This window comes from Alteromonas sp. 4NS20-0143 (assembly GCF_057542855.1).
Window position 1 is genome coordinate 1 of record NZ_BAAJLR010000010.1, and the last position, 57,671, is coordinate 57,671.

Genomic DNA, 57,671 nt, shown 5'->3' on the forward strand with positions numbered 1-57,671 from the left:
CTTGGTGATTCACCTCTCTCGAAGTGGAAGCGCATTTTACATCGTTTGTTTTTGATGTCAACCTTGTTTTTAAACTTTTTAATTGTTTTTAAACTTGGTTTTGCGTTTCAGTTTGAAGTTGCTTGAAGCGCCCTCAAAACGTGGAGCGCATTATAAATAGCTGAACTAAAAGATCAACACTTAAATGGTGTTTTTTTGCTGTTTAATGAAATTATTAGCTTAACCGTTCATTTCTCCATCATTTCTGCTAGTTTTATGCGTCTTTAGACTAGTTTTTTCACATTTTATTGTTCAATTTGTTACAAATGAGTAAACTAGCAACGGCCTTCAACCCAAAAAAACAATAGAAAGGTAGTTATATGAAAGTAGGCTTTATTCAGTGCACTATTATTAGTGCCATTTTTGCAATCGCAGGTTATTTATTATTTTCTTCAGCGAGTTTGGACGTTCACGTTCCATTGACTGTCTCCGCTGCACTTCTGATCAGCGGGATCGTTACGCCTTGGCTAGCTTCACTTATCCAAAGCTCACCTTCTTCAGATGGCGATGCTATCAGTTCAGATGCTGTTGAAACACTTTACGTCGGTAACTTGCCGTATCGTGCAAATGAAAGCGCAGTAAAAGAATATTTTAGTAGCTATGCGGAAGTTCAATCGGTTCGCCTAATGAAAGATCGCAAAACAGGTAAACGGAAAGGTTACGGCTTTATAGAAGTAGTAGCGAAAGATGTAGACTCTGTTATTGAAAAAACTAACGACTCCACTTTCCAAGAACGCACCTTAAAAGTGCGACCGGCGAAAGAGAAAGTCGAACACGCTTAAATAAAAAAGCCTGGTTTAAACCAGGCTTTTTTTTATCTGTTAGTTTTTACCTACCAGTTTTTACCTATGACTTAGAAGAAGACTCATTACTATCAGTATTGATATCTGCCTGTGGCAATCCATCTAATAATGTCTGATTAAATGTGTGGAATCTATTTATCGCACTAATCAGGTCTGGCACCTGAACGTCTTCCATATTACTAATGAGTCCTGCTATTAATGCATTGTAATCTTCATTAGACGCTAAGGTAGTTTCAGCATTCTCAAACGTATTCATCATCTTTTCTAAATACTGAGATACTGGGCTTACTACATTACCATACTGGCTACGCTGATCCTTATCTTCGTTATAATGCTGTATATTTTCATAAGCCTTTAATACGTCAGTTTGGGTAGACCTATTTAACTGCAGTGCGTAACCCACTAATTCTTTATCGTCGAAGCCTAAACTCAATGCCTCTTCAAAGGCCTTGTCAACGTCACCTCTATAGAACGTATCTGCTAGGTCTTGAACTTGACCCACCAAATCGGCAATAGACTTCATTTCAGCTTCATCTAATTCTCCCTTCAGGGAAAAGCTAATTCCACTTCGTTCATAATATTCAAATGCCGTAGTTTGCTGTGCCGACACGCTAGTTGTTGTTGCGCCATCACCAGATCCATCACTGATTGATTGGGTTTGAAACGACGTTTGTTGACTAGCTTGGAATGACTGCAAGCTTTCAAAGCTAAAGGTGACTTCATCGCCGTCTTTTGTACGTATAGACAATTGTCCTGACTGCTCGTTAGATACCGACGCAGCGGCAAGTGTTGATACACGCGCTACATTGCCGTTCTCCAAACCCTGTCGATTGAATATATCGGTTTCTAAATCGTCTATACCCGTATCGATAAGTTCACGACTTTTACTGATCCCGTTTTCAAGCTCTTCGTTCATGAAGCCTGCTAAGTCTTTTTCTGCCATTGCAAAGCCTCTGCTCACGCCTTCTCTTGCTTGGCTAAACAGACCGTTAAGCTTTTCATCACTCGCACCACCGTCAGCAGCACCGCGAATAACACCGCCCACAAAACGCATTACATTTTTAGCCACTTTTTCGAAATCGAATAGGCTATTGTTCTTTTCTTCTACTTTCTTATCAGCCAGCTCTTTTGGCTTCTGTCCATCAATCTCAAGAGTTTGACTAAGACTACCGCTGACTACCCGCAACCCAATACTCGTTTGCGTGCTGTTGACAGAAACTGTTGATGCCTGCTGCTTAGCTAGTTCAGCAGCCTGTTGCAATCCATCTTGCTGAAGCTGCTTTTTCAGTGCCTCATTAGGATGAACTGCTGTCTTTTGATCGGCCTTCTGATCGCCCATAAAAGCCTTAATTTGACCCACGTTCATAATTTGATCCTCACTATCCTCATATAGTTTATCGGCACTAACTCAATATTGTTTAATTTTAATACAGAATATTTTACTACGCTTAACATTTAGGTTTGCACATATTATAGAAGCCTCTACAATTCGCGTCCTTGTGAGAAGTGACATTTGAAACGACTTCTCTTGTAGATGTTAGCCCATAGCTTTTGATGGAGAACAATTGATGGAAAATAAGACGTCAGATACCAACCTATTGCAGTACCAAGCACAACTCGACGAAAAAGTAGCTCGTCTTGGTTCGCTGCTTTCTGCATTTGATGCACCATCATTGTCAGTATTTCCCTCATCACCTACGCATTACAGAATGCGAGCCGAGTTTAGGGTTTGGCACGATGGTGACGATCTTTTCCATATTATGTTTGATCAGCAAACAAAAGAAAAATATCGCGTAGATACGTTTGAACCTGCCTGTGAGGCAATCAATAAAGCCATGGCGGCACTTTTAGACATAGTGCGCCCGAGTGAATCACTGCGTCGAAAGCTGTTTCAAATCGATTACCTGTCTGCACTGTCAGGAGAATTAGTCATAAGTTTGTTGTACCACAGACAGCTAGACAGCGAGTGGGAACGCGAGGCAAATGAACTTAAAGATACCTTATCTAGGCTCTTTCCTGCAGTCAATATTATTGGTAGAGCCCGCAAACAAAAGATTATTGTTGGGAATGACTTTGTAATCGAAAAGCTGCCCATTAATAACCGCGAATTTGTATTTAAGCATATTGAGAATAGTTTTACCCAACCCAATGCCAAAGTGAATTGCGACATGATTGAATGGGCACTGGACTGCGTTAAGCCGCTTACTGGCGATCTGCTGGAAATGTACTGTGGCGCAGGTAACTTTTCAATTCCTCTGGCCATCCACTTCGATAATGTGATTGGTACCGAGATAGCGAAGCCTTCGGTAAACGCAGCCCAATACAATATTGAGCAAAACCATTTAAACAATGTAAAAATAGTACGATTAGCGGCAGAAGAATTTACTCAAGCCATGCGAGGCGAGCGTACTTTTAGTCGTTTGGAAGGTATTGAACTTAGCGATTATAACTTCACTACCGTACTAGTCGATCCGCCTCGTGCAGGGCTAGACGAGGATTCATTAAAAATGATCCAAGATTACGACAATATTATTTATATATCCTGTAACCCTGAGACCTTAGCCGATAATTTGCAGGTATTGTGCACCACTCATACTGTAGCTAAAACTGCGTTATTCGACCAATTTCCATTTACCCACCATATAGAAGCTGGCGTGTTGCTAACGAGAAAGTAATGGGTTGAAGGTAAGGTATTAATAGAGACCGCGCTGTTAATGCCTTATCTTTTTATCGTTGCTCCGAGTTGAACAAATCGCAATTGCGTTTTTACTTTCTCCCCAATTTCGCCGCGCAGCTTATCATCAGCCTCAAGGGCTTCTGCTCCTGCGCTAAAAACAAGTCTCACCATCGCGTCGGCTTGTATATGCGCCGATGCATATTCAACACCTTGCTTTTCAATTATGTAATCGGTTAACTCGTCAATAAAATGCTGAATCTCTCTGAATACGGCCAGTCGATAAGCTGACGATGTACCCGTGTGCTCTCGCAATAACAATCGAAACACATTGGTGTTTGCCGCAATAAACTCCATAAAAGTTTCAACGGATGTATGAATAACACCACCGCCAGACGCAATTCGTCGCCTGGCCTGCCGCATTAATTGCCTTAGTGCTAAACCCGCCTCGTCGACCAACGTTAAACCAAGTTCGTCCATATCTTTGAAGTGTCGATAAAAGGAAGTAGGTGCAATACCCGCTTCTCGCGCTACTTCTCGAAGACTAATCGCTGATAAGCTTCTGTTTTCATCAAGCAAAGAAAATGCTGCATGAATAATATTTTGACGGGTTTTTAATTTTTGCTCTTGTCGGCTCACGTTAATACCACTTCTTCATTCCTTATCAGATTATCCCATTGTCTGCTTTAAGACGAAACATAACTTTGCACAGCATTTTACATTAACGTCAGTGTTTTAGCATAAATACAGAACGCTAACGTAATAATAGTGTCCTAACATTGTCATCAAGTTTAAGAATAATCGAACTGGTCTATAATAATTAAAGTTTAGCTAGGTTAGCAGAACTTAACCTAGTTTTACTTGCCTGAGAATGCATAAAACGATAAATTAGCGAACAGTTGTAAGCCAAGTAGTCAAAAATGAAAAAACCTCCTCTTATATTAACGAACGTACTGGTATTTATTATATCCGGTGCGATTGCATTCATTGGTGCCCCACTATGGGTGGCGCATCGCGGAATAGACTGGGTCGAAATAAGCGCTGCTATATTCTTATTTTACTTTACCGGTATGTCGATCACTGCCGGTTATCATCGCCTTTGGTCGCACAAAACATACGATGCGAACATTGTAGTACGCGTAATTTTAGCGATTGGCGGTGCAATGGCGCTGCAAAACAGCATATTACATTGGTCTTCAGATCACCGAGTTCATCATCGCCATGTAGACGACAATGACAACGATCCATACTCAGCAAAGAAAGGTCTGTGGTTTGCTCATATTGGCTGGATGCTTCGCGAGTACCAATCTAATCGTTACGATGATTATGGCAACTGCAAAGACCTGCAGAAAGACAAGGTAGTAATGTGGCAACATAACTATTATCTACCCATAGTATTAGTGGCTAATTTCGGAATTACTGGTCTGTTGGGTTGGTTGAACGGCGATGTAATGGGCATGATCCTAATTGCTGGCGTGCTTCGACTGGTACTTGTTCACCACGTGACGTTCTTCATCAATTCACTTGCTCATTTCTGGGGCGACCAGCCTTATACCGATAAGAACACAGCAAGAGACAATGGTTTGCTAGCATTTTTCACTTTTGGTGAGGGGTATCACAATTACCACCATATCTTTGAATATGACTATCGCAACGGCATTCGTTGGTATCAATTCGATCCGACAAAATGGCTAATTCGCGGGCTGTCGTTTGTTGGTTTAACCACGAACCTACGAAAGGTTCCTGAAGAGCGCATAGAAAAGGCGCTGGCGGCAATGCAGCTTCAACGAGCGAGCGAAAAAGTCTCGATGCTTCCAAATGCCGATGAAATGATGACTACCATTCAACAAGAGTACGATTTACTTATGCAACGCATGAGCGATTATTACTCTACGAAAAAGCGCATCATGCGAGTGAAGCAGAAATCTTTTCAACGCACACTCGAAGGTTTAGAGCTTACGTATAAGTACAAAGAATTGAAGCATTCATTTGCAGTTCAAAAAGAGAAGTGGCTGCAGCTTCAAACGCTCTCTTTGCAAATGGCTTAACCACCCATACATTACAACTGAAATGAAAAACCACATGTAATTCGTTGCATGTGGTTTTTTTTATGTGCTATTTACTACTAGAGTTATTTGTATAGGTAGTAGTAAGGTGTGAGTGAGATACAATGAAAGCAGCTCATACAATCCTTACGCGTTCACACTTAAACAGGAAGACAACATGGCAGCAAAGCAAAAAACTCCATCGTATCATTACGACGCAATAGTTATTGGCACAGGCCCTGGCGGAGAAGGGGTTGCGATGCAGCTAGCGAAAGCCGGTAAAAAAGTGGCGGTTGTTGAGCGTTATGAGGCAGTTGGAGGCGGGTGTACACATTGGGGAACTATCCCATCTAAGGCGCTTCGTCATTCGGTAAGTCGTTTAATTGAATATAACAGTTCGCCCCTCTTTGCTGACAATCATTTAAGCAGAAGCTTAACGTTTTCAGAAATCATGCGCCACGCAAGTGGTGTTGTTAATAGCCAGACCCGTTTAAGGTCGTCGTTTTACGACAGAAATCGCGTTACCTTATTTCACGGCGAAGCCAGCTTTATCGATGCACATACGCTTCAGATAACCCGCGAAGACGGGTCGAAAGACATTGTTACGGCAGGACAATTTGCATTAGCAACGGGGTCTCGCCCCTACACTCCTAAAGATATCGATTTCAATCACCCTCGTGTGTACAACTCAGACACCATTTTATCACTTAAGCACGATCCTAAATCTATTATCATTTACGGTGCAGGTGTTATTGGTTCGGAATACGCGAGTATTTTTCGCGGTCTGGGTGTGAAAGTAGACTTAGTCAATATGCGCGATCGCCTGCTATCGTTTCTCGATACAGAAATATCAGATGCGCTGAGCTATCACTTATGGAATAACGGTGTACTTATACGTCATAACGAAACCTATGCGTCGGTAGAGACAACAGACGATTCTGTCATTCTTAATTTAGAATCTGGTAAACGGATGAGGGCAGACTGTTTGCTATTTGCAAACGGAAGAACGGGTAACACAGACACGTTAAAGCTTGAGAATATCGGTTTAAAAGCTGACAGCAGAGGCCAGCTGAAAGTGAATGAAAATTACCAGACCGACGTAGATAATGTTTATGCTGTTGGAGATGTGATTGGGTATCCTAGTTTAGCATCTGCCGCTTATAACCAAGGCCGTTTTGCAGCTGAAGCAATGCTAGCTGGTAAGACTCATGCTTCATTGGTGGCCGATATTCCATCAGGTATCTACACCATTCCCGAAATTAGTTCAGTTGGTAAAACTGAGCAAGAGCTTACAGCAGCGAAAGTGCCCTATGAAGTGGGGAGAGCTCAATTCAAGCACCTAGCGCGAGCTCAGATTGCATCTACCCAAACCGGTAGCTTGAAAATACTGTTCCATCGTGAAACTAAAGAGATACTGGGAATTCATTGTTTTGGTGAGCGTGCATCTGAGATTGTGCATATAGGCCAGGCAATTATGCAGCAGAAGGGAGAAGGCAATACGATTGATTACTTTGTGAATACCACCTTTAACTATCCCACAATGGCAGAAGCTTACAGAGTTGCCGCTATCAATGGTTTGAACAGAATATTTTAGACAAAAAAAGCCGGCAAATGCCGGCTTCTCGTATTAACACTTCATTTTAATTTCTGTTTGCTGCAAGCGCGTTTAGCGACTCTTTGTGTGCAACAATGTCAATATGCATTTTTTCTTGATCGAATGTCATAGTGGCAATCGCATAATCGCCTTGGCTTTCGCTCGCGATATTAACAAGTTCTTGTTGAGCATTACGGAAACTAATGTTGTTGCCAATTGTGTTGGCCATACATTGGTTATTCATTTCGAACGTTTTAGCGTCCATACAATCGAAAAGCTGGTCACTACCAGAGTCCGCATGCGCTATGCCAAATGAAGCTAAAAGGGCTAAACTGAATACTACTTTACGCATGTCTTTTCTCCTTAAGTACATTATTGTACTGTTAGTATAAGAATACGCCATTTATGGGAAGTAGTCAATCTGCATCATAGCTTTGTGACAGTAATATGACAAAGTGAAATATTTGGAGAAAAAATTGGCTGGATTTGCACACGCTGAATTTGCACACTTACTACACCGAGCCAAAACGTGTTCACTCTGCGCCAGTGAACTATCTCATCCGCCACGCCCAATTTTATCTTTAGCGGAACGCACAAAGGTACTTATTATTAGTCAAGCGCCAGGGTTAACGGCTCACAAAAACTATATCCCTTTTATTGACCCTAGCGGTACACGCCTGCGACAGTGGTTGGGCGTGGATAAAGAAACGTTTTACAAACCAGAACTGTTTTCCATTATGCCTATGGGCTTCTGTTTTCCAGGTTATAAGAATGGCGCAGATGCGCCACCTATGAAAATATGTGCTCCAACCTGGCATGAGTCTCTGCTTAAATTCGTACAACCCGAACTCACCATTTTAATAGGACGTTACGCGCAGCAGTACTATTTACCAAAATATAAAACGCTTACCGAAGCCATTAAAACAGAGCACGAGAACTTTATAGCGCTGCCTCACCCATCTGGACGGAACAATCGCTGGCTGGCGAAAAACCCGTGGTTTGAAACACAAACAGTACCCACTTTGCAAAAGACTGTCGCTGCGTTAATGGCCTAGGGCGCGATCTTTGTTGTATGGGTTTCAGACTTTACGTTTCGTCTCTAGGTAGCCTTGTGTTTTTTAGTAACTCAACTAACTGATCAAACGGCATTGGCTTGGCAAAGAAAAAGCCTTGAGCTTCATCGCAACCAAGTTTAATCATATAGATTGCTTGCTCTCGAGTTTCTACACCCTCTGCAATGGTTAACAACCCTAGCTTGTTTCCAAGAGTCACAATAGTTTCCGCAAGCACCGCAGCGGAGCCTGGTTGGATATCTTTTACAAAAGAACGATCGACTTTTAATCGGTCTAAGGGTAGCTGCTGTAAATAACTCATTGAGGAGAACCCTGTACCAAAGTCGTCGATAGCTATTTTCACTCCGTAATCTTTTAAAACGCGCAGTGCATCGATGACAATTTGTGGTTCATCCATAACCACGCTCTCGGTGATTTCTAGCTCGAGTAAACTTGGATCGCAATCAGCCTCGGTGAGCGCATTTTTGACTTTATCAACAAAAAATCGGTCTCTGAATTGCGGGATAGAGATATTTACCGCTACCCGCAGGTGTCCGTGACCAAGCTCTCTTAGCTGCTGGAGTCGTCGGCACGACTCTTCTAAAACCCACTCGCCAATATCAACAATAAGCCCGGAATACTCTGCTAGCGGCACAAAAACAGCTGGTGATATATAACCACCGTTTCCATCAGGCCAGCGCAGTAAACCCTCCATACCAACCACTTTGTCGGTCAGCAAATCCACCTGCGGTTGAAACCATAACTCTAGCTTTCGGGCTGCGAAATCACTACGCAAACGTCGAATCATGTCTAGACGCCACGTTGTTTGGTCTTCAATATCTTTAGCGTAGTATTCAAAATTATCGGTAAGCTTTTTCTTTGCGCGGTTTAAGGCGATATTGGCTCGCTTGAGTAAATCGATGCCGATATTGCGCTCGTTATCTACTTTGCACAGGCCCACTTTTACTTTGACTGGCAGCACATGCTCATCAACCACAAAAGACGAATCGAACAGGGCATTGATTACTTCGGGGCAAACGTCACTTTCTGGGCCAATTAGGCCAAAAACATCGGCCGCTAATCTACTAAGACGTGTGGTGCTGGGTAACGTTGACTGCATTCTTTCGGCAATAGCTCGAAGTAAGTCGTTGCCGACTTCCTGCCCTAGCCCATCATTAACATCGGAGAAGTGATTAACATCAACAAGCGCGACGCAGCAATTTTTACTAGCGATATTGCCTGGGTTGTCTAGCATGTTGATAAATTGGTTGCGATTGGGAAGACGGGTTAGCCAATCTCTGAAAGCGGCGTTACGAAGCTCGTGAAATAAATTAACGTTTTCATATCCAACGGAAATGCTTGATAAAAACACTTCAAGCAGATGTTTATCTAATTCATTAATGCTCTGAGTTTGGCGCATATACACAGCAGCCTCAAAGCCTGCTCTACTTATGTATAAAACCGAACAGGATATATCGAATATATGTTGTTTTAATCGTAGGCAGCGATGCACATTTTCTGTAATTTCATCATTATGAATGGTATTTACAGGCTGATTGATAAATTCAGCATATTCTCCCGCCGCTCCAAGCACATAAATATTTTCATCATCTAGGTCAAGCAAGGAGCCCGCTCGCGCGCACAAGAGTCCTTCTGACTCAAGTCCAATGAGCGAGCTAATTTGCGTGACTACGCCTTCACAAAATGCTTTGACAGAATGCTCTTCGAACAAATTTGCCGAGGAGGCAATAATTTTTTCGAGACCAATGCGACTCTGGCTAATGGTAATTATCTGCTGATAAGAGCGAATTGAAGAGATGATCGTTGTAAGTAGCTTAGATCTAGTAAGCTCTGTCTTGGTTTTGTAATCGTTAATATCGTAAAGCTTAATCACCTGCTCTTCAGGAGCAAAGCCCGGTTGACCTGTTCTAAGAATAATACGAGGCTCATTTAAGCCCATTTCTTCGCGGATGTACTTTACTACGTCGAATCCCGCGTCGTCGGTTTCCATCACTACGTCGAGAAGAATAATAGCTATAGTGCTGCCATATTCATGGAGGCGCTCTTTCGCTTCTTTAGCTGAGTGGGCGTGAATGAAGTTCAACTTACGATCGTTGACTATCAAATCAGACAACGCAAGACGGGTGACCGTGTGAATTTCTTCATCGTCATCAACAATAAGAATATTCCAGTCTTTCCCGAGCTTTAGCTCAATATCTGTCGCATCGTCATCTAAGAAGATAAGTTCGTCGTTTTCGTAATCCGTTGCCGACATAACCGCTTAATTCCCCAATTTAAATAAAACATAACTGCGCACAACTGTATCGAGCTTAACGATTACATTGATAAAACCGATGTGCAATGCAATAGTGACATCCTGTTACTCATTGTTACAAATGAAATTGTCACAACTTTTATGAAAATTAACCCACAGCATCTAACCCAAGAGGTAAAGAAAACGCCACCGCCTCTGCGTAGTAAAGAGGAGCCCGTTAATCCAGCGGCTCACTCTAAGGAATCTACAAATAAAAATGCAGAAATTGAGGCGAGCAGGCAGCGTATGCTGTCTTGGTTTTCTAGAGTAGGTATTACCCCGTCGGCGCTGTCATTAGATCCGAAAAAACAAGAACATGCCCTCGAGCGGCGTAAAAAAATACTTCAGATACAAAAAGCGAATAATTTAAAATCTATACTCAATATAGCACTAAATGTAACAATCAACGAACAAACAAGCGACAACCTTGATCCAGATTGGTTTTTTGCATTTAGCACGTTAGCTGAAGAAATTTATAGCGCGCCAATGCAAGAACTGTGGGGGAAAATTTTTGCTGTTGAAGTATCCAGGCCCGGTAGTTTTTCACTGCGAAGCTTACAAACTCTGAAATCTCTTACACATCGCGATGCCAAAGTGTTTATCAAGGCGGTTAACGTAGCGAGTAAACAAAATAATGACTCTGTGCCGCGTATCTTAGTGGGTTATCACAAGAGAAAAAGGCTGCTTTCAATTTTCAAAAAACCTGTGCCAGAACAGATTAACCTTGCGAGTGTGGGATTAAGCTATCCGGATTTGCTATCACTTCAAGAGATGAAACTGATTTATGCCAGTGAAATTGAAAGTGGTGAGTACAGAGAAGGACAGCAGACATCGTGGCGATGCGTTAACGACACCTTTTCACTTACGTGTAAAACCCAAGGCGTAGCGCTGGTTTATTATAAGTTTACGCCCGTTGGAAGTGAGCTGTTTAAGCTTGTGGGGAAAAATACAAACCCGCTCTATATGCAAAATATAAAAGCGATTTTAACTGAAGTGTTTAACATTGCATGACTGCTTGCCTCACACAAGTGAGACACATGCAGTCAGCCATGTAAATTAAATACCACCACCGAATTCGTGCAATCCGCACTCTCTTTTAAGACCAAAGAAGCGTGTATCTTGCTCTTCCATGCCCTCTTGTAACGACTGTGTGGTATGCCAGTCGCCAATAGACACGTAGCCTTGCTCCCAAAGCGGATGATAAGAGAGATTGTGCTCTTTTAGGTAGTAGTGCAGGTCTTTATTGCTCCAATCTATGATGGGATAGAGTTTAAACTGCCCAGACACTTTTTGCAGAACAGGTAACTTCCCTCGAGAATCTGACTGACTGCGACGCAAACCAGCAAACCAAGTTCCAGCATTAAGCTCTTGCAGCGCTCTTTGCATGGGCTCAACTTTGTTAAGAGAATTGTAAGTTTCAATTCCCTCTATGCCTTGCTCCCACAGTCTGCCAAATCGAGCCTCTTGCCATGCTGATGACATATTCGCTTGATATACGTGTAGGTTAAGCTTGAGCTTAGCAACCAGTTCATCGATGAATTGGTAAGTCTCGGGAAACAAATAGCCCGTGTCGGTTAACACAACAGGAATATCTGGCTTTGCTTGTGTCAGCATATGCAGCATTACCGCAGACTGAGCACCAAAGCTTGACGACACAATATGAGTATCAGGCAAATTATCAAAGGCCCATTCCACTCGTTGTTGTGCCGTCATCGCTTCGAGCGACCCGTTGATATCAGCAAGCTCTTCCTTGCTGATATCTAGCGATAATACTTGCTCTGTAACCGCCGTATTATTGCTCATAGAAATCACGCGCTGAATCAACTACCGGTTTAACAACGCCGGTACGAACAACAAAATCTCCAAACGCTTCGCCGTCTTCTCGATTGCTAGCCCACTGGCCAAACAGCGTATCGAGCTCTGACATGATTTCTTGCTCGCTGATGTTTTCACGATACATACGAGGGATACGTGTCCCCTCCCTGTCGCCACCTAAATGCAGGTTGTACTTGCCAGGGCCTTTTCCTACTAATCCTACTTCAGAAAGCATGGCACGACCACAGCCATTCGGACAGCCCGTTACGCGGAAAATCACGCTATCATCAGCAAGCCCGTGTTTGGCTAATAGTCCCTCAAGCTCAGTGACAGCGTCAGGTAAGTAACGCTCAGCTTCTGCCATTGCCAGCGGACAGGTTGGTAGTGACACACACGCCATTGAATCAAGGCGCTGATTAGATACTGCAGGGGCAATTAATCCGTGCTCACGAGCCAATGCTTCTACTTTTTCCTTGTCGGCTGGCGCAACGCCGGCGATAACCAGGTTTTGATTAGCCGTTAGCCTGAAATCGCCTTTATGAATCTTAGCAATTTCTGCACACCCTGTTTTTAAGGTCTTTCCGGGGTAATCTAGAATTCGGCCGTTTTCGATAAATACAGTTAAGTGATACTTACCGTCGATGCCTTCTACCCAGCCAAAGCGGTCACCACGTTCGGTAAACTCAAACGGTCGACTCTCTTGAAACGTAACGTTTGCACGCTTTTCAACTTCAGCTTTAAAGTTATCTACACCAACGCGTTCAAGGGTGTATTTGGTTTTTGCATTCTTACGATTAACACGGTTACCCCAGTCGCGCTGCACAGTCACTACCGCTGCGGCAATATCGAGCGTGTTTTCTAGTGGAATATAACCAAAGTCAGTGGCTTTGCGAGGATACGTACTTTTATCCCCGTGAGTCATGGCAAGACCACCGCCTACTAATACGTTAAAGCCAACCAGCTTGCCGTTTTCTGCAATGGCAACGAAATTCAAATCGTTTGCGTGTACGTCAACGTCGTTTTGCGGTGGAATAACAACCGTGGTTTTAAACTTACGCGGAAGATAGTTATCGCCAAGAATAGGTTCAACCGGCTTCTCTGTGGTTTCCACTTTTTCGCCATCTAACCAAATTTCAGCGTAAGCACGTGTTTTAGGAAGTAAGTGCTCGCTTATCTTTTTAGCCCACTCAAACGCCTCTAAATGCAGTTCTGATTCTACAGGGTTCGAGGTACACAATACGTTTCTGTTTACATCACCGGCTGTCGCAATTGAATCGATGCCCGCTTTGTTCAGCATTTGGTGCATCGACTTAATTTTTGGCTTAAGTACGCCGTGAAACTGAAAAGTCTGTCGCGTAGTTAACCGGATACTGCCGTACAACGTGTGATCGGAAGCAAACTTGTCTATCGCTAGCCACTGGTCGGGCATAATTACGCCACCAGGTAACCGCGCACGCAACATCACATTTTGCAGCGGTTCAAGCTTTTGCTTAGCACGCTCTGCGCGAATATCTCTGTCATCCTGCTGATACATACCGTGGAAGCGAATTAACTGGAAGTTATCAGCCGTAAAGCCACCTGTAAGATCATCTTTCAGGTCAGTTTCTATTGTTCCGCGAAGGTTTTTACTTTCGCGCTTTAATCTTTCGTTGTCGGCTAATTTGCCCTCAACAACGAATGGAGAGTTTTCATTACTCATTAATAGACATCCTTTTGATAACGTTTCGCTTTACGCAACTCAACCACGTATGATTTTGCTTCCGCTTCTGACTTGCCACCGTGCTCTTGCACAATCTTGATCAGCGCTTCTTCAACATCTTTCGCCATGTGCATAGCATCGCCACACACATAGAAGTGAGCGCCCTGCTCTAACCATTCGAATACTTCTTTACCATTTTCGAGTAGTCGGTGCTGAACGTAAACCTTCTCTTCTTGATCACGTGAGAACGCTAACGTTATTTTGTCTAGCAAGCCTTCTTTTACATAGCCTTGCCATTCAACTTGATACAAGAAGTCTTGGGTAAAGTGCGGGTTACCGAAAAATAACCAGTTTTTACCTTCTGCTTCTTGTACGTCTCGCTCTTGCATAAACGACCTGAACGGCGCAATACCTGTTCCTGGGCCAACCATAATGACTGGCGTATTAGGATCGGCAGGCAAGCGGAAGTTATCGTTGTTTTCAACAAATACCTCTACTTCTCCGTTTTCCTCAAGGTATTCGCAAAGGTAACCCGATGCGCCGCCCTGATGACGTTCTCCAAAAGCCTCATAATCAACGTGTGCCACTGTAAGGTGAACTTCGTCTTCTACATCGGCCTGGCTTGACGCAATTGAATAGAGTCGCGGCGTAAGAGGGCGCAGTGCGTCAACAAGTTGCTGCGCTGAAATACTGCCAACATGGTCGCGAACAATATCAATAATTTGTCTGTCGGCCATGTAAGTACGAAGTTGTGCTTTATCTTCCATCAGCGCTGCCAAACCTTCCGACCCCGTCGCAGCCTGATAGGCCTTGATAAAATTAGGATAGCTCAGTGTTAACTCAAGCTTAGAGGTAAGCGCCTCTTTTAGCGTCATGGCACTTTCTGCCACCACTACCTCTGCGTTTTCATCAAGAGAAAGCAGTGCAATAAGGTCGTTAACCAACGAAGGGGCATTTTTAAACCATACGCCAAGGGCATCGCCTGGTTTGTAGGTAATCCCTGAGTCTTCAAGGCTAATTTCGATATGACGAATATCTTTAATCGAGTCTCTGCCAGTGATTTTTTGCGATTCGATCAGCGAGGCAGTGTAAGGCGCTTTCTTTGTGTAAGTTTGCGCTGGGGCTCCCGCAACCGCGACACCGGTTTGTGCCGCTACGGCCGGAGCTGCTGAGGCTGTGAAATCTTCTTTCAACGAGTCGATGAAGCTGTTCAGCCACGCCTCTGCTTCGGCCTCGTAATCTACATCACAATCTAAGCGGTCGATAACCGCAGTTGCACCTAATTTAGATAAACGCTCGTCGAAGTCTTTGCCGGTTTGGCAGAAAAACTCGTAGCTACTATCTCCTAGGCTTACTACGCCGTACTTTGTATTTGCTAACTTTGGCGCTTTTTTACTTGCCACATATTCATGCAGCTCGATGGCGTCGTCTGGCGCATCGCCTTCACCATGAGTACTAACGAACACGGCAACGTGAGTTTCGCTTTTAAGGTTGCGGGCTTTATAATCGGCCATGCTCACCAGCTTGCTGTTATACCCAGCACCTTCCGCTTTCGCTTGGCACTCGTGCGCTAACGCTTTAGCGTTACCAGTTTGAGAGCCGTACAAAATAGTAAGAGTAGGAGCATCTCCCGCTGACACAGGTGCCGCTTGTAGCGACGGCGCCACTGCCCCGCCCTGCGCAGCAGCCATACCCGCAGCATAACCACTCACCCATGTGAGCTGATCACGATTTAGACCAGCAATAGCTTGCGTTATCGCATTCCACTGCTGTTCATTTACTACCGCGCCTGGCGCTGAATTTGACACTGTTGTTGAGTTAGAATCTTTTGACATAGTCTTATAGCCCTTTTTCGATGTCGCTAGGCTAACGACTTTATTCAAGAAGAGAAAAGAATAAATGAGACTTTTTTATTACTGAATGTGCTTAAAAGCATTATTGAAATAAAAAAGGCGCTATCTGCGTAGCAGAAGCGCCTTCATTAATACCTGTTACAAAGACTAGAAATGTAGCTCTAGCCCAGCAAATACGCCGTCAAACTCCATGTCGGCATAAACATCGTCTAAGTCTTCAATATCAACTGTGACGTTTCTGTAACCTAGTTGCACCGTCATGTCTATGGCAATACTTTCGATAAAAGAATAGGCAACAGCCACTTGATAATCACTTAACTCATGATCGTCAAAGGACAAGTAGCTTCCTTCGGCATATGCAGACAACCCTGTAAACGGTAAACCAACCTGAATTTTTGAGTAAGCCATTGGCACAATGCCTGAGAAATCTGCAGACCCTTGCGTCGCACTTGCTCTATCGTTTACTAGCAATGCACCATCGATGTATTTTGCATTGATACCTAAATCGAAACTTACCAAGTCGTTATCGAACAACTCGTAGTAAAGAATAAGATCGGTAGAGGTTAAATCAATATCGGTAGCAACTTCGCTATTTGCCGTATAAAGCTGACCGTCAAAAGTAAAGCTAGAGTCGAGTGTTGTTACACCTGAATTGTCTAGAGTTGTTTGGTTTATCTTAACATTCGGTAAAAACGGAACCGGATGTTCTAGTGCGATATACACCGACGAATTGGTTTCATCGTCAAAACTAAAGTTTGCCGTATTATTGGTATCGGCAAAGCCACCTGACGTGTCGGTTTGCCATGCCTGAGCCCCAACATAAACCCCAGCGATAGTATCAGCGTGTGAAGATACAGATACCAGTGCGCATCCGAGTGCGGCAACTAAAAGACTCTTTTTCATTCATTATCCTTGATTAAGAAGTTCAGATATTTCGATAAGTGCTGCATTGGCGCGAGAAATATAGTTAGCCATTACCAATGAGTGATTAGCTAACATGCCAAAACCGCTTCCATTTAAAATCATTGGGCTAAACACTGTCTGCTGTGTGGCCTCCAACTCTCGAATAATTTGCTCCATACTGACTAGCGCATTTTTATCTTTAAGCACGTCATAAAACTCTATTTCAACGGCCTTCAAAAAATGCAGTAAAGCCCATGACGCACCGCGTGCTTCATAAAAATTATCGTCTAGCTTCCACCAGCTTGTTTTGACCACACTTTGCTTTGCCACGGGTGTAGATTGGCGAGCATTTCTGTCACCTGCCAAGTCGGAGTTGATTCTAGCAGATCCAACGCTGGCACTTAACCTTTGCGAGTAGCTTCCCAATCTTTTTTCTACTTGCTTTAACCACTCTCGTAAATTATCAGCGCGGGTGTAAAACTGGCTATCGCTGTTTCGAGTGCTCGCTAACTCTTCTCTGTATTGCTTTAGAAGCGCGATACCGTCGGAATAACTCGATTCTGATGAAGGTAACGCCCAGCTTTGATGATCCATATTAAACTTGGGGTGAGCCTTTGTTAAATAGGGATTTTCCACTGATTGAGACTGAGAACGACTGAAGTCTTTTCGCATAGATAAGGCTAAATCGCGGATCATTTCCAGTGCCCCGAATTCCCATGCAGGCATATTATCAAGCAAAACACCGGGTGGAATGACGTCGTTAGACAAGTAACCGCCTGGCTTATCGAGCAGGGTTTCTGATACATCAATCATTGCGGTGGTAATTGTATAACCAGCAATTTGTGTTGGATTTTCTACGGTAGAGGATGTTTTCAAGCGCTCTTTAATATCATACGTATCAGGCGATAAGCTCCAGTACCATCCTATAAGCCAAAATATAATGACAAGTAGCACAGCGACAATCGCTATCCGTTTCGCGTTAATTGATTGTCTCATATAAACACCAACCTTCCTTTTTTACACAAAACAGCCGACCTGAGTCAGCTGTTTGAATTTTTATAATGACGAGAGAAATACTAACCCCAATAACGGGTATTCTCTATATGACCACTTTTTAGTACCTGAATACAACTTAAATCGATTTATGATAACTATAACGTATGGTGCATATTGTGCTCATTTTTCTGCGCGTATGATGCAGTATTGCGCTTTTTCAATGCATATAGGGCAATTGCAATAACGATGATAGGCCAAAATGCACTGACACCTGCCAACAACAATGCAAATAATACCGCGCCAAGGGCGAGTACCACAGTACCCACTACGCTCAAGGCGACAACAAACCCAACAATAGCCAACACAATACCCACTACAGAAAACACCGCTATGTTCTCCCAAGGACTCAGCAATTCATCTGACATCACTAGATGCATTCCTAATGCATCCTCCACCACGCTGCCGAGACAATTCATCAGCACGATGGCAATAACCAACGCCAATAGAAAATTTTTCATTACGCTAATCTCGGCAATAAAATGACTGCTGCAAAGTACGCAAGTAAAATAATTGCAGGCGTGAAAACCAGGGCTACAACTGCAGCGCCACGTACCCAAACTGCGTCAATGTCAAAGTAACGCGCAACGCCTGCACACACGCCCGAAATAACACCTGAATCTAAATCTCTATAAATACGTTTTTGTGATGACAATTTCATGATTTTCTCCAACAATCTTTTATTTACTTAGCTTTTATTGAACTAGCTTGTATGACCTAAGCGTTTACCACTAGAAAGAACTTGGCGGCTGCGCCTAAACCATTAGGCGCGTGTTTGACGCTTAAGCTACTTTTATTAACGCCTAAGCTACTTTGTTTCTCTTAAGTTCCGCTAGCTCTTGTTCAATCGACTCATCCACTTCTAGTGCCTGAAACTCTGCCGATAGTGATGCCGCTTCACCTGATTTAGTAAGGTCGTATGCATCAACCTGTGCCTCAAGGTAGTCAATACGCTGTTCGTAGTTTTCAAAACGAGACATGGCATCATCAATTTTGTTCTCGTGATCGGCCTGCTTCACTTTTAAACGGGTTTCAGCAGAATGCTTGCGCTGAATGAGCACTTTTTGTTTCGCTTTGGCCTCTGCCATTTTGGCATTGAGGCGAGAAGTATCATGTTGAATTTTTTCGATACTCTCAGCTAAGTGCGCTTCTTGTTCCTGCAACGAGGATAACTTAGCCACGTACTTTTGCTTTTCAACCAAGGCTGCTTTTGCAAGAGACTCTTTGTCGTTATTCATTGCAAGCTGCGCTTTACCCTGCCAACTAGCAATTTCTTTATTCGTGTTGTCAATTTGACGCGCTAATGTTTTTTGTTGCGCAATATATCGAGCCGCGTCAGTACGTACCTCTACCAAGGTTTCTTCCATCTCTTGAATGATGAGACGAATAATTTTTTCAGGATCTTCTGCTTTGTCTAGCATTGCATTGATGTTGGCCTGAACAATATCGTTAATTCTTGAAAACATACCCATAATTATCTCTCCATAAAGATGTTGGCGAGTTACCAGCAATTAACTATCAAGATTGATGCGACGCTGACTTCTCTATTTCATTTTTGAAACTGTGGTTGGACACTGTAATTAACTGGGGAACTGTTCCACGTGTAATCACATTCTCCTAACGCTCTACTCATATAGGTATTACAATAGACGTGCCAAACCTTTAAGGCACTGATAAATATAACTTTTTACAAAAACTCGCATAAGCTGGTGTTGCCCGAGGTAACTAGGAAACGATAATTTAGTATTTTTAACCACCATTATTGTTAATTTGACCACATTGTTTTTGAGGCGCATATTCTTAGTCTCACGGCTTATATCGAGGTGCAAGTGCTAAACATGCACTCGGGCATAAAACGTTCTCGTGCATGCTAGGTGTAGGTATGGGTGCTATAGGTGTGAGTTACTTATTGTTAGGCAGAGGCTGAGGTTTGATGTATTGGTGTGTTAGGTGTTAGGTATTGGTGTATTAGGTATCGAAGTATCGTATCGGTGACAGCGAGGACTTGACTGCTGTTTAATGAGCCAGTTTATAAGTGCTATGACGAAAACGAAAAAAGCGCCAACGGGCGCTTTTTAGAATTCGTGATTTTTCTGGAGGCTTTGCTGTTAACTATCTAGGTAACTTTGCTGATATCTAGTCAGCATCTTTTCCGTCAATATCTTTTACATCAGCACCTTTTACATCGTTATCTTTTAAAAAAGCACCGGCATTATCTGAGTCATCGTTAGTTGAGGCGATGTCGGTAACGCTTACACTTCCCATATGTTGGGTGCGAGCGCCGTCTAATTCAAAATGGTAAGACGTATTAGCCACTGACTGATAAACATCTGCAGATAGCTCGGTTGTCGTCATCGTCACTGCGGTAGTTACCATGTTTTGTAACAACGAATTGAGCACTGACTCTTGTGCGCTAGCTGCACCGCTTGCCATGCTTGCTGAAAGTAAAGTTGCTGCGATTAGTGAAGTTTTCATAATTTCCCTCGAAAGTCTTGTCAGTACAACAACACGTTGTCGTTGTGATATAAGACATATAGCGAGAGGTGTGCCAACTTCTTAAAATTAGCTTAAAGCAATGATTTATATACTTAAAATAAAAACTAAATATTAAGCTGGCTGAAAAAACATATTGAGCAAATATTAAACTTTAGTCAAAGACACTAACCTGTTAGTTTTTTTGACCACTGCTTTGACTATCTCTTTGGCTATTGTATTCGTCCAATTCTCGTTGTGCTGCCTCTACGGCACTCAACGCATTCATTAGCAAATGAGGATCAGGAGACTTTCCGGTACCGTTTTGGCTTAAATAACGACGCCATATACGACCACCAGCTTGCCCCTGAAATAAACCAAGCATATGGCGCGCTACATGCCACGGTTTGAAGTACGCATCTTCTTTGCGCTCAATGTGGCTCTCAATATATTGCTGCATTTTTAACACGGCTTCGCGTCGTGAAATACTTTTTGCCTGTGCATCACCAAATATTTCAGTGTCTACGTTAGCCATAATATACGGGTTTGCATACACTTCCCTGCCAATCATCACACCATCTACACTTTCCAACTGTGTTTTGGTATCGGCTAAGGTTTTTACACCGCCATTAATGCTGATTGATAATTCAGGGTGGGTTTCTTTTATGCGATGGACTCGCGGATAATTTAACGGCGGAATTTCACGATTTTCTTTAGGGCTTAACCCCTGAAGCCATGCTTTTCTTGCATGTACAATAAAAGTATCGCAACCAGCCCCAGCCACAATATCGATAAAGCGAGCAAAATCTTCGTCCTCATCCATATCATCAATACCAATACGACACTTCACCGTTACCGGAATATCGACCTCGGCCTGCATGGCCTTTACACAATCGGCCACCACATCAGGCTGCGCCATCAAACACGCACCAAAACTGCCGTTTTTTACTCTGTCGCTTGGGCACCCTACATTAATATTCACTTCGTCGTACCCGCGTTCTTGAGCCAACACCGCGCATCGTGCCATGTCAGTTGGATCGCTCCCTCCAAGCTGCAGCGCTAGAGGATGCTCCTCGGTATTAAAACCAAGGTAGTCTCCCTTTCCAAAGATAATAGCCCCCGTCGTTACCATTTCGGTATACAGCAGAGTGTGCTTTGAGAACAATCGTAAGAAATAGCGACAGTGTCTGTCTGTCCAATCCAGCATTGGAGCGACAGAGAATCTGCGGTCGAGAGTTTGAACAGTAGTATTCAATTTAAGCCTTTGTTTTATATTGATATTATCTAATTTCTTGAGTAAAGACCAAGTGCGGTGTACTTGATTTTCTGAATTCGGGTCCCTTTAATTCCTTATTTTCACTCTTTCGGGGGAACTGAAAAGCTTCTTCGGGGGAACTGCTTTTTTTATTAAGGAATAATTTGATGGCGCATTATAGCATTTCAAAGAGAGTTAGGAAAAATCAAACTGTTTACTGTGCGAGAGTTAGAAATAAAGAGTCTGGAACAGTGACTTTTTCAAAATCGAAAAATATTTCAAAATAAGGCCGCTGCAATGAAGTGGAAAAGTACATCGAAGTATTCTGCGACTCTGTTATGAAGCAAGTTAAGGCTGCCTACATGTTCGAGCAAAGAGTGCGAAAGCTCGTACTGAACTCTATAACGGCTCCCTTTCTCCCATAAAAATGTTGGACATGGATGTCTGATTGTTCATTAAAAGTCAACGTTCACTGTTAGTGAACACTTAAAAATAATGAACAACAATTGCAATGCTGTTCATTATTTCGTATCGTTCAATAATAGTGAACATAAAAAATAAGTGAACAAATGGATAACTTACTAGCCGAAGCTGCGAAACTGTTAGCCGCGAATATCAAGCTAAATGTCACTTATACGCATCACAATACACAAGATGCTCAGGTAACGGACGGACAGCTGACGATCATTCACGGAAATCAGAGGCATACTTGGTGTGTGGAAGAAAAAGAGAGACTTACTCGCCACAGACTGCAAAAACTTCAACTAGCAGAAACAGTTTTTAGCGACAAAAAAACGCTTATTGTCACAACCTATATCAATGAAAATATTGCCGAGCTTTGTCGGGAGTTACAAATCGATTATCTCGATATGGCGGGCAATGCGCACCTCAACATACCTCCCTTTTATATTGATATCAGAGGCAAGAAGCCACCTCAAGAGCATCAAATACAACACGCGCGAAAGCTAACTGGAAAGGCGTTTCAACCTAAAGGCATGAAACTGATCATGATGTTGTTATTGAAGCCTGAACTTGTTAATCAGCCAATGCGGGTACTTGCGGAGCAAGCTGAAATTGCTTTAGGTACGGTAAAACAAGTTTTAGATGACCTTAAGCAACTCACATTTATTCTCGACAAAGGGAAAAAGGGGGCCGTCCTCAACGAAAAAGATCTGCTTCTAACGAAATGGCTAGATGCTTATCCACACAACATGGAAGCAAAACTGGAGCAAAGGCTATATGTTCCTCAGGATATTGAGCAGCTTCGTAACGCACCGCTAAATAAGTACGGAGCAATCTGGGGCGGAGAAGTCGCCGCCGATGCCTACACACATTACCTTACCCCCAAAACATACCAGATATATGCTGATGCTGAAGCACATAAAGTCCTATTAAAAACTTTCAGGCTACGCCGACTACGTGCTGAAGAGACAGGCGTTAATATACTAAAAATTGTAGAGCCGCCTGTAGTGCTTGAAAAAATTAAAGGCGCATTGCCTAGCTGTGTTGCTCCACTATTAGTATATGCGGAACTAATTAACAGCGATGATCCTCGCAATCTTGAAACCGCAAAAAGGATTTACCGTGACTATCTCGCTTGATGTATCAGAAAAGCTGCCCAAAGGGCTTGTCGAGGTATATAGCCAAATCCATGGTATTGCCGCAGAGCTAAGCGTCCCGTTGCTAATTGTAGGGGCTACTGCACGGGATATTATCTTGGTTCACGGCTATAACGCCGCAATTGAGCGCGGTACGAAAGATGTGGACTTTGGTATCGAGGTGCAGGATTGGGAGCATTATGAAATGTTACGAACTGCACTGATAGAAGCAGGATTTACACCGCATTCGAAGAAGGCACATCAACTAGATACGACTGACAGTGACGGCTTGCCTTGGGAAATCGATCTGATTCCGTTTGGTGGGGTCAGTGATGATAACGGCCAGATCGCTTGGCCGCCCACACAGGATTTTGTCATGAGCGTGCTAGGGTTCTATGAAGTTTATCAAAACGCTTGGGAAGTTACCCTCATAAAAAGCCCCAAAATTAGCGTAAAAGTAGCATCTCCCTCTGGAATATTGTTACTGAAACTTATCGCCTGGACTGAACGAGGTCGTGAGTATCAGGGAAAAGACGCTATTGATATCTATTATGTAATAAAACACTACAGCAAAATTCCTGCAGTTGTAGATGCGCTTTACGAACGAGATTATATGGATGTCCAGGATTACGACATTATGAGAGCCACCGCAATGATGCTAGCGGACGAAATCGCGGCTATCGCAAAGGAAAAAACATTGACCTACATAAAGCAGGCTTTGCTAGACAAGGATAGTGTCTTAGAGCGTCTTAAGGTTGATATAACGAAGCATACTGTCGCAGGTTATGAAGAAGTCGACATACTCATAGAGATTATAAAAGGTAGGCTAGATGGAGGATAAAACCATCGGTTGTTTCTGGATATAGACGTCGGTTTAATTATCCTGAGGAACACCATGAGAATACAACAAATTAACGATAGTTAGGATCGGTGAAAAAATAAGAAGACGCCGGAGAAAAGCCGACGCCTTTTAAGTAGCTTTAGATTAAACCTAAGTGACCCGCGTGAAACTCAAGGTGATCTTCAATGAAAGACGCAATAAAGAAATAACTGTGGTCGTACCCTTCATGCATATTTAGCGTAAGCTGTGTGTCAGATTGCTGAGCACCGTGCACTAAGGCTTGAGGCTTGAGCTGCTCCTGCATGAACTCATCGCTTGTCCCTTGCTCTACTAGCAATGGAATACTGTGAGTCTTACTTGCTAGCAACAAGGCTGAGTCGTATGCTTTCCACTGCTCGGTGTCCTCACCAAGATAATGACTAAATGCTTTTTTACCCCATTCGCACTCAGTAGGATTTGCCACAGGGCTAAATGCTGACACCGAAACAAACCGATTAGGGTTTCGCATACCGATAACGAGGGCGCCATGTCCGCCCATTGAATGACCGCTAAGTGCACGCTCTTTCGTTACCGGAAAATTGCTCTCAACCAGCGCTGGAAGCTCATCGGTAATGTAAGAATACATGTTGTAGTGTTTATCCCACGGGGCTTGTGTAGCGTCGAGATAAAAGCCAGCTCCTAGTCCAAAATCATAGGAACCATTTTCATCGTCGGGAACGCCTTCTCCACGGGGAGAAGTATCTGGTGCGACAATCGCCATACCAAGTTCACTCGCCAACTTCATAGCGCCAGCTTTTTGCATAAAATTCTGATCAGTACACGTTAGCCCCGATAGCCAATACAGCACTGGTACTGGTTTTTCTTTACTGGCGAATGGCGGTAAAAATATGGCGAACGTCATTTCGCAATTCGTAGACTCTGACGGATGACTATAACGAAGGTGGGTGCCTCCAAATGCTCTGTTTTCGCTGATAAGCTTCATTACCGCTCCTTTATTCATGATTTTTGTACCTTTATTGACGAATCAGTAAAGGCTCTATCGGATTTTAGATCAAGTTCGTTTACACTGAGCGCCTAAATTTTGAGGTAAGTACAATGGTTAAAGCACTATTGCATCATATTGTCGGCACGATTTCTGTTATTTTCTATTTTGTTAACACGGTAATTTGGGCTACCCCTATTATCGTATTATCGGTATTTAAACTTATCCCAGTGTCGCAGTGGCGACGCTTTATCTCGTATCTTCTCGATACCTGTGCAACAGCGTGGATTGGCGTCAATAACATTAACCAACGCATAAGCAGCGGCACTACCTTTCACGTAAAAGGTTTAGAGCAACTTACCCGTAACGATTGGTATTTAGTGACTGCAAATCACCAGTCGTGGGTAGATATTCTTGTTCTTCAACGGGTTTTCAACCGCAAAATTCCATTTTTAAAGTTTTTTCTCAAAAAAGAACTTATTTATGTGCCTATTTTAGGCTTGGCATGGTGGGCCCTCGATTTTCCATTTATGCGCAGATATTCAAAGTCATTTTTGGCTAAGCACCCTCACTTAAAAGGTAAGGACATGGAAACTACTCGCAAAGCGTGCGAAAAATTTCGCTCTAAGCCTGTGAGTATTATGAATTTCGTAGAAGGTACTCGTTTCACGCAATCAAAACACGACAGACAGGCGTCGCCCTTTGCGCATTTATTAAAACCAAAGGCTGGCGGTATTGCATTTGTGCTTTCGGCAATGGGAGAGCAACTGCACAAACTCATTGATGTCACTATCGACTACCCTGGTGGCGTGCCCACATTTTGGGATTTCGTGAGCGGTAGAGTGCGCGATATTCGTGTGAATATAAGCGTGATGCCTATTCAAGAAATTATGGACAGTGGCATATTCCAAGACACTTACTTCGATGACCCTCAGGTTCGTGTCCGTTTTCAAGCGTGGCTTAATGAACGCTGGCAAGCAAAAGACAACCTATTAGAAGAATTAAACGCAACGCAGAAGCCTTTATGATCCGTAACATTCTCGCTCCCATTACCTTTGTAGTTCATATCACCCTGCAATTACTCAATTTAGCCTTTTGGGGTGGTCTTATCATCACATTAGGGCTAGTAAAACTACTACTCCCTAATGGCAAGGTTAAAACGCTATGGAATAGTGTGATGCATGGCCTTATGTTTAGTTTTGGTCGTCTTAGCGTTTTACTTATTCGCCTTTTTAACAACATCGACATTGAATATGCGGTGCATGGCGAACTTGCTAAAGACAGGTGGTATTTAATCATTGCTAATCATCTAAGCTACCTCGATATAATTTTGCTTATTGAATTTGCCACCAAGCGTATTCCAGCACCCAAGTTCTTTTTGAAAAAAGAACTAATATGGCTACCCTTTGTGGGTTTAGGGGCATGGGCGTTAGATATGCCTTTTATGCGCCGATATACTCGCGCGTACATTGAGAAGAACCCGCACAAGAAAGGTAAAGATTTAGAAACAACGAAAGCGTACTGTGAAAAATTTAGAACCGTACCCACTACGGTAATTAACTTTGTTGAAGGCACTCGGTTTACCCCGCAGAAGCACGCGTTAAAGAAAAGCCCCTATACACATTTATTGCCGGCAAAAGCGGGAGGCGTTTCTTTTACTTTAGCCGCCATGGGTGAATTATTTACTAACGTTTTAGATATTTCATTGCTATACCCACACAATAAAAAGCATCCGATGATGGCCATGCTCTGCGGCACTATGACGAAAATTGTCATTGACGTCAACGTAGTGTCGGTTCCAGAATTGCAGCAGCACTCAACGCGCAATGAATCAGAATTCCGTCTTTATTTCCAAGATTGGTTGAACGACCTGTGGAAAAATAAAGATTCACGCATCAAAAACCTTTTGGAGTCTTGATTGATGGAAGTAACTACCTCTGTTCGCGATACGTTTGTACATCTAGTACACGATGTATTTCCGAACCTCACAACGGGTGAACCACTTTATAACGTACTTGCAGGTGGCTGCATTCTACTATCCGCTGTGATTATCTATGTTTTTGCTCGCTTGTTAATCAGGCCGCAAATAGCGCGCTTAGTGTATAGATCGAACAATGTTTGGGATAACGCGCTGCAGGAGTACGGCTTTTTCAGGCGTTTGATGCACTTGTTTCCAGCGTTATTTATTTACGTAACCACGCCGCTACTTATTGACGAAGAGGCTGTTCTCTTCGGCCTAATGGTGAAAAGTTCGCAGTTATACATGCTGTACAGTGGACTTCTCGCGCTTTATGCCCTTTTGAGTACCGTGGAGTATGTATATAACTCCTCAGCACTCGCTAGACGAGCGCCGATCACAGGCTTTATTCAGGTAACAAAGCTTGGGTTCGCTATCGTTACTATACTGCTTTGTATATCGCTGATTGTTGACAGAAGCCCTCTGCTCATAGTGTCTGGCCTAACTGCAATTGCCGCCGTACTTCTTTTAATATTCAGAGATACCATTTTAGGTTTTGTCGCCGGAATTCAAATTGCAGCAAATCGCATGTTCAATACGGGCGACTGGATTTCTATGCAAAAGTATGAGGTTGACGGCGAAATCAAGGAAATAGGACTTACCAACGTCAAGGTACAAAACTGGGATAAAACCATCTCTACCTTACCTACCTATAGCTTAACAACAGAAGCCGTAAAAAACTGGCGTGGAATGCAAGAGTCTGGCGGGCGCAGAATTAAACGCGCCATCCACTTAGATGTGCATTCAATAAAGCTTTGCGACAATGAAATGTTAGAGCGTTTTTCCAAAATTCGCTATATCAATGATTATATTGAGAAAAAGAAAAACGAACTGCAGGCTTACCACAGAGACTACTCAATTGATGAGTCAGACTTACTGAACAGTCGACGTTTGACTAACATTGGAACGTTTCGCGCGTATTTAGAGGCTTACTTGAGAAAGCACCCTCACATTCATCAAGAACTCACGCTAATGGTAAGACAGTTGCCGCCTACGGAGCTCGGATTGCCACTGGAGATTTATTGCTTCAGCGCAAGACAAGAATGGGTGGATTACGAAAAAGTACAGGCTGACATTTTTGACCACGTTATGGCCATGCTTGAGCCTTTCGACTTGCGAGCTTACCAACGAGATAGCCACTTAGGCGCACTGGTGAATAGAAGCTCCGAGTCACCTAGCCCTTGATGAAAATCTTGCGCTAGAGGCAACATTGAAAAATAAAAAAACCGGCATGTGCCGGTTTTTTTATTTGTTTGTGTTGTTAGGCCAGTGCATAACTCATCAAAAAGAAGATGACCAAACCAGTAACACCGAAAAAGCCATACTCTACTTTTTCTTGCATACCTTCAGCACCCGCTTTCGCTGTAATAAAGCCCATAATGATGCTGCTAAGCCCAAGCGTAAAGGCAATTAGCGCAACACCGAACATAATTGCATTAGTCCAATCAGCCATTGTGTTAACCCCTTAATTTAATTGGCCGTATTATGCATGAATTAAACCCTATTGAACATATTACAGTGAGGTTTAATTTTGTACTTTGCCCACAAGATTGATCTTAGTCAAAAAAGCTATTTTATTATTATTTTGGCCAAAAAATTACGGATCACATTAAACCTTAAAAACCTAAAATTCATAAACCATTGAATGTATTAACTTTAAATAAATGGCATCGGCATTGCTACGTCTATAACTATTAACAAAGATAAATAGATTTAAGAGGAGACAACGCGAGAGATATAAAAGCGTAGGTGATAGTTAGATTCACTATCGTATTTACGATTTATCTCAAAATAGCGTTTGCTCACCCATACACAGTTTAATTTTCGTTACGTCACGATTAGGGAATTTACAATGTCGAACACGTTTTTACTTTCAGTTACTGTTGCCACAGCACTAGTGAGTGGCCAAGCTATGGCCCATGATAATAGTTGCGACATCGAGCTAGATGGTCAGATTAAGTATTATCAAGGCAATCTCACTGTAGATATGGAAAATGGGTCAACACTCACCATCAATCCAAATCGAGACCTGTCAATAAACGGCGAGTCGATAGCGCTTAATAAAGAACAGCAAGTTTACGTTAACGACTATTACAATAGTATCGACACTGCTATTCCCATGACGTTAACTATTGCCAGTGAAGGTTTAGAGGTTGCCAGTGTAGCGGTAACCGAAGTATTTGGTGAACTACTTGGCAGCGACAGCGGCCTAGACAGTGACTTTCAAGCACTCTTCGATTCTCTAGATCAAAAGCTTGCTCGTTCGTTTTATGATGATGCTGGCAACATACGTATCGACTCAACACAGTTTGATGAGCCTGGCTGGTTTGACGAAAGCTGGGAAGCCGAGTTTGAAGCGCAGATAGAGTCTCTAGTCAGTGAATCAATGGGCCGTATTCTTATTGCCCTTGGTACACAAATGCTGTGGGAAGGAGGCGATATGTCTGAGTTTGAACAGAAAATGGAACGCTTTGGCGAAGATTTGGAATATCGTTTAGAAGCAAAAGCCGCTTCTTTAGAAGAAAAAGGCGAAGCTCTTTGCGACGTTCTTAAAAAAGCAGATTATGCTGAGTCTAAGATGCAAGCCTCTATTGCCGGGCTTGATGAGCTAAACCTTATCGATTTAGACAGTCACAGCAAGATGAAAATGTAGGTTTAGCCACACCTTTTTCCTAGTTTAACTGCACTAGTAAAACATAGTTAACATCTATCCTGACACAGGAAGCTGGTGAAATAACCATAGCGCACACCGACGAAGCCGAACATATAGTACATATGTTCGGCTTTTTGCTTTTACGCCAATAGGTTTAAACACTAAGCGCATGGAGTAAGTCGTTCTTTGCCTGATATACTAATAGCCTAGATACAGTATTACATAGACTAGGGCCGTAGCACTTTAACTTAGTCGCCAGTGCTAAAATACAAACATCTTAATTATAGGCATGAAGGACACGTAACAAATGCAGAAAAAAATAGTGATTACCGGTTACGGCTGGATGGCAGGTTATTTAGGCAATGCGTTATTAAGTAGCGATAGTCCTATAGACGCACATGTGGTGGGCACTACCAGAAGTGACGACAAGTTGGTGCAAATGTCTAAGCACAATATTACAGGTATTAAGTTTGCACTTGGCGATGACACTTCACAACTATGCCAACACATGCAGGACGCAACCTTCATTATTAACATTCCACCGGGTAGACGTAGCACTCAGCTAGACGGCTTCACTCAGCAGGTTATTGCCCTTATTAACGATGCGGTTGCGGCAAACGTGGCGCATATTATTTTTGTAAGCACCACATCGGTTTACGGTGACAGTACTAACCAAACCCTCACAGAAACCAGTGCCCCCGCTCCTGAGACTGCATCGGCAAAAGCTCACGTAGCCATAGAAGAACATCTTGCCTCGTTGTCATCTAAGGTGAATTACACCGTGCTTCGCTTGGCAGGCTTAGTTGGCCCAGACCGTCACCCTGCGCGCTCATTGAGCGGCCGTGAGTTACCCGCGGGTAATAAGCGAATTAACCTAGTGCATATCGCTGACGTTGTTAAGGGGTTGCTCGCAGTTATTGAAACGCCCACACACAATTGCACACTGCACCTATGTAGCGCACTTCACCCTAAACGCGGTGAATACTATTCTCGCGCTGCATCAGCATTAAACCTGCCTCTGCCACTATTTTCAGATACTGAATCTGAGGCAATGGGCAAGGTAATAGACGCTAGTGCAAGCTGGCAGGCGCTTGATATTACACCAGCCTATGCAAACCCAGATGATATGTATTGATGAAGCACTGGCGCTTTATACGACTGTGTCGTCCTAAAAACTGTTAACGTATTTCAGGGCGGGACCGAAAAATTAAAAAGGGGGTAGCAACTGCTACCCCCTTTTTTTGATGTTAATTTTATCTTTTAATCGGCTTACCCGCTAAAGCGTTGACACTTTTGAGGGCGTAAAGGTATGGGTAACCTGTGGCGTTTAACCGAACAGACTAAAATTAAAGTACTTCACCGCTACCGTGTTAACAAAAATAACGAGCAAAATAACCGGAATGAAGGTTTTCAGTGAAATGTCGACGTATTTCTCAAACCAACTTCCTCTATAGTTATCGCTGCCTTCTTCTAGCGAAGCATTGAAATTTGCAGTCTTCCAACGATAGGTAACGAATAAGCAAATCAGCAGTCCGTTAAGCGGCAATATGGTTTCGTAGAAGACGTCAATAATCACATCAAAAAACGATTTATCGGCACCGGCGTAACTTACGAACGTTGTCAGCACGTCGATTTTTCCGAACGACAGCGCGCTCAATATAGCCAATACAATCATGATGCTGCCTAGCGATGTAAGAGCCCACTTACGACTTACCCCTTTCTCATCCATTAATGCAGCAACGGGTACTTCAAAGATAGAGACCAATGAGGTAATTGCAGCAAAAAACACTAACAAGAAGAATAAACTGGCCACTACAGATGCGCCTAAATAACCGATAGACTCTTGTAATGCCAAGAATATACTCGGTAAATAAGTAAATATCATGCCTACCGACGATTCACTTAAGTCTGCTGGGTCTATCTCTGGGTTAAAAGAGAATATTGCAGGTAGGATCATCAAGCCTGCGGTAAACGCAACGGCGGTATCCATTAAAGCAACAAGTTTTGCCGAATTAGGAACGTCTGACTTTTTGTCGATGTAGCTACCATAGGTAATGAGAATACCCATACCTAGTGATAGTGAGAAAAAGGCTTGTGCTAACGCGCCGTTTATCACCGATGCATTCAATTTAGAAAAATCAGGCACAATGTAAAACTTAACGCCCGCCATCGCATTGTCTTGAGTGAGTACAAAAATCACCAAGCCAATTAGCATAACGAACAACGCTGGCATCAGCAGCTTCGCTGCTTTTTCAATCCCTTCTTTAACACCACCTTGCAGTATTAAATAGACCACGCCAACAACAACTGCCATATACGCAAAAATAGACGGCGAATTGATGAATATCCCAAACGTGTCGGGGTTAGCCAACTGGTCTAGGTTACCGCTAACGGCTTCATATAAATAACCGAAAATCCATACGGTGATCACCATATAAAACACGGCAATCATAAATGGGGTAGCAATGGCTAGCCACCCTGCAAGCTTCCACTTTGTACTGTTATTGCTAATTGCGCTGTAGGCGCCCAATGGATCTTTTTTAGCATGACGACCCACTGACATTTCAGCCATCATCACAGGTAAGCAAATGGCAAAAACGAATATGGCATACATTAATAGAAATGCGCCCCCGCCATTTTTTGCTGCCCCTACTGGAAAGCCAACCAAATTACCAATACCAACTGCAGAGCCTGCAGCTGCCAAAATAAAACCTATGCGCGATCCGAACTGTTCTCTGGCCCCGCTCATATCCCTTCCTCTTGTTGAGTTATTGTTATGTTTATTAGGATGGTATGTTTTGAAATGACTCGCAACGGCGTCAACGCCCAGTAGTTCTGACCATTTAAGAGTATTGTAGACTCTATAGGCCAATCAATACGCTGCACCATACCCAAGAAAGTATGGTAACAGCAGTGTAATAAAAAGTCTTGATGTTGGACTCAACGAAATAGTAACAAAGCGTATTACCAAGTTACCACTTCACCGTCCCAGTCTATAAAATGGCAGGATTGGTCGCGATCTAGCTTAGATACGTGGGTAAATAGCTGATCGGCTGTAAAGGCTGGCGTGAACAGTTTCTTCTCTGCCACGTTTTTCTGAAATGGTTTTGACAACTCGGTGTCTACTGTACCTGGGTGGTAACACACCAACATGGCATTTTTCACTCGGCGCTTGTATTCAATGGACGCGGTTTTAACCAGCATATTAAGTGCAGCCTTAGAAGCGCGATATCCATACCAGCCACCAAATCCATTATCGGATATGCTGCCAACACGAGCGCTTAGGCAAACGACAGTGGCATGACTTTTATCCATTATGTTCACTAGATGCTTTAGCCACAAAGCAGGAATAATTGAATTCACGGCAAAATAGGAAGCCAGTGCGCTTTCGCTCATATCTTCTAAACGCTTCTCAGGGTTTACTCCTAAGTCGTCGTCTTTTAATACGCCTGTCGTCACAACCACATTATTCAGTTTGATGCCTTGGCTTTTCAGTTCCTCTACAAAAGCAGAAATGCTAGCTTCGTCATGCTCTGCTATGGTTTTTGCGGAGACGTTATCAGGCCAACTGCTGTCGACGTATCCGCTTCGACTTACCGCAATAACCTCATCGCCATTATCTGCAAATCGACTAACTAACGCATTACCGATGCCGCCTGAGGCACCAATTATTAGTGTTTTACTTGTCATTGGGCTCTCCTGGTATACAGCGCTCGCAGCTGCGCTTTTTGCCTGTTAATAAATAAGAAATTGTGTATCTGTGTTTAGCAAAAATGTTGTAAAAACCGTCGGCAATAATACGAATGCCAGGCCAACGCAAAGGCGCATAAAGCCAACCAACGCCTACTGCTTTCCACGCTTCATGGGTAACATCTAAGCCAGTTATCAAGGTTCCATCCTCTCGAAGTGCATGAATTCTTGCATTCAATGCATGCCAGTCTAATGTGGGGTAACGCTCACTAAAATCTGGCTCTTGTATGTCAACGAGTGTTAATCGATTGTGCTTGTCTCGCTTTCTCAAGTGCTTCATTTCAGTCATGCACAGCGGACAATAGCCATCATAAAAAATAATCACTACAAAACCTCAAGTTAATTGGAAACGTACTAAAGCGCACGCAGTATGTATTTTTGTATTTGTTATTCGTTTATACGCTAAAAAAACATGCTTGGATGACTTGAGTTAGACGCAGGTGGAACCCACACTACAGTCATTGAAATTGAGAGGTTTAATCATGGCAAATTTACAGGTCGCCACATTGGCAGGCGGATGCTTTTGGTGCATAGAGTCAGCGTATAATACCGTTGAGGGTGTTGAAAAAGCGATATCGGGGTACGCCGGCGGCGAAGAACCGTCACCTTCTTACCAATCGGTATGTGGTGGCAGTACCGGACATGCTGAAGTGGTGCAAGTTACCTTTGATGCAGACACCATTGGCTATCGTGAAATACTGGAAATCTTTTTTGCGCTGCACGACCCAACTCAGCTTAACCGCCAAGGTAATGATGTGGGTACGCAGTATAGAAGCGCGATTTTCTATCATAACGAAGCGCAAAAAGAAGAGGCGGAAAAAATAATTGCTGAGATTACCGCTGAAGAAATTTGGCCAAACCCCGTCGTTACCGAGGTGGTTGAAGTAAACAATTATCACCCGGCCGAAGACTACCATCAGGATTATTTCAAAAATAATCCGCAAAATCAGTATTGCTCGATGGTACTGGCGCCCAAACTGGCGAAGTTTAAAAAGACATTCGCATCACGACTTCGCAAAGATGTTTAAACTAGTACCTAACAGTTTGAGCGTCTAATAACGTAAACGCCTAATAGACAAAAAGGGGCAATCAGTGCCCCTTTTTAGTTACTACACAAAATCTATAAGATTGGCGAAGTTAAATACCCTTCGCTTTTGCTGCATCCACTGTTATTACCCGCTATTCATCAACCTTAGACAATCAATTGATTCAATCTACCGCTTTTAATCGGACGTCGGCTATTGAAACCAAGCATCGTTCAGTGGCACCGAAAACAGCAGCGGCGCTAAGTCTTTGTACTTTTCTTCATCAGCTTTGCACGAGGCATTTTTTAAGTAATTCTTTTCCCATGGGTCGTTTATGATCCACAGTGTATTTTCTATGGTCACTAGCCCTTCCATCGACGCATTATCCATCACGTAATCCTCGCAGGCTTCAGTACCTTTCACCATAAAAGTAACGGGTACTCGTAGTGTAGGTTGCTCACCTGCCACATCTATTATCCATAACTCGTCATCGTTTCTCGCCGCAGCAATCAGAAAAGCGCGATCATTAACCTTGTGTAGCGTCAATCCGTTAATAGGGTGATTGCCCGACGGAAACTTGGGTAATAAAAGTGCGGGTTCTTTAACTACGGCAAAGTCTGTCGTTGAAAAAAAGTTTTCATCAACGTTTACGCTAAAAATACGAGGCTGACCTGCGATATCTTTTTCTAACCCCAGGTACATGGTTCCATCTGCCTCCATCGCGATGCCTTCAATACCGTCATTTGGGAAGTTGCCTACATTAAATGACGCTGGAAATTGCAGTGGACGAACATGGGTCATTGCAAAATCGCCGTTGGCTTTGCGCGCCAAACGCACTAGCAATGTTGGATAATCTGTTGAACCTGTAGTGCTATATTTTGACTCACAGCGGGGGCTAAGTGCACCGGTTCGTGTGGCATCTTCAGTAACGGTGTAAATAACGTTGGCGTCTCTGGGGTCTACTGCGAGTGCTTCTAAATCAGGTTCGGCACTTAGGTAATTGTAAAAGCAGCTTCTTCTTACTTTGGTTGAAAAAGAAAAGGTACTACTTGAAGACAGCAGTGTTGATGTAGTGGGGTCTATGCTGTGCAACTTTAATTGCTGACTTTTGTCGGCGCTGGCGTCTGCTATTGTTAAAAGCTTATCGTTAATCGCCACCAACCCAGATGTTTGTGGGTCAAACATCACCTTACCATTTTGTTGCGTTATCCAGTTTCCCACCGTAATCACGGTCAAATCTTCTTTTTCAGGGGTAATAATGACCTCTTTTGTCTCACTGCATGCAGTTATAATTAGTGCAGTAACGCAGATAAGCAGCGCATTTTTTAGCATCAAGATAGTTCCTTTTTTGGCAGTGGTTTACAGTACAAAGCCATAGTGAGCCATGCAAAAAAATAGATTAGATGGCGCACATTTTCAGAGTACGAATCATGCACTGGCCTAAACATAAGATAAGCACTAGCTAAGCATGAATAAATTGTAAGCGAGTATATAGAGCATACCGTTTATACACAAAAAAGAGTAAAATACTAAAAAAATGCACACGTGATGTCATCACAATGGGGAACGCACTATTTCAACACTAGGCTCTCAATCAGGCTCTCAATTAGATTCCCATTCAGAATCTGAGCGAGACAATCGAACAGAACGTGAAACCGACCTTCCATTGGTTATTGCTGGTCCAATCGTTCGCAAGGTTACCGAGGATACTTGTCATATCTGGTTGGTGACGTCGTTGCCTAGTGCCCCTTCCATTCATCTTACGCAACGCGGTAATAATGTTGAGGTTGAGGTTGAGTGTCACGCAGAAAGCGTACAGGTGGGCCAATACGCCTACATTCATTTATTATCAGCAGCTGCTTCGCACAAGTTTAGCGATCGCGAACGAGTGTATTATCAATTGGACTTTACCGATAAAGCCACAAGTGAAAAGTGGCATATCGAGCAACAGCGTTTACTGTATAGCGCAGAAGATAGCTTAAGTTTTCATTATACCGAGACGCCAGAAACTATTTTACACGGCTCTTGCCGCAAACCACATTTTGACGGTGACGATGCTCTCGCGCAAGTAGATACCCTCATTGAAAAAGGCCTAGCAGGCAGCTCATCACTTCCAGATGTATTACTGATGACGGGCGATCAGATTTATGCCGATGACGTGGCCGGACCGATGTTAAAGGCCATCCATCATTGCTGCGACTTACTGGGGCTATACCACGAAGGGTTGGAAGGCGCCGTTGTTAGCAATACGGCAAAGCTAGCGCAGCACTCTCATGGGTTTTATGAACGCGAGCAGTTGCTGCCACAAATCGCGACCAATACCGTATTGTCATCTCTCTTTTTCGGTGCGAAAAAGAAACCTGTGTTCACATCAGTAAATGCACAAAACCACCTTATTGGCAGTGCTGAAATTCTCGCGATGTATTTTTTGGTTTGGTCTGACGCTCTCTGGCCATTGATTGACATCGATAATAGCCATATACCTCAGCAGTACCGAGACACTTTTGAGAAAGAACAAAAAGCCATCGACGGCTTTGTAAAGCAGCTTCCCTCGGTAAGACGGGCACTCGCTCATGTACCCACTTATATGATATTTGATGACCATGATGTCACTGACGATTGGAATTTAACCCGCGGTTGGGAGCAAGAAGTTTACGCTAACCCGCTGTCTAAGCGCATGATTGGTAACGCGCTTATTGGGTACTTGCTCTGTCAGGGCTGGGGTAATGCGCCTAAGAAAGTGGCTTCCCTTATTGGCGATGCGCAAAAAGTGTTTAGTAGTAGCGATTTAAATGAACACGACACATTTATTGATAAGCTGCTCGATTTCAGCGAATGGCATTATCGACTTGATACGTCGCCCCCTATTGAGGTATTAGATACTCGCACGCAGCGATGGCGCTCTGAATCTAGTCTCAACAAGCCGTCAGGCCTTATGGACTGGGAAGCCCTTTGCGAGTTTCAACATTCTATCATTGGCAAAGAAGCCGTTATCGTTGTGTCTGCTGCTCCTATTTATGGGGTGAAGATTATTGAAGCGATACAAAAGCTGTTCACTTTTTTTGGCAAGGCATTAACTGTCGATGCTGAAAACTGGATGGCACACAGAGGCACCGCCAACGTGATGCTCAATATATTCAGGCATTACAAAACGCCACCAGAATTTATTATTCTATCTGGCGACGTACACTATTCGTTTGTTTACGATGTGCGGCTGCGATTTAGACGCAACAGCCCTCATATTACCCAGTTTACTTGTAGCGGCTTAAAAAATGCGTTTCCAGAAACCTTGATCACTTGGTTCGATACACTTAACCGCCTTCTTTATGGCGCCAAGTCGCCCCTAAACGTATTTACCAAACGTCGCAATATGTCGGTAAAAGCGAGACCGCCAAATAATGGCGAGAAAGAACTATTTAATGGCTGTGCTATTGGTGTATTAAATATTTCACACAAAGGTAAGGATGTTCACTGCAAAGCTTTGTTGAGTAACGGGAAAGAGGTAGTATTCTCCCCTGTAAATAACGACTAGCAAAAAAAGAGGTATCTAATGAGTGATGGCGCCCTGTCTATAGGTTTATTTTTCGGCTCGACGACCTGTTATACCGAAATGGCAGCGGAAAAAATTCAAGCCCAGCTTAATAGTTTGTTCGATGACAACGTAGTTCATCTTCACAATATTAAAGATGTGAATTTGTCGCGCACCTCAGACTACGACATTATCATTTTTGGCATTTCTACCTGGGATTTCGGTGAACTACAGGAAGACTGGGAGTCTCATTGGGAAGACGTACACCAACTTGACCTGTCGGGTAAAACCATAGCGCTATTTGGACTTGGCGATCAGCTGGGCTATGGCGAGTGGTTTCAAGATGCCCTTGGTATGCTTCACGATGCCATACTCCCCTCAAACTGCAACATAGTAGGCTATTGGCCTAACGAAGGTTACGACTTTACCGCCTCTAAAGCACTTACCGAAGATAAAAGCCACTTCGTAGGCTTGTCGCTAGACGACGAAAATCAATATGATGATACCGATGCTAGAATTGAAGCATGGTGCGAACAACTCCTCATTTCTTTAGCTTAACGTTACTACGGGCGCAGATAGGTATAAGTGAGCGTGGAAACTAAAGGGCGCATTCATCAATCGTTTTATCGAAACGGCCCTAGCCACAGGGACGGCGCCGACGTGTCTTTTCAAGACATTAGAAAGTTGTTTAATTTTGCCACCATTACGGTAGGCAGATGGGTTACACCGCAAGAACAACAAATAGCAGCCAATTTATTCTTCGATGCGCTTTACGACCTCACCACAATATTGAATATAAACGAACAGGTGCTTTCGCTAAACGGCTCGCTGTCACTGGCTTTTGGAAGCGGTGGGCAAAAAAACGCAAGTGCGCACTATCACAGTGGAAAGCGGCAGTTAGCGCTGGCGAAAAATGCGGGAGCCGGCTCTTTGGCTCACGAGTGGTTTCATGCATTTGATCATTACATTGCACCACGTATGTTCGAGGGACTATCCCACGGCACTTTCGCCACGCAAGCGTGGTTAGATAACGCCACCATGAATACCCACCCGCTTAATCAAAAGTTAAGCGACTGCTTTGACCTCATGTTTTTAGATCACAACAAAAGACCCAATGACTACTTTGTAAAATCTGTTGAGGCCGATAGAGCGCTTAAAACATTTTATTACGCCATGCCCCAAGAAATGGCTGCTCGCGCCTTCGAATCGTGTATTCAGGATCACGAGATTAAAAACGCATTTTTAGTTCAAGGTACAAAAAAATCCACAGAAGCTAGACTTGGCATTTACCCTCATGGTAATTTGCGTGTAACACTCAATCAGGCATTGATGTTGTATTTTTACCAATTAGGCGTCGCCATTTCGCACAAACGTTAGAAATTAGTCGTTTTATTACCGCGAAATTGAGCATTTTTCCAGCAACAAGTGGTTACGAGCACACTGTTTTGTACAAAAGCCTGTATATTTTTGTAACAAGCAGTATACTATTGAGCTCGAACGTAACAGAAGAAAGAAGACGAGATGAAAAGAAAAAAGCATACCTCGGCCGAAGACGAGGCTCAGATTGATATGACCCCCATGTTGGACATCGTGTTCATCATGTTGATTTTCTTCATCGTAACGACCTCGTTCGTAAAAGAAAAAGGGTTAGACGTTAATCGTCCAGAAGACAATCAAGCTAAAAACGATAAGCCATCAAAAGCGCTTTCAATTCGTATTGAAGAAGACGGCACTATTATGATGGGTGGACGTGAAGTTGACGTTCGTCGCGTTGTTGCAAACACGCAAACTTATCTTGCTGAAAATAATACGGACACTGCTGCTATCCAAGCCGACGAAGAAGCTGAACACGGCGTTGTGGTAGAAGTAATGAACCAAGTAAAAATTGCAGGTATTTCAAAAGTATCTGTATTAGTTAAAAAGGGATAACATCTCTTTTTGCTAAAAAAAGCCGCCCTCGGGCGGCTTTTTTCGTATTAGCGCCTATACCAAAGTATACATTGCGTCGTCGCATAATTTTTGGTCAAATCGTAAGCTACAGATTGTCTGGAAAGCCATGTTGAAAGTGCCGTTCCAGGCTCAGACAATCCTGGAGCTATTATGAAATCTAAAATTGCCACTATTGCGATTACCGCAGTAGCATTATCCTCACAATGCAGCATTGCTGCACCTATCGCGTTGAGCGAAGCATTCAACTATAACGCATTTATCTTCAACGATTATGAGGGCGAACGATCCGATGTTGAAGGTAAGCTTGCTGTAGGTGGTAACCTTACGGTTGAAGATTTCGATGTTGGTTTATTGCTCCCACCAGATCTCTCCACCAGTTCCCTTTATGTGGGTGGTGACCTCAATTTTACACGAGGTAAAGTCAACGGCGGTCAGACTACGGTTTCAGGAATGATCAATGCCAATAATGTTGAATTTGCCGGAGGATTAAATAGCGCAACGTCTGTGTCTATTGAAGGGGGCTCTGTAAATAATGGCGGCATTAGTAGCAAGGGAGATGTATCTCTTGTCAGTTCAGGCATAAAGCAGGGAAACATCGACGCCGAAAGAGACGTTGTCATTAAAAGCGCAGGCTTAGACGATGGCTCTGTGACGTATGGCAACAACCTCATTGTAGAAAGCGGCAACTCAGGCACATCACCTGCGGTTAAAGATGCCGCGAACATTGTGCAAGTGGACAACCTTGATTTCACTGCGATAAAAGATGAAGTTCTTACCCAATCAAGGGACTTCGCTAATATGGACGTGAATGGCGTTACTACGCTCAACTGTGGCGCTGCTAAGTGCCTTGACGATGCAAGCACAAAAATCGACACCATTACGTTTACCGGCACTGAAGATATCAATATTTTTTCCATAGACAGTTCATGGTTCAGTGCCGCCGATAAGGGCATTGTCTACGATTTCTCTACCACCAGCATTAATATCATCAACGTGTTGGGGCAAAGTGTTGAGTTATTCGATACGGGCTTTTTCAACACGGCGTTTAAACAAGAAAATAGTTATTTCAGAGAAAACGGACAGTATCGGGACAACGATAATAATATCGATTTGCGCCACGACGGTCTGTACACCAATAACATTCTGTTCAACTTTGTTGATGCAACTGACGTAACGCTGCACTCCGTTGGCGTTAAAGGTAGCGTTCTCGCCCCCTATGCGCAGCTGAGCTTCTACAATGGACATATAGACGGTAATGTTATTGCTGACAGCTTAATAACGCCTGAAGTAACCTTAGTGAATGATAAGGGTGAGGAGTATCTTGCACCCACAGGTCAGGTAAACAATTACCGGTTTGGCTCAATTAATGTGAGCGAGCCCGCCTCACTTGCCCTACTATTTGGCGCTGGCTGCTTTATGATGCTGCGCAGGAAAAAGCGTTAAAGCGCTTTAAACTAAAGCGCAAACCCACGTAACCGAGGTGACGACAACAGAAGCTCGTCACTGGTTACGCCACTTCCATCTCCTCCTCGCCATCTAAGTTGAATGCCAGCCTCAAAGGCTTGGTATTCCACGGCAAATGCCTTACTCATATAGCCTGCTACAATCCAGTCTCCACCGATACGATATTGCGCCTCAGCGAGGAAATTTCCGCTTAATCCTGTGGTTTCAGAATAAGGCAAGGCCTCTGACGGGGCGGCATCGCTTTCGATATCAGGGGAAGTGATGAGCGGAAAACGAGAGTCAGCCGTTTGCTCTAGTCGTGAAAGGGCTATTGCATTACTGAGCTTTAGCTGCCAATTAAGTGCTTCTAGTGTGAGTAACTCTGAATACAATCCTAGGGAGATAAAGTAATTGGGGCTAAAGTAGCCTCCATTACCATAGGTAAAACCACTTCGATTATGCTTATATCCAGAGTAACTTGCGAAGGGACCAACGCGCCAATAATCTAGCTTATCTGACACGTCTGTAGCTATATCGTAACTAACATCACCCCGCACAGAAAAGGCAGTATTACTGTCTACTGTCTCACCATTCATGGTACTTACTTGTAATGTGCCGGCCACAGACCAACGCGGTGCCATTTCATAAGCTGCTAGCCCTCGTATGCCGTCTTCCAATACATAGCCCCACGCGCCCTCGTTTCTTGCATTGAACGAGCCTGTTTGGCTAAGCATGCTGTCCTCTTTAGGGTAACGGAACAAGGTAGTGGCAAGAGTCAGCTTAGGTAAAAACCACGTTGCAGAAATTTGACCGGTAATATCAGCGTTTACGGGCTGATCAAACATGCCGTATTCCACATTTGCATAAAAGTTGAAGCCCACGTCTTGATAGGCAATATCGGCCCTTAGGCCTTTATCTTCAAACCCGGTGATATTGTTTGATACCGCGCTACGCACTCCATCTCCCAGCAAATCATCGCCCAGCCACGCTCCAGACTGTGCCGCGCCACTATAGAACTGCTTATAATCGAGAAAGACCCGCCATTGCCAACCTTTGTAGATATCACCAATACCAATATAACTGGTTAAAACGTCGAAATTTCCTAGCCCAGATTGACCTGAGCGAGAGCGAGTCGTGATGCCAGAAACCACACTGAACGCATCTTTAGTCTGCGCCGTTGTGGAGCGCGTATCGGCGTTAATATAGGAAAGTAGAAATTGTTTTCTAGGCCATGCGCTACTATTCACCTGCGCCTGTCGGCGGGTATTTACGAGCGGAAATGTTGATGCTAGCTGATTTAACTTTAGCCTGTTATCACTATTTAGCCTGACTAACTCGCCGGCAATAACATCATCATCTGGATTTTGCTTCAGCACTTTTTCAAACGCTAACGTCGCCGTTTCCCCATCGCCATATTTTGCTGCAGCCCAACCCAGTAAGGTTAGCTCATCGAGGGTTAAGGTTCTTATATCGCCTAGCTGTTGAGCAGTTTCAATGCTGTTTTTGTAATCTCCATCTTCATAAAAATAGAGTTGCTGCTGCGCTAGGCCATCTGCACATCGACGTAAAAAGCGTTCAGTATCAATGCTGCACGCCAACTGTCTGGCCCTTGCATGCTTTTGCTGTGCGTTTAGCGATAGATACTGACCATCGGCGTTTTGCGATAACACAAAGAGTTCGTAGGCCTCGTTGTAGGCATCTTCATTGTATTTTCGCCACGCACTTCCTTCTATAAGGGACGTGATCAAACTTGTGTTGGCACCACCGTCTTTGTTGCCTTTGCCGTTGGCAAGCAAACTCGCAAGCTGCTCTATGTCTCTTTGCTGTATAGCACTATTCACTATAAAAGTAGTGATGGTTTCTAAGCCTTGTTGAGCGGAGCGACGCTGTACTTCATTTGGGCTAAGCACCAGTGTGCTATCAAACTGCGTGCGCGCTATGTTAAGTTGCCCACGATCAATAGCCGCCCACCCCATCAGTAAATAGAAGTTTGGCTGGTTTTCTTTTTCTGCTAGGGCTACTAGCTTTTTAAACTCTGTATTTGATATTTGTCTGCGAGCTTGGGGTGTTTTTTCTGCAAATATCGCTAGTGGCGATTTAGGTGCGTTGCTTACAGAACTAGGCTCATTTGATACAAGCTCCTTTTGGCTTAAAGCTGTCTGGCGATCACTCCCCTGTTGACTAGCACCCTGCTGACTAGCGCCTTGATTTGCTCGTGACAGATTATTCAGTCGGTCTAGCGCGTTTTGCAGTGGCTTCGATGGCTGCCAGCTAGGATATTGATAGCGCAAGCGCCCATACTCGTCGTTTGCGAGAGATTTCTGCCCCTCTTCGATATGAAACCAAAGCCCAGTGACATCGGGCTGACTTTCGTCAAAGGCATCAAACCCTAGCCCGCGTTCTTCATAAGTAGTTTTAGATTGACCGTGAGCCATGTGAGAGGCCAACGCGGCTAATATGGCTACTAGCAAAAGGGAAAAAAGGGATAACCGGTTATTTATAGTCATGCTTCTCACCCCGATATATCCGAGACGGCCAGCATTGAAAGTAACACCAGACTTGCTGAATAATAGTCAACGTCTCTGTTAATATCAGGCCACTTAGGCGTTGTGTCATTAACGATGTTATTAACCGCTTGCTCAACGGCATGCATGCCAAGGGTCATTGCATATTCCGCTGGTTTCTCGTCATCTAGCGAAAGGGTTGCTGGCACATAATCTTGTGACCACCATTTTGCGAATGGGCTTAACACATCATTGCGTTCAGCACTGGCTAAAAAAGTGTCAGACCATGCTAAATGCAGTGGAATTCGCACCGCATTGAACCCAAATTCACTGGCAATAACATTGTCTATTGAAAAACTACCCTTGTATAAACGCGTCCAATCAGAGGGCAGTTGATGAGATGAGAACCGGGCTTTCTGCACTACCGATATGCCGCTGGCGAATAATTCCTGCCAAATACTGGGGTTTTCAGAGTAGTCCGAAAAGGCCGACAGGGCTGGGAACACCCAGTATGAAAGATTGAACTGAACGCCGCCTTCGTTACTACTGAGACTAACGCCATCGCCGTCATAAAAGCCTGATTCACCGGGTAGTAATAAAGTGTAGCCATCCCGTGTTACTATCAGCTTTTCTTCTATGGCCTGAATAATTCTGCGCGCTTCGTCTTCATAACTCGATGTATTCCAACGTTTTGCTGCCCTAAGCAGTGCCCAAGCAATTAATACATCGCCATCTGAAGCGTTATTGGGGTCGTCAACACAAGCGGTGTCCTTCGTAGTACAAGGTGTATAGCGCCAGCTGAACAAACCGTCAGAACGCTGCAATACGGTTTGAGTCCATTGCCACATGCTATCAAAGGCTGCTCGGTCATTAGCATGAGCAGCAAACAACATACCGTAGCCTTGCCCCTCAGAGTGAGAGACCTCATCATTGCCGGTGTCGACTATTCTACCGTCGATAACAAAGAGCGCTTTGTAAGCGCTAAAACGCTGTTCAAATTGCTTATTATCAGAGTCCGTACAAGACACCAACAGCAATGCTAAGCAAAAAACAGCGGCGGCTTTAACTCTCATTACCATGAGTCTTGTACTTTTTTATTCCGACGTTTAAGCAGTAAGTAAATAAGCAAGCTGATTGAGAAAACCAGAACCACAAAACCAACTAACCAGTACCAAGGGTTGTTGGAAAGCCATAGTCTGAGTTGAAGCCACGCATCGTCAGATTCGCCAATCTCGTAGGTTTCATTCACCTGCATAACAAGGGACGGTGCGCGGCTGTCGCTCCAAGCAAAGAAATCACCGGCTAACTGCCCCCACATCGATAAGCTCACTAAATCACTCACTCTGTCGTTGAGCAACTCAGAGGTTTGTGCGGCAAGGATAAACAATGTGTCGTTACTTTCTGGGTTGGCGTGTGCGGTAAAAATAGCCTGCGGCCCTAAGTCGCTTTCTTGTATTGTGTTACCTTCCACTTTCATGGCTTTGAATGATCTGTCTTGAGTCAGATTCCTCACCCGGTTATGTAGGTTATTTTGAAGTTGATAAGACCAGCGCTTTGTCGCCTCTATTGCCGTTGTAAACTCAGACTGTTGCACTTGTGACAGTGAATCTGGCGTGCCCAATATAATTGCCGAACCTGCAATCGCGTTCGATGGCATGCTTTCAACCGCCATGTTATTAATAGTCAGATTAAGGAGCGGAGCGTTAGCCACCTGCGCTAATTTTGCACTTATCGTTAGTGCACTATCCATAAAGTCTGAAGACGGAATAATGATAGATGATGCAGGGGCTGACTCAAATCGAGCTAAGGGGTAAGCCGTTTCGCCGAACAACGCTAAATTTGGCTGCACCGCTACATGTCCCGCATCAGGAAGGTCGATAGCAGAGGTGCTCTCTAACTGAAATATTAAATGACTCCCCGCGACTTCATCACAAGCTACTCCCGCGAGAGGCGCACGAAGCGTCACATCAAAGTCGATATTGTTTGCTCCGCCTTTTAAGTATCTTGCAGGGACCGATAACTTGTAGTTTTTGAACACTTGCCCGTTCGGGTTATCAAGAGCAAGACCATGTACCAACTCATCGTTTACTTTCACATTCATAATAGAGCCAGGTCCATTACCCGCTCCGTACCCGAAATTAAGCAGTAAACCAACGCTGGCATTTTCCGGTACATAAAAATCAGCGGGTAGTAAGAAGGAGGCACGTTTTGAAAAGTCTCCTTCATCTCTAAATCTTGCCGCCGAAATACCTAAATCTTGAAACTCATAAGCGGTATCAGGGGCTGCAATTAGCTGTTTTTGTAATCGAGTTGCTTCCATACCAGAGTGAGACAGTACGGTAATTTGAGAAGTTACATTTATCTCATCGTCCATAACCGCCAAGGTTTGCGCAGCTTTGTGTACATCGTCAGTGGTATTGCCACTGACGATAAGACGAAACGTGGAAGGGATAATCACGCGGTTGCCGATAGAAAATGAAGGCGTTACTTCTGTTTTTAAATAAGGGCCTTTAATACTGTTAACCGTGGTATCGGATAGCACAGGTGAGAGCGAGGAGGCAGTACCTACTATTACATGTAACTGTTGCGTTTGACTCTTAGCTAACGCGTTGCCAGAACGGTTATTTTGAGAACTCCCCCGTGTATACCATGCTGAGCGCTCATAACGCTGAATACGTTCTTCTGTCCAGCGCTGTCCCTCATTAGCAGTGTCTAATTCAGGTAATACATATCCCTCATCAAAGGTCTCATGCTTTAGCTCAAGGGGTTGATATTGATTGCGTAGCGCTAGTGCCTGACCCACTAATGAAAGAGTACGCTTGGTAATGTCGTCTTCCACATCTGTTGCTGTAATCAACGACACGTCTCGCAAGCCACCAATTCCTGGATTGAAGAAGCCATCTAACTTATCGAATGTGAAATTATCAACATTATTACTTGAGGTTATTTGCAAGGTTGAATTATACATATTCACCTCGCTCCATAGTTCAGGTGCACTGCCATCTACACACTGATTTGCATAATGCTGACTCACATTGAATGTAAGCGTATTGAAGCCATCTCGCCATAACTTAGCCGGTATGGGAACTTCAGAAATAAGTGATGGGCGGTCGGGGTCGAACCGTATTTGACCGATGGTGGCGTTATTAAAACGTACAACAAGCTGAGAACGCTTCTCTATGAGTGCCTTAGAGCTGATTACATCTAACGTAAGCACAGCGTTATCAACGTCGGTAATTGAAGCCAGAGGAATAGCAAAGTCGATTGAATCCGCCTTACCCTCTAGGCGAATAATGCTTTCTCCAGCAAAAAAATCAGTGAGACGATAGGTATTTGTTTCAGCATTAACGGTAAATGCCAATAGTAAGCTCAACAACAACGTAGGATAGATTTTTATCATTTTTGTTTATTCCTTGGCAGAACTTATTTTGTGACTTATTTTTTTGCCTGCAATATCTAGAGCATGTAGGAAATGCAAAAGAGCAGGTTTTAACCCAACACTAAGTACGTGCTTAGCACCGTACCAGTAAGTAATCGCTCGCGTTCTCCTTCGCTGAAATGACATCCATCTGCGGCTATCTGCTAATGCAAAAGCAACAACTTCACTGTGCTCCTCTTCTGTTGATGGGGAAAACTGCACGCGAAGCAACGATAATTTACTATCGTAGTTCAAAACCGTAACAGGCAAGTGAACGTTCTTATTTAATGCCTCGCACCACGTTGTCAGTTTGGCTTGATCAGAAAATAACGCCCCTTCACCTTTTAACTTCATTCTTGCTCCACCTATGGAGAGATCCACAAGGTCGCCAACCCACGCCTGTCCTTTTTGGGTTCGTAATACAACGTTGTTGGTAGCGGGTAACCTAGATTGCGATCGCACTTGTTTTCTTTCTAACAAAACGCTCAACACCGACATCAACAATAATAGGTTGAATCCATTCCACAGCATAACAACCACGGTCAGCTCTCTACTTAGAGGCTCGGCAATAAATTTATACACCCCAGTGAAAAAAGCAAATAGCAATATAAGAATAAGCCAATAAAAAATATTGGCGAGTGGCGACACAAAAGTTTTATCTAAACTTTCCCCTTTTGGCGTAACCACAAAGGAAGGCTCTCTAGGCTTAATAAAAACCTTTATTAGCGCTTTGAGTGTGAAGGCACACTGTAAAATTTCGTATATTTCAGAAACCAAGGGCCATCGCGTTCGTCCAAACAGCATAGTGGAAATCATATACGTCGCGATAACATGAGGAATGGTATAGGCCAGTATTTCAAGCATAGAGGCATGATATACCTGCAGTCCAAACACAAGATAAGCCAAAGGCATGAGCAGAAAAATAATACGCGCGAAAGGAAATAACCAAAACATGATAGAACTCATATACCCTACACGCTGATACCACTTGAGCCCCTCGGCTTTAAAAGGCTTTTTTAACAAAAGAATCTGCGTCATTCCTTGTGCCCAGCGCATTCGCTGCTGAATGAACGCATCAAACGTTTCGGGTGCCAAACCGCTCACCATTGGTCTGTCTACATAAACCGATTCATAGCCCAATTTATGCAAATCTAACGCGGTTTCTGCGTCTTCTGTAATTGACTCACCAGATATTCCCCCTACCAACTCGAGGTGCGCTCGCCTCATCAGGGCCGCAGAACCACAAAAGAAAGAGCTGCCCCAGTAATCGAGGCCTTTTTGAATAGTCCCGTAAAACATGTCGTTTTCAGAGGGCATTCTCGTGAAGGCTGAAAAGTAGTTTCGTTCAACAGGGTCAGGGTTCGCCATAAAATGCGGAGTTTGCACCAAAAAGACATTCTCGTTTTTCAACATCCAAGGTACGGTTCTATCGAGAAAATCTGATGTAGGCACATGGTCGGCGTCTAAAATGACAATAAGGTCACTGCTAGTATTCCCTATAGCACTATTTACATTGCCCGCTTTGGCAAATTCGTTCTTTGCGCGAGTATGGTAGACAATATCGTGTTTTTCACAAAGCGCCTGAAGGTTGCTTCGCCGTTTCTTTGCCGTTGCTGCAGCAGTTTCATTGCTTGCATTAATTTTTTGATCAGTACCGCCATCGTCCAACAAGTGTATAAATAACTTGTCCTTGGGATAGTCGAGGATTTTAGCGGCGCGAATTGTCACCTCAAGAATATCAACATCTTCATTGTAGGTGGGGATCATAACGTCCACAGAAGGCAAGCGCTCTGTGTCTATATCTTTCAAAGTGAGCAGCGGTCTACTAAGAGGAAACGCATTGACAATGGCACCTAAAACGGAGGTGATGCCTGCATAAATTTCAGCAATGAATAACAGCCAAACTGCAACAAGCGAAAAAATATCGGTATAGGTGAGCGTATACAGTCCTCGCCAGAGCAGATAGCGAGTGGTTAAGGCTGTGCCTAAGACAAGGGCTAAAATTCGAAAGAAATGTTGATGGGGCTGGGTATGTTGGGCTTCTTTGCTACACCAGGAAATTGAAATTAGCACTAGCAGTGACGCGAAAAGTTGCCCGATAGCATCCATTGGCGCTAACAAAATGGCGCCAAGCAGCACAGAGGCTAATAATAGAGCGCCTATGTACTGTACGGGGTTCGATACGTTCTCATGTGGCGAGCTGTCCAATATTGCGATCCGCTATGTGTATTTTTGTGACACTCGCATAGTTTGCCCTGTTAATTAGCGTAACTTCACCATTTGACAGTTCAACTTCGTGATTGCTCTTATAGAACATTCTAGAAATGCTATCACGTTGCTCTTGTGCACTTTTCGTTGCAACACACCACGCAGGGTACGTCGCAACTCCGCATAAACATATTAGTATAATGCCATAAAAAACAGAAGGAGGTAATGATGGCGCAACGAATAATGAAAACAGTAACATAGCCATACTTGCGGTAACCAAAATAGCCGTTAGTTTACGGTAGCGAGTAATGCTATTGAGTGTGCGCTCCGCGTTTAATAGCAGGTGCAACCTATTCTGCCAAAGCTTTTCGGTCTCTAGTTGTGATTGAATACCGATCACGCCAGAAGGTGTGTCTGGCATCGCACCATCGCTTTGTGAGCGATGTTGACCCTTTGCTAGTTTATATATATTTACAGGCACGCAGTCTGCAAACTTACGCTCTAATTCGTCGCTAAAATCATTCCTTTGATGTTCACTGCGAAACTTATGTTCTTTGTTCATAACGCATCTCCCCAAAACCTCGAGTGAGTTTACTTCTACCCACTATTAGGAAACATCGCGGCATTCATACTTACTAATTGATAAGAATACGCTTACATACGCAGAAGTGTTATTGAACTTTCGCCTATTGAACTTTAGGCTTATTGTATACATGGAGATAAAAGAAAGTGAACACTCACACTTTAGAATTAAAACAGCGCAAAAAAGGGCCACTATTTCAATGAAATAATGGCCCTTTTTGAATTTTGACGGCTCCGACTTTTAAAGTTATGGATTACCGCTTTAGCTTACTAATAATGCTGATGAGGTTACTTATGTTAAACACAGTGCCAAAAATGCTTCCCACCGAAATGGCATAGAGTAAGCCCAGTGACTCGGCCACAAGAAAGGTTCTTCGTATTTGATGGGTGTCTCTTATTACAATAGAGCCAATGGTAAAAATGAGTGAGGAAGCATAGGCGATAAATATGTTCCAGTGATGCTCAAGCACAAACCACTCGTAGCATAAAAAACCAATATTAATCCCTATAAAGGCAAACAGAATAAGGTTACTTCTGTTTTTAATCGCAATGATGTTGCGAACGCTAGCGAGAAGAGTCCCTACCCCTGCGGCCATCGCATCTAGCATAAAGAAATGGGCACTCAAACTTGCCAAAGCAAACGCGGATATCAGCAGATAGCGGTCAACATTATTTTGTCGGTACCCAATGAAATTTAAAACAACAGCAACTGCACCAAATGCTTCGGCAACGACAACCATGATTTCTTCTCTTTTAAAATTTTAGATAAAACGGGCGGCAAAGCGCCTTGAACGCAGATGAATACTCACCATTGTGTTCGCGTATTGTAAGGGATGGATACGTCTCCTCAAATTCAGCGATGCTCTCGCTATCTTCATCATTAGCGCGTTGAGCCTGAAAACGGTAGACGCATAGGTAGGGATCACTTTTGCTGTCGTGTTTTACCACCAAGCAACCGGTCACAAATAAATTAAATGCTAACGCGGCTTGTTCTATTTCGGCCATTCGCCGATAGGGGTAAACGCAGTAAAGACTTCCCGCTGCAGATACGTTATTGGCCGCAAACTGAAAAAGTGCAGTCGGCGAAAGTAAGCCGGTTTGTCGAGCACTGTGTCGTGCATCGCTTTGGCTAGCAAAGGCATTGGTGGATTTATTACTGTGCTCAAAATAGGGCGGGTTCGATACAATAATATCAAAGCTGGTCTTTGGCTTATAAACCTCTAAGGCCTGGTGGTGTACCGAAATTCGTTTCGACCACTTTGACACCTCAGCATTATATCTAGCCTGCTGCGCCGCACTTTCATCTACTTCAATTGCCTGTATGTCGACAGCGTCGTCCGTTTTTTGCGCCATCATAAGTGCGAGAATGCCCGTTCCAGTACCGATGTCCAGCACACTTTTGGCCCCATTGGGACTTACCCAACTTCCAAGAATGAGACTATCGGTATTCACCTTCATGGCACACTTATCTTGCGCCACACTGAATTGCTTACAACGAAACATTTTTTATGAACATGGATTATAAAACACGTCAGGCATTTTACCTCATCTAATCTATCCCATCACGCCTGATGGAATAGATAGGTAGGAATAGATACAAATTGGAATAAGTACTAGCACGAGGGCGATACCTTACTAGACGTTTTTAGCTCACGCTTTATATTTAACCGCTTTGTATTTTTAACCGCTTTGTATTTTTAACCCATTTACCATTTTTGCAATGACATCATATTTCTTGCTACATCAATGGGCGCCACGGGACGATACTTTTTAAGCGGCCCTTTCATTATAGATTGCCAAATAGGCGCGGTTTTTTGCGCAACATCTTCAAGTAAGCGAGATTCATCTCGGTTCCCTAGCAGCAATGACGGCCTGACCGCGGATGCGTTTGGCAGCTGTGGCATACGCATAATGGCATTTTCAAGCTCGCCTTTTACCCTAAGGTAAAAATTACTACTTTTTGCATCAGCCCCCACAGAAGACACCCAAACAAAGCTATCGGCACGCTGAGCACGGGTAAGCTGTGCAGCAACGTGAATGTATTCAAAATCTACACGTCGAAATGCTTTTTTCGAACCCGCCTTTTTGAGGGTGGTGCCTAAACAGCAGTACACATGATTAACGCTAAAGTAACCTTGATAGTCTTGAAGATTTTCAAAGTCGATAACCACCGGCCTTAACCGGTTGTGTGGGTCGTTGAACATCTGTGAAGACAGGGGCTTGCGCACCAAGCATGTCACTTCATCGTAACGCCTGTCCTGTAAAAGCATATTTACGAGCGTTCGTCCGACTAAACCTGTCGCTCCTAGCACCATTGCGGATTTCATACTTTGCACCTTGTATCATGTGATGGTTTCTCTACAATCTAACCTTCGACAGTAAAATATGCAGATAACAATGAAAAAAGCCCTTTTAATTGGAGCCGCTATGCTCTCTACTGCTTTACACGCTGAAACGCTCACTATTGAGCGAATTTTCTCATCACCCTCTTTAGACGGCAGCGCCCCTCGCACACTCAAAGTGTCTCCCGATGGCGCGCGCGTTACGTTCTTAAAAGGAAAGCAAACCGACTACGAACGTCTCGACCTGTGGGAATACCACATCGACAGTGGCGAAACCCGCATGCTGTTTAATTCTAACGACTTACAAAGCGGTGAAGAAGTACTTTCTGATGAAGAGAAAGCCCGTCGCGAGCGTATGCGCCTAAAAGGTAGCGGTATAGTAAGCTACGAATGGTCTGACGATGGTAAAGCTCTGCTCTTCCCTCTTGGCGGTGATGTGTACTATCACAAACTCGGCGAAAAAGGAGCCAAGCAGCTACTCGATACCGATGCATTTGAGACAGACATTAAACTATCTCCGAAGGGTAATTACATTTCTTATGTTCGCGATCAGAACCTTTATGTAAAACATATTGCCTCGGGCAAAGAGATGGCAATTACTAAAGACGGCGGTGACAACATCAAGTTTGGTATGGCCGAGTTTGTTTCCCAAGAGGAAATGGGAAGAATGACCGGGTATTGGTGGGCGCCAGATGAAAGCAAAATTGCGTTTACTAAAGTAGACGAAAGCCCTGTAGACGTTATTACGCGTACTGAGATTTACGCTGATGACATCAAACTGGTTGAACAAAGGTACCCTAAAGCGGGTACACCCAATGTGGTTGTGGAACTTGCCATTCAGTCGCTAGACACAAACGAGCGTACGTGGGTAGATTTAGGCGAAGATAAAGATGTGTACTTTGCCAGAGGCCAATGGATGCCGGACAGCACGACATTTACCTACCAATGGCAAACACGCGACCAGCAAAACCTTGAGCTGCGTGCGTACAACACGCAAACAAAAAAACAGCGTGTACTGTTAAATGAAAGCAGTGATACCTGGGTTAACTTGCACGACGACCTGTATTTTCTCAAAGACAAAGGTCAGTTTGTTTGGGCCTCTGAGCGAGACGGATTCAAGCACCTATACCTTTTCGATAACAGCGGCAAAATGGTTAAGCAGCTCACGTCGGGAGACTGGGTGGTTGACAGTATTGAAGCCATCGACACGCAAAACGACCGCATTTTCTTTTCTGGCCGCAAAGACACACCGTTGGAAAGTCACATTTATGTCGTTCCTTTTGATGGAAAAGGCACCAGCGATATAGCACGTATTACTGAATTAGGCGCCTATCATGACGCAACTTTCAGCAGTGACGCCTCTATTTTTATTGACCGTTTCTCTACTGTTAACTCCCCTTTCCAAGTCAGTTTAAACGATGCTTCTGGCAAACGTATTACTTGGCTTGAAGAGAATAAGGTAGAAGAAGGCCATCCTTTGCACGCCTATATGGACAGTTGGACTAAGCCTGAGTTTGGCGACATTCAAACAAAAGACGGTGCGACGCTAAAATACCGTATCTACAAGCCAGAGAGCGCAGTAGAAAACCCGAATAAGAAACTGCCTGTTATCGTGTATTTATATGGCGGCCCTCACGCACAAGTTGTTACCAATAAGTGGGCGGGAAATCGTGGCTTACTAATGCAACACTGGGTTGATCAGGGTTATGTGGTCTTCACGGTAGATAATCGGGGCTCTAACTACCGAGGCAAAGCGTTTGAAGATCCTATTTACAAAAAAATGGGCTTTATCGAGGTTGATGACCAAGTTGCCGGCGTAGAGTATTTACGCACGCTGCCTTTCGTTGATGCCGACAACATTGGTATTCACGGACACAGTTATGGTGGCTACATGACCCTTATGGCCATGTTTAAAGCGGGCGACTATTTCGCTGCAGGTGTATCGGGTGCTCCCGTTACCGACTGGCGTTTATACGACACCCACTACACCGAGCGATACATGGGTAACCCAAACACCGAGAACGATGCCTACACTGCGTCTTCTGTCTTTCCATACGCGAAAGACTTAAAAGGCGACCTGCTGATTTACCACGGAATGGCTGATGACAACGTACTCTTTACCCACTCCACAATGCTTTATAAGCACTTGCAGGACCTGGCTATCCCGTTTGAAACCATGGACTATCCGGGTAAAAAGCACAGTCTTCGCGGTAAGCAAACTGGCATTCACTTATACAAAACCATTACCAACTTCTTTGAGAGAAATTTGAAGTAAGCAGGGTTTGGCGAAAAGGCTTATGGGAAAAACTTAAGCTACGAAAAAGGGCATAACAACTTTTTGTTATGCCCTTTTTTATTTTGAAAGCGTCTTAGCCGCCTAACGACAACCGTATATTTTATGCAAACATTTGATTGGCAAGGTTCTTTTGCACTGCCTGAGCCGATGAAGCGCTCAGTTCAATCTCGATAGCATCTGATTTACCCGACAGCCAAATTTTAAGCTCTGCATCGGTGTCAAAGTGCCCTGCTGTTTCAACAATAAACTGGGTAATAGATTTATACGGAATAGAGTGATAATTCACTTTTCGCCCCGTCAGCCCTTGCTTATCAATGATTATTAATCGCTTATTGGTAAACACGCTTAAGTCACGAACCAATTTAAATGCCGACGTAACCGTTTCATTATCAGCAAGTATTGGAGACAGTTCTTCCTGAACATCTTCAGAACTTGTCTCGCTCGCATTTCCCATTATTGTATCGAATAAACCCATTTTATTTTCCTTTTCAAACTGCTGAGAACTACACAGACGCAAGCTTCACTCGCCATTGAACTCTGTGTGCCAGAGGCTTAGGCTTGTCGAGAGCAAACCCCTGCCCAAAGTCTACATTAAGCTTTTGCAGCACTTGGGCCGTTGCATTATCTACAACAAACTCGGCGACGGTTTGTTTTCCCATGCTGTGAGCAATGTTATTGATGGCAGTTACTGTAGCATGGTCTATTGGATCGTGAACAATATTTCGCACGAAGGAACCATCAATTTTTACGTAGTCCACATCAAGGTTTTTAAGATAGGTAAACGATGACATTCCTGCCCCAAAATCATCTAAGGCAAAGCTACAGCCAATATCTCTGAGTGTAGAAATGAAATGCTTTGCGGCGGCCAAGTTGGTAACGGCTGTGGTTTCCGTTATTTCAAAGCAAACTTTTTCAGCAGGCACCGTGGTTCCCTGCATGCGCTGTACTATTTTTTGTAATGCAATCTCATCACCAAGGGTTATACCCGACAAATTGATGGCGACTTTGCCCACATTATCGAGATGGGCAGGGTTGGCTTCTAGCGTTTTCAATGTATTATCAACGACCCACAAGTCCACTTTATTCATCAATCCGTGGCGCTCGGCAAGGGGAATAAATAACCCCGGGCTAATAAGGCCGCTTTCGCTTGCGTTTAACCTCAGTAAGATTTCATAGTGCTGAGGATAATGCGTGCTTACCTCACTAGGTACGGTAAGAGGCATAATGGCTTGGCTATAAAGCTCAAAACCATCGTTTTGTAACGCTTTGTGAAGCGCCTGCAGCACCTTATTTTCGCTGTCGTCGATGGCAAGTTGAGCATCTCCGTCTCGGTAAACAAAATAACGATTACGTCCCAGATGCTTTGCCTTATAGCAGGCATTGTCTGCCGCTTTTATTAATGTCTCTGCGCTTTGTGTTTGCGCATTTATTTCGATAACGCCGATACTAGCGCCAACAAAAAATAATTTATCGTCGTACACAAAGCGATAGTTTGAAATGGCAAGTAACAGCTTATCCAACCGTTTTAAAACAGCGTCTAGACCTTGATCTCTAAAAATAATGCAGAATTCGTCACCACCGATACGAGCCAGTAAATCATCTCCGTTTACGTATTGTCTGAACACCGTGGAGACTTCTTTTAACAGCTTATCACCTGCTGGATGACCGCAACTGTCGTTCACTAATTTAAAGCGATCCATATCAATAAAACACATTACACTGCGACGCTGATGCTGACTGTGTGTGTCGCGTATATTGCGCAGCACTGAAGAGGTAGAATCACCCACTAATTCAGCTGTTTTATTCTCTGTCCTTGTCTCTGCCCTTATAACTTTTAGGATATCCCGAAGCTGTGCATTAAAGGCATAGCGGTTGAGCAAGCCTGTTAATTGGTCGTGATTTGCTTGAAAGTGAACTTCTTCGTGCAATGCCAACTCTTTGGTGACGTCACGGGCAATCCCCTCTACCGCGGTCAAATCTCCCTTCTCATTTAAAATTGGTGTATCTGAGAACTCGACGACATAGCTTTTTCCACATTGTCCTCGATAATGCACCAAATAGGGTGCAGGCTTTTGACCTCTTGCTATTGCCTCTCTTATCTCAAAAGTTTCGTCCGGCACTTGCTGCACGTAGCGCGACTCGTGTGCGCAAAACTGTTCCGGCTTGTAGCCTAGTATTTTCTCAACACCGGCACTCACGTAAATAAAACTGTGTTCTGCTGTTTTGGTGTATACAAAATGGCGGTGCATACCGTCGACTAAGCGGCGATAACGCTCCTCACTATCCTCTAAGTCTTTCTGCGCTTTAAAGCGCTCGGTCACATCGCGAATAGTTAAGGCAATATTATTACCTGCATTTACCACCTGAATTTTTATCCACTCAGGCACAACCTTATCGCTTTTAATGGCGACGTAACCCTCATAGGGCGCTCCGTTTTTAGCAACATTGGCCGCTTTTTCGAACTCTTCTGGAATACCTAAAAAACGAGACTGCTCGGCCAAACTCATTTTTTTCATTACATCAACCGCTCCTCTGAAAAGGTATTCACTGTATGAGTTTGCTTCTACCAAGGTGTAGTCATTCTGCGAGGGCTGATAAATGAGCAATGCATCTAGCGACGCTTCGCTGGCGGTAAGATAACGCTGCTGACTCACCGAAAGGTGCACAGCGCCTTTTAGCTGCTCATGGAATACGTAGCTCACCAACGCAGACATCAGTAAGCCAATGACAATGATCAGCATTCCTGGATTAAATGGGCTAAATTGAGACTGCATGGAAAGGGTGATATCACGGTCTATAAACTTAAAAGGAGGCAGTGAGACGAGTGTCCCATCATCCACCATTTCACCGCTAGCAAATAGCGTGCTGTTGCCGGCTTGTAGCTTAAAGTTAAACTGCGGGCCAACGAGCTCACCAAGCATGACGCCTAAAATTGTTTGTACGTCGAAGCCTGCAACAATAT

50 protein-coding genes (1 of these 50 running past the window's edge) are annotated in these 57,671 nt (G+C 43.8%); 20 read left to right on the top strand and 30 right to left on the bottom strand.

Features of this window, described 5'->3' with window-relative positions:
- Nucleotides 1-359 precede the first annotated feature (359 nt).
- Nucleotides 360-821: an RNA recognition motif domain-containing protein gene (locus tag AC27HD_RS16570; protein WP_032095585.1), complete on the top strand. Its 462-nt coding sequence runs from the start codon at nt 360-362 to the stop codon at nt 819-821.
- 64 nt (nt 822-885) lie between these two features.
- On the opposite strand, the gene AC27HD_RS16575 is transcribed toward AC27HD_RS16570, so the two are convergent.
- Complete coding sequence (locus AC27HD_RS16575) at nt 886-2,208, bottom strand: DUF5610 domain-containing protein (RefSeq protein WP_487107213.1); 1,323 nt, start codon at nt 2,206-2,208, stop codon at nt 886-888.
- Nucleotides 2,209-2,410: 202 nt separating this feature from the next.
- Here AC27HD_RS16575 and trmA point away from each other — a divergent pair, with 202 nt between their 5' ends.
- Nucleotides 2,411-3,517 (top strand): tRNA (uridine(54)-C5)-methyltransferase TrmA, encoded by a 1,107-nt coding sequence (gene trmA, locus AC27HD_RS16580; protein WP_487107215.1) that lies wholly within the window; start codon nt 2,411-2,413, stop codon nt 3,515-3,517.
- Between the two features lie 44 nt (nt 3,518-3,561).
- Here the strand turns inward: trmA and fabR are convergent, their stop codons facing one another.
- Entirely contained in the window at nt 3,562-4,155 is a 594-nt protein-coding gene (gene fabR, locus AC27HD_RS16585; RefSeq protein ID WP_032095582.1) for an HTH-type transcriptional repressor FabR, read from the bottom strand.
- Between the two features lie 281 nt (nt 4,156-4,436).
- On the opposite strand from fabR, the gene AC27HD_RS16590 reads away from it, so the two are divergent.
- Entirely contained in the window at nt 4,437-5,564 is a 1,128-nt protein-coding gene (locus AC27HD_RS16590) for an acyl-CoA desaturase (protein WP_487107217.1), read from the top strand.
- A 175-nt stretch (nt 5,565-5,739) separates the two neighbouring features.
- Complete coding sequence (sthA, locus tag AC27HD_RS16595) at nt 5,740-7,155, top strand: Si-specific NAD(P)(+) transhydrogenase (protein ID WP_032095580.1); 1,416 nt, start codon at nt 5,740-5,742, stop codon at nt 7,153-7,155.
- 46 nt (nt 7,156-7,201) lie between these two features.
- Here sthA and AC27HD_RS16600 read toward each other — a convergent pair whose 3' ends face one another.
- Nucleotides 7,202-7,507 carry a hypothetical protein gene (locus tag AC27HD_RS16600; protein WP_032095579.1) on the bottom strand — a complete coding sequence of 102 codons (306 nt, stop codon included), beginning with the start codon at nt 7,505-7,507 and terminating at the stop codon, nt 7,202-7,204.
- A gap of 124 nt (nt 7,508-7,631) precedes the next feature.
- Here AC27HD_RS16600 and AC27HD_RS16605 point away from each other — a divergent pair, with 124 nt between their 5' ends.
- Nucleotides 7,632-8,210 carry a uracil-DNA glycosylase family protein gene (locus AC27HD_RS16605; protein WP_487107219.1) on the top strand — a complete coding sequence of 193 codons (579 nt, stop codon included), beginning with the start codon at nt 7,632-7,634 and terminating at the stop codon, nt 8,208-8,210.
- A gap of 31 nt (nt 8,211-8,241) precedes the next feature.
- On the opposite strand, the gene AC27HD_RS16610 is transcribed toward AC27HD_RS16605, so the two are convergent.
- The gene (locus tag AC27HD_RS16610; protein ID WP_487107221.1) at nt 8,242-10,482 is read right to left on the bottom strand and encodes a bifunctional diguanylate cyclase/phosphodiesterase; all 2,241 of its coding nucleotides are present in this window, start codon (nt 10,480-10,482) and stop codon (nt 8,242-8,244) included.
- 141 nt (nt 10,483-10,623) lie between these two features.
- Between AC27HD_RS16610 and AC27HD_RS16615 the strand changes: the two genes are divergently transcribed.
- Complete coding sequence (locus AC27HD_RS16615) at nt 10,624-11,532, top strand: TIGR03899 family protein (RefSeq protein WP_487107223.1); 909 nt, start codon at nt 10,624-10,626, stop codon at nt 11,530-11,532.
- A 45-nt stretch (nt 11,533-11,577) separates the two neighbouring features.
- Here AC27HD_RS16615 and AC27HD_RS16620 read toward each other — a convergent pair whose 3' ends face one another.
- The 10 genes from AC27HD_RS16620 to dusA form a co-directional block, all read right to left on the bottom strand.
- The gene (locus AC27HD_RS16620; RefSeq protein ID WP_487107225.1) at nt 11,578-12,324 is read right to left on the bottom strand and encodes a phosphoadenylyl-sulfate reductase; all 747 of its coding nucleotides are present in this window, start codon (nt 12,322-12,324) and stop codon (nt 11,578-11,580) included.
- Nucleotides 12,314-14,035, bottom strand: coding sequence for an assimilatory sulfite reductase (NADPH) hemoprotein subunit (cysI, locus tag AC27HD_RS16625; RefSeq protein ID WP_487107227.1), 1,722 nt, complete (start codon nt 14,033-14,035; stop codon nt 12,314-12,316). The genes AC27HD_RS16620 and cysI overlap by 11 nt, the downstream gene beginning before the upstream one ends.
- Nucleotides 14,035-15,870 (bottom strand): assimilatory sulfite reductase (NADPH) flavoprotein subunit, encoded by a 1,836-nt coding sequence (locus tag AC27HD_RS16630; RefSeq protein WP_487107229.1) that lies wholly within the window; start codon nt 15,868-15,870, stop codon nt 14,035-14,037. The genes cysI and AC27HD_RS16630 overlap by 1 nt, the downstream gene beginning before the upstream one ends.
- A 165-nt stretch (nt 15,871-16,035) precedes the next feature.
- Nucleotides 16,036-16,791 (bottom strand): TIGR04219 family outer membrane beta-barrel protein, encoded by a 756-nt coding sequence (locus tag AC27HD_RS16635; protein ID WP_032095574.1) that lies wholly within the window; start codon nt 16,789-16,791, stop codon nt 16,036-16,038.
- Between the two features lie 3 nt (nt 16,792-16,794).
- Nucleotides 16,795-17,787: a DUF2333 family protein gene (locus tag AC27HD_RS16640; protein WP_487107231.1), complete on the bottom strand. Its 993-nt coding sequence runs from the start codon at nt 17,785-17,787 to the stop codon at nt 16,795-16,797.
- Between the two features lie 155 nt (nt 17,788-17,942).
- A complete protein-coding gene (locus tag AC27HD_RS16645) occupies nt 17,943-18,305 on the bottom strand; it encodes a hypothetical protein (RefSeq protein ID WP_032095572.1) in 363 nt (120 codons plus the stop codon).
- A complete protein-coding gene (locus tag AC27HD_RS16650) occupies nt 18,305-18,505 on the bottom strand; it encodes a PspC domain-containing protein (protein WP_487107233.1) in 201 nt (66 codons plus the stop codon). The genes AC27HD_RS16645 and AC27HD_RS16650 overlap by 1 nt, the downstream gene beginning before the upstream one ends.
- 142 nt (nt 18,506-18,647) lie before the next feature.
- Nucleotides 18,648-19,316: a phage shock protein PspA gene (gene pspA / locus AC27HD_RS16655; RefSeq protein WP_487107235.1), complete on the bottom strand. Its 669-nt coding sequence runs from the start codon at nt 19,314-19,316 to the stop codon at nt 18,648-18,650.
- A 664-nt stretch (nt 19,317-19,980) separates the two neighbouring features.
- The gene (locus AC27HD_RS16660; protein ID WP_487107237.1) at nt 19,981-20,319 is read right to left on the bottom strand and encodes a hypothetical protein; all 339 of its coding nucleotides are present in this window, start codon (nt 20,317-20,319) and stop codon (nt 19,981-19,983) included.
- Between the two features lie 193 nt (nt 20,320-20,512).
- Complete coding sequence (gene dusA, locus AC27HD_RS16665; protein ID WP_487107349.1) at nt 20,513-21,523, bottom strand: tRNA dihydrouridine(20/20a) synthase DusA; 1,011 nt, start codon at nt 21,521-21,523, stop codon at nt 20,513-20,515.
- Nucleotides 21,524-22,140: 617 nt separating this feature from the next.
- Between dusA and AC27HD_RS16670 the strand changes: the two genes are divergently transcribed.
- Together AC27HD_RS16670 and AC27HD_RS16675 are read left to right on the top strand one after the other, a co-directional pair.
- Nucleotides 22,141-23,172: a type IV toxin-antitoxin system AbiEi family antitoxin gene (locus AC27HD_RS16670; protein ID WP_032095568.1), complete on the top strand. Its 1,032-nt coding sequence runs from the start codon at nt 22,141-22,143 to the stop codon at nt 23,170-23,172.
- Complete coding sequence (locus AC27HD_RS16675) at nt 23,156-24,010, top strand: nucleotidyl transferase AbiEii/AbiGii toxin family protein (protein WP_487107239.1); 855 nt, start codon at nt 23,156-23,158, stop codon at nt 24,008-24,010. The genes AC27HD_RS16670 and AC27HD_RS16675 overlap by 17 nt, the downstream gene beginning before the upstream one ends.
- 139 nt (nt 24,011-24,149) lie before the next feature.
- Here AC27HD_RS16675 and fghA read toward each other — a convergent pair whose 3' ends face one another.
- Nucleotides 24,150-24,992, bottom strand: a complete 843-nt coding sequence (gene fghA / locus AC27HD_RS16680) for an S-formylglutathione hydrolase (RefSeq protein WP_487107241.1) — start codon at nt 24,990-24,992, stop codon at nt 24,150-24,152.
- A 113-nt stretch (nt 24,993-25,105) separates the two neighbouring features.
- Between fghA and AC27HD_RS16685 the strand changes: the two genes are divergently transcribed.
- Genes AC27HD_RS16685 through AC27HD_RS16695 form a run of 3 tightly spaced genes read left to right on the top strand, consistent with a single transcriptional unit; the run spans nt 25,106 to nt 28,194 of the window.
- Nucleotides 25,106-26,020 carry a 1-acylglycerol-3-phosphate O-acyltransferase, YihG family gene (locus tag AC27HD_RS16685; RefSeq protein WP_032095565.1) on the top strand — a complete coding sequence of 305 codons (915 nt, stop codon included), beginning with the start codon at nt 25,106-25,108 and terminating at the stop codon, nt 26,018-26,020.
- Nucleotides 26,017-26,910, top strand: coding sequence for a 1-acylglycerol-3-phosphate O-acyltransferase, YihG family (locus AC27HD_RS16690; protein ID WP_032095564.1), 894 nt, complete (start codon nt 26,017-26,019; stop codon nt 26,908-26,910). The genes AC27HD_RS16685 and AC27HD_RS16690 overlap by 4 nt, the downstream gene beginning before the upstream one ends.
- 3 nt (nt 26,911-26,913) lie before the next feature.
- Complete coding sequence (locus tag AC27HD_RS16695) at nt 26,914-28,194, top strand: mechanosensitive ion channel family protein (RefSeq protein ID WP_032095563.1); 1,281 nt, start codon at nt 26,914-26,916, stop codon at nt 28,192-28,194.
- Between the two features lie 76 nt (nt 28,195-28,270).
- Here AC27HD_RS16695 and AC27HD_RS16700 read toward each other — a convergent pair whose 3' ends face one another.
- Nucleotides 28,271-28,462 carry a hypothetical protein gene (locus AC27HD_RS16700; protein WP_032095562.1) on the bottom strand — a complete coding sequence of 64 codons (192 nt, stop codon included), beginning with the start codon at nt 28,460-28,462 and terminating at the stop codon, nt 28,271-28,273.
- 399 nt (nt 28,463-28,861) lie between these two features.
- Between AC27HD_RS16700 and AC27HD_RS16705 the strand changes: the two genes are divergently transcribed.
- Nucleotides 28,862-29,662 (top strand): DUF2884 family protein, encoded by an 801-nt coding sequence (locus tag AC27HD_RS16705; RefSeq protein WP_487107244.1) that lies wholly within the window; start codon nt 28,862-28,864, stop codon nt 29,660-29,662.
- Between the two features lie 307 nt (nt 29,663-29,969).
- A complete protein-coding gene (locus AC27HD_RS16710) occupies nt 29,970-30,797 on the top strand; it encodes an NAD(P)H-binding protein (RefSeq protein ID WP_487107246.1) in 828 nt (275 codons plus the stop codon).
- Nucleotides 30,798-30,989: 192 nt separating this feature from the next.
- Here AC27HD_RS16710 and AC27HD_RS16715 read toward each other — a convergent pair whose 3' ends face one another.
- The 3 genes from AC27HD_RS16715 to AC27HD_RS16725 all read right to left on the bottom strand — a co-directional run bounded on the left by AC27HD_RS16715 (nt 30,990) and on the right by AC27HD_RS16725 (nt 33,737).
- The gene (locus AC27HD_RS16715) at nt 30,990-32,411 is read right to left on the bottom strand and encodes a sodium-dependent transporter (RefSeq protein WP_032095559.1); all 1,422 of its coding nucleotides are present in this window, start codon (nt 32,409-32,411) and stop codon (nt 30,990-30,992) included.
- A 215-nt stretch (nt 32,412-32,626) separates the two neighbouring features.
- Complete coding sequence (locus AC27HD_RS16720; RefSeq protein WP_032095558.1) at nt 32,627-33,352, bottom strand: SDR family NAD(P)-dependent oxidoreductase; 726 nt, start codon at nt 33,350-33,352, stop codon at nt 32,627-32,629.
- Nucleotides 33,342-33,737, bottom strand: coding sequence for a thiol-disulfide oxidoreductase DCC family protein (locus tag AC27HD_RS16725; protein WP_032095557.1), 396 nt, complete (start codon nt 33,735-33,737; stop codon nt 33,342-33,344). The genes AC27HD_RS16720 and AC27HD_RS16725 overlap by 11 nt, the downstream gene beginning before the upstream one ends.
- 157 nt (nt 33,738-33,894) lie before the next feature.
- Between AC27HD_RS16725 and msrA the strand changes: the two genes are divergently transcribed.
- Nucleotides 33,895-34,440 carry a peptide-methionine (S)-S-oxide reductase MsrA gene (msrA, locus tag AC27HD_RS16730; RefSeq protein ID WP_334031774.1) on the top strand — a complete coding sequence of 182 codons (546 nt, stop codon included), beginning with the start codon at nt 33,895-33,897 and terminating at the stop codon, nt 34,438-34,440.
- 210 nt (nt 34,441-34,650) lie between these two features.
- On the opposite strand, the gene AC27HD_RS16735 is transcribed toward msrA, so the two are convergent.
- Nucleotides 34,651-35,769, bottom strand: coding sequence for a hypothetical protein (locus tag AC27HD_RS16735; RefSeq protein ID WP_487107249.1), 1,119 nt, complete (start codon nt 35,767-35,769; stop codon nt 34,651-34,653).
- Between the two features lie 334 nt (nt 35,770-36,103).
- Here AC27HD_RS16735 and AC27HD_RS16740 point away from each other — a divergent pair, with 334 nt between their 5' ends.
- From AC27HD_RS16740 to AC27HD_RS16760, 5 genes are all read left to right on the top strand, one after another.
- Entirely contained in the window at nt 36,104-37,969 is a 1,866-nt protein-coding gene (locus AC27HD_RS16740; protein WP_487107251.1) for a metallophosphoesterase family protein, read from the top strand.
- A gap of 18 nt (nt 37,970-37,987) precedes the next feature.
- Complete coding sequence (gene fldB, locus AC27HD_RS16745) at nt 37,988-38,524, top strand: flavodoxin FldB (RefSeq protein WP_032095553.1); 537 nt, start codon at nt 37,988-37,990, stop codon at nt 38,522-38,524.
- Nucleotides 38,525-38,557: 33 nt separating this feature from the next.
- A complete protein-coding gene (locus AC27HD_RS16750; protein ID WP_487107253.1) occupies nt 38,558-39,343 on the top strand; it encodes a CLCA_X family protein in 786 nt (261 codons plus the stop codon).
- Between the two features lie 144 nt (nt 39,344-39,487).
- On the top strand, nt 39,488-39,895 hold the full coding sequence (locus tag AC27HD_RS16755; protein ID WP_032095551.1) for an ExbD/TolR family protein: 408 nt from the start codon (nt 39,488-39,490) through the stop codon (nt 39,893-39,895).
- A gap of 171 nt (nt 39,896-40,066) precedes the next feature.
- Nucleotides 40,067-41,359, top strand: a complete 1,293-nt coding sequence (locus AC27HD_RS16760) for a collagen-binding domain-containing protein (RefSeq protein WP_487107255.1) — start codon at nt 40,067-40,069, stop codon at nt 41,357-41,359.
- An 11-nt stretch (nt 41,360-41,370) separates the two neighbouring features.
- Here the strand turns inward: AC27HD_RS16760 and AC27HD_RS16765 are convergent, their stop codons facing one another.
- The 8 genes from AC27HD_RS16765 to AC27HD_RS16800 all read right to left on the bottom strand — a co-directional run bounded on the left by AC27HD_RS16765 (nt 41,371) and on the right by AC27HD_RS16800 (nt 52,398).
- Nucleotides 41,371-43,866, bottom strand: a complete 2,496-nt coding sequence (locus tag AC27HD_RS16765) for a cellulose synthase subunit BcsC-related outer membrane protein (protein WP_487107257.1) — start codon at nt 43,864-43,866, stop codon at nt 41,371-41,373.
- Between the two features lie 5 nt (nt 43,867-43,871).
- Nucleotides 43,872-44,936: a family 8 glycosyl hydrolase gene (locus AC27HD_RS16770; RefSeq protein WP_487107259.1), complete on the bottom strand. Its 1,065-nt coding sequence runs from the start codon at nt 44,934-44,936 to the stop codon at nt 43,872-43,874.
- The gene (locus AC27HD_RS16775; RefSeq protein WP_487107261.1) at nt 44,936-47,263 is read right to left on the bottom strand and encodes a cellulose biosynthesis cyclic di-GMP-binding regulatory protein BcsB; all 2,328 of its coding nucleotides are present in this window, start codon (nt 47,261-47,263) and stop codon (nt 44,936-44,938) included. The genes AC27HD_RS16770 and AC27HD_RS16775 overlap by 1 nt, the downstream gene beginning before the upstream one ends.
- Before the next feature lie 6 nt (nt 47,264-47,269).
- Nucleotides 47,270-49,489, bottom strand: coding sequence for a UDP-forming cellulose synthase catalytic subunit (gene bcsA / locus AC27HD_RS16780; protein ID WP_487107262.1), 2,220 nt, complete (start codon nt 49,487-49,489; stop codon nt 47,270-47,272).
- Nucleotides 49,470-50,051: a hypothetical protein gene (locus tag AC27HD_RS16785; protein WP_487107264.1), complete on the bottom strand. Its 582-nt coding sequence runs from the start codon at nt 50,049-50,051 to the stop codon at nt 49,470-49,472. Before AC27HD_RS16785 ends, bcsA begins: the two co-directional genes overlap by 20 nt.
- 274 nt (nt 50,052-50,325) lie before the next feature.
- Complete coding sequence (locus AC27HD_RS16790) at nt 50,326-50,811, bottom strand: YgjV family protein (protein WP_032095548.1); 486 nt, start codon at nt 50,809-50,811, stop codon at nt 50,326-50,328.
- Nucleotides 50,812-50,824: 13 nt separating this feature from the next.
- Nucleotides 50,825-51,550, bottom strand: a complete 726-nt coding sequence (locus tag AC27HD_RS16795) for a tRNA1(Val) (adenine(37)-N6)-methyltransferase (protein ID WP_487107266.1) — start codon at nt 51,548-51,550, stop codon at nt 50,825-50,827.
- A 227-nt stretch (nt 51,551-51,777) separates the two neighbouring features.
- A complete protein-coding gene (locus AC27HD_RS16800; RefSeq protein WP_032095546.1) occupies nt 51,778-52,398 on the bottom strand; it encodes an NAD(P)H-binding protein in 621 nt (206 codons plus the stop codon).
- A gap of 70 nt (nt 52,399-52,468) precedes the next feature.
- On the opposite strand from AC27HD_RS16800, the gene AC27HD_RS16805 reads away from it, so the two are divergent.
- Nucleotides 52,469-54,688, top strand: a complete 2,220-nt coding sequence (locus AC27HD_RS16805; protein ID WP_487107268.1) for a S9 family peptidase — start codon at nt 52,469-52,471, stop codon at nt 54,686-54,688.
- 121 nt (nt 54,689-54,809) lie between these two features.
- Here AC27HD_RS16805 and AC27HD_RS16810 read toward each other — a convergent pair whose 3' ends face one another.
- A complete protein-coding gene (locus AC27HD_RS16810) occupies nt 54,810-55,184 on the bottom strand; it encodes a PH domain-containing protein (RefSeq protein ID WP_032095544.1) in 375 nt (124 codons plus the stop codon).
- A 28-nt stretch (nt 55,185-55,212) separates the two neighbouring features.
- A protein-coding gene (locus AC27HD_RS16815) for a putative bifunctional diguanylate cyclase/phosphodiesterase (RefSeq protein WP_487107270.1) crosses the window boundary here: on the bottom strand, nt 55,213-57,671 show its 3' portion. Its footprint extends 526 nt past the window's final position; 2,459 of the gene's 2,985 nt are visible here — the last part of the coding sequence; the start codon falls outside the window, past its right edge — the gene reads right to left on this strand; it ends in the stop codon at nt 55,213-55,215.

What these genes read in the sequence shown, in the direction of transcription:
- AC27HD_RS16670 (WP_032095568.1), top strand. Translation starts at nt 22,141, where the DNA reads ATGGATAACTTACTAGCCGAAGCTGCGAAACTGTTAGCCGCGAATATC.
- AC27HD_RS16785 (WP_487107264.1), bottom strand. Translation starts at nt 50,051, where the DNA reads ATGAACAAAGAACATAAGTTTCGCAGTGAACATCAAAGGAATGATTTT.
- fghA (WP_487107241.1), bottom strand. Translation starts at nt 24,992, where the DNA reads ATGAAGCTTATCAGCGAAAACAGAGCATTTGGAGGCACCCACCTTCGT.
- trmA (WP_487107215.1), top strand. Translation starts at nt 2,411, where the DNA reads ATGGAAAATAAGACGTCAGATACCAACCTATTGCAGTACCAAGCACAA.
- pspA (WP_487107235.1), bottom strand. Translation starts at nt 19,316, where the DNA reads ATGGGTATGTTTTCAAGAATTAACGATATTGTTCAGGCCAACATCAAT.
- AC27HD_RS16610 (WP_487107221.1), bottom strand. Translation starts at nt 10,482, where the DNA reads ATGTCGGCAACGGATTACGAAAACGACGAACTTATCTTCTTAGATGAC.
- sthA (WP_032095580.1), top strand. Translation starts at nt 5,740, where the DNA reads ATGGCAGCAAAGCAAAAAACTCCATCGTATCATTACGACGCAATAGTT.
- AC27HD_RS16760 (WP_487107255.1), top strand. Translation starts at nt 40,067, where the DNA reads ATGAAATCTAAAATTGCCACTATTGCGATTACCGCAGTAGCATTATCC.
- AC27HD_RS16620 (WP_487107225.1), bottom strand. Translation starts at nt 12,324, where the DNA reads ATGAGCAATAATACGGCGGTTACAGAGCAAGTATTATCGCTAGATATC.
- AC27HD_RS16630 (WP_487107229.1), bottom strand. Translation starts at nt 15,870, where the DNA reads ATGTCAAAAGATTCTAACTCAACAACAGTGTCAAATTCAGCGCCAGGC.
- AC27HD_RS16715 (WP_032095559.1), bottom strand. Translation starts at nt 32,411, where the DNA reads ATGAGCGGGGCCAGAGAACAGTTCGGATCGCGCATAGGTTTTATTTTG.
- AC27HD_RS16765 (WP_487107257.1), bottom strand. Translation starts at nt 43,866, where the DNA reads ATGACTATAAATAACCGGTTATCCCTTTTTTCCCTTTTGCTAGTAGCC.
- AC27HD_RS16775 (WP_487107261.1), bottom strand. Translation starts at nt 47,263, where the DNA reads ATGATAAAAATCTATCCTACGTTGTTGTTGAGCTTACTATTGGCATTT.
- msrA (WP_334031774.1), top strand. Translation starts at nt 33,895, where the DNA reads ATGGCAAATTTACAGGTCGCCACATTGGCAGGCGGATGCTTTTGGTGC.
- AC27HD_RS16590 (WP_487107217.1), top strand. Translation starts at nt 4,437, where the DNA reads ATGAAAAAACCTCCTCTTATATTAACGAACGTACTGGTATTTATTATA.
- AC27HD_RS16575 (WP_487107213.1), bottom strand. Translation starts at nt 2,208, where the DNA reads ATGAACGTGGGTCAAATTAAGGCTTTTATGGGCGATCAGAAGGCCGAT.
- AC27HD_RS16735 (WP_487107249.1), bottom strand. Translation starts at nt 35,769, where the DNA reads ATGCTAAAAAATGCGCTGCTTATCTGCGTTACTGCACTAATTATAACT.
- AC27HD_RS16570 (WP_032095585.1), top strand. Translation starts at nt 360, where the DNA reads ATGAAAGTAGGCTTTATTCAGTGCACTATTATTAGTGCCATTTTTGCA.
- AC27HD_RS16650 (WP_487107233.1), bottom strand. Translation starts at nt 18,505, where the DNA reads ATGAAATTGTCATCACAAAAACGTATTTATAGAGATTTAGATTCAGGT.
- AC27HD_RS16600 (WP_032095579.1), bottom strand. Translation starts at nt 7,507, where the DNA reads ATGCGTAAAGTAGTATTCAGTTTAGCCCTTTTAGCTTCATTTGGCATA.
- AC27HD_RS16660 (WP_487107237.1), bottom strand. Translation starts at nt 20,319, where the DNA reads ATGAAAACTTCACTAATCGCAGCAACTTTACTTTCAGCAAGCATGGCA.
- AC27HD_RS16810 (WP_032095544.1), bottom strand. Translation starts at nt 55,184, where the DNA reads ATGGGTTTATTCGATACAATAATGGGAAATGCGAGCGAGACAAGTTCT.
- AC27HD_RS16645 (WP_032095572.1), bottom strand. Translation starts at nt 18,305, where the DNA reads ATGAAAAATTTTCTATTGGCGTTGGTTATTGCCATCGTGCTGATGAAT.
- AC27HD_RS16695 (WP_032095563.1), top strand. Translation starts at nt 26,914, where the DNA reads ATGGAAGTAACTACCTCTGTTCGCGATACGTTTGTACATCTAGTACAC.
- AC27HD_RS16710 (WP_487107246.1), top strand. Translation starts at nt 29,970, where the DNA reads ATGCAGAAAAAAATAGTGATTACCGGTTACGGCTGGATGGCAGGTTAT.
- AC27HD_RS16615 (WP_487107223.1), top strand. Translation starts at nt 10,624, where the DNA reads ATGAAAATTAACCCACAGCATCTAACCCAAGAGGTAAAGAAAACGCCA.
- AC27HD_RS16690 (WP_032095564.1), top strand. Translation starts at nt 26,017, where the DNA reads ATGATCCGTAACATTCTCGCTCCCATTACCTTTGTAGTTCATATCACC.
- dusA (WP_487107349.1), bottom strand. Translation starts at nt 21,523, where the DNA reads ATGCTGGATTGGACAGACAGACACTGTCGCTATTTCTTACGATTGTTC.
- AC27HD_RS16805 (WP_487107268.1), top strand. Translation starts at nt 52,469, where the DNA reads ATGAAAAAAGCCCTTTTAATTGGAGCCGCTATGCTCTCTACTGCTTTA.
- AC27HD_RS16635 (WP_032095574.1), bottom strand. Translation starts at nt 16,791, where the DNA reads ATGAAAAAGAGTCTTTTAGTTGCCGCACTCGGATGCGCACTGGTATCT.
- AC27HD_RS16705 (WP_487107244.1), top strand. Translation starts at nt 28,862, where the DNA reads ATGTCGAACACGTTTTTACTTTCAGTTACTGTTGCCACAGCACTAGTG.
- AC27HD_RS16790 (WP_032095548.1), bottom strand. Translation starts at nt 50,811, where the DNA reads ATGGTTGTCGTTGCCGAAGCATTTGGTGCAGTTGCTGTTGTTTTAAAT.
- AC27HD_RS16640 (WP_487107231.1), bottom strand. Translation starts at nt 17,787, where the DNA reads ATGAGACAATCAATTAACGCGAAACGGATAGCGATTGTCGCTGTGCTA.
- AC27HD_RS16755 (WP_032095551.1), top strand. Translation starts at nt 39,488, where the DNA reads ATGAAAAGAAAAAAGCATACCTCGGCCGAAGACGAGGCTCAGATTGAT.
- AC27HD_RS16700 (WP_032095562.1), bottom strand. Translation starts at nt 28,462, where the DNA reads ATGGCTGATTGGACTAATGCAATTATGTTCGGTGTTGCGCTAATTGCC.
- AC27HD_RS16770 (WP_487107259.1), bottom strand. Translation starts at nt 44,936, where the DNA reads ATGAGAGTTAAAGCCGCCGCTGTTTTTTGCTTAGCATTGCTGTTGGTG.
- fldB (WP_032095553.1), top strand. Translation starts at nt 37,988, where the DNA reads ATGAGTGATGGCGCCCTGTCTATAGGTTTATTTTTCGGCTCGACGACC.
- AC27HD_RS16800 (WP_032095546.1), bottom strand. Translation starts at nt 52,398, where the DNA reads ATGAAATCCGCAATGGTGCTAGGAGCGACAGGTTTAGTCGGACGAACG.
- AC27HD_RS16720 (WP_032095558.1), bottom strand. Translation starts at nt 33,352, where the DNA reads ATGACAAGTAAAACACTAATAATTGGTGCCTCAGGCGGCATCGGTAAT.
- AC27HD_RS16685 (WP_032095565.1), top strand. Translation starts at nt 25,106, where the DNA reads ATGGTTAAAGCACTATTGCATCATATTGTCGGCACGATTTCTGTTATT.
- cysI (WP_487107227.1), bottom strand. Translation starts at nt 14,035, where the DNA reads ATGAGTAATGAAAACTCTCCATTCGTTGTTGAGGGCAAATTAGCCGAC.